The sequence below is a fragment of the Solemya velum gill symbiont genome (assembly GCF_002020255.1).
Lineage (GTDB): Bacteria > Pseudomonadota > Gammaproteobacteria > Chromatiales > Chromatiaceae.
The window spans coordinates 1-56230 of sequence record NZ_MPQG01000005.1 but is presented as its reverse complement, the minus strand read 5'-3'; the positions used below and the strand labels follow the sequence as shown (position 1 = coordinate 56230).

65 protein-coding genes and 2 pseudogenes (1 of these 67 cut by a window edge) are annotated in these 56230 nt (G+C 50.0%); 25 read left to right on the top strand and 42 right to left on the bottom strand.

All coding sequences use genetic code 11. The features are described from left to right. Positions 1–2736, top strand: the 3' portion of a protein-coding gene (locus BOW06_RS05520) for an efflux RND transporter permease subunit (RefSeq protein WP_043115544.1). It extends 354 nt beyond the left edge of the window; 2736 of the gene's 3090 nt are visible here — the last part of the coding sequence; its start codon lies off the left edge, out of view; it ends in the stop codon at positions 2734–2736. Here BOW06_RS05520 and BOW06_RS05515 read toward each other — a convergent pair whose 3' ends face one another. Both BOW06_RS05515 and msrB read right to left on the bottom strand, forming a co-directional pair. Further along, positions 2737–3465, bottom strand: a complete 729-nt coding sequence (locus BOW06_RS05515; RefSeq protein WP_179115412.1) for a DUF1223 domain-containing protein — start codon at positions 3463–3465, stop codon at positions 2737–2739. 2 nt (positions 3466–3467) lie between these two features. Beyond that, on the bottom strand, positions 3468–4061 hold the full coding sequence (gene msrB / locus BOW06_RS05510) for a peptide-methionine (R)-S-oxide reductase MsrB (protein ID WP_143556054.1): 594 nt from the start codon (positions 4059–4061) through the stop codon (positions 3468–3470). A gap of 118 nt (positions 4062–4179) precedes the next feature. Here msrB and msrA point away from each other — a divergent pair, with 118 nt between their 5' ends. Beyond that, positions 4180–4743, top strand: coding sequence for a peptide-methionine (S)-S-oxide reductase MsrA (gene msrA / locus BOW06_RS05505; RefSeq protein WP_230209661.1), 564 nt, complete (start codon positions 4180–4182; stop codon positions 4741–4743). A gap of 54 nt (positions 4744–4797) precedes the next feature. On the opposite strand, the gene BOW06_RS05500 is transcribed toward msrA, so the two are convergent. The 8 genes from BOW06_RS05500 to BOW06_RS05465 all read right to left on the bottom strand — a co-directional run bounded on the left by BOW06_RS05500 (position 4798) and on the right by BOW06_RS05465 (position 11433). Beyond that, on the bottom strand, positions 4798–5220 hold the full coding sequence (locus BOW06_RS05500) for an ABC-type transport auxiliary lipoprotein family protein (protein ID WP_179115164.1): 423 nt from the start codon (positions 5218–5220) through the stop codon (positions 4798–4800). Between the two features lie 238 nt (positions 5221–5458). Further along, positions 5459–6457 (bottom strand): MlaD family protein, encoded by a 999-nt coding sequence (locus BOW06_RS05495; RefSeq protein ID WP_078453240.1) that lies wholly within the window; start codon positions 6455–6457, stop codon positions 5459–5461. 43 nt (positions 6458–6500) lie between these two features. Beyond that, positions 6501–7298, bottom strand: coding sequence for an ABC transporter ATP-binding protein (locus tag BOW06_RS05490; protein WP_078453239.1), 798 nt, complete (start codon positions 7296–7298; stop codon positions 6501–6503). Between the two features lie 5 nt (positions 7299–7303). Next, complete coding sequence (locus BOW06_RS05485; RefSeq protein ID WP_052131964.1) at positions 7304–8092, bottom strand: MlaE family ABC transporter permease; 789 nt, start codon at positions 8090–8092, stop codon at positions 7304–7306. Between the two features lie 10 nt (positions 8093–8102). Then, positions 8103–8429, bottom strand: coding sequence for an STAS domain-containing protein (locus BOW06_RS05480; RefSeq protein ID WP_052131963.1), 327 nt, complete (start codon positions 8427–8429; stop codon positions 8103–8105). Then, positions 8426–10117, bottom strand: a complete 1692-nt coding sequence (locus tag BOW06_RS05475) for an ATP-binding SpoIIE family protein phosphatase (RefSeq protein WP_078454484.1) — start codon at positions 10115–10117, stop codon at positions 8426–8428. Before BOW06_RS05475 ends, BOW06_RS05480 begins: the two co-directional genes overlap by 4 nt. Positions 10118–10130: 13 nt before the next feature. Beyond that, entirely contained in the window at positions 10131–10592 is a 462-nt protein-coding gene (gene sixA, locus BOW06_RS05470; RefSeq protein ID WP_043115535.1) for a phosphohistidine phosphatase SixA, read from the bottom strand. A 130-nt stretch (positions 10593–10722) separates the two neighbouring features. After that, positions 10723–11433 carry a helix-hairpin-helix domain-containing protein gene (locus BOW06_RS05465; RefSeq protein ID WP_306292347.1) on the bottom strand — a complete coding sequence of 237 codons (711 nt, stop codon included), beginning with the start codon at positions 11431–11433 and terminating at the stop codon, positions 10723–10725. Positions 11434–11548: 115 nt separating this feature from the next. Between BOW06_RS05465 and BOW06_RS05460 the strand changes: the two genes are divergently transcribed. Then, positions 11549–11950 (top strand): hypothetical protein, encoded by a 402-nt coding sequence (locus tag BOW06_RS05460; protein WP_078453237.1) that lies wholly within the window; start codon positions 11549–11551, stop codon positions 11948–11950. Positions 11951–11959: 9 nt separating this feature from the next. On the opposite strand, the gene lptG is transcribed toward BOW06_RS05460, so the two are convergent. After that, positions 11960–13027: an LPS export ABC transporter permease LptG gene (gene lptG / locus BOW06_RS05455; protein ID WP_078453236.1), complete on the bottom strand. Its 1068-nt coding sequence runs from the start codon at positions 13025–13027 to the stop codon at positions 11960–11962. Continuing rightward, on the bottom strand, positions 13020–14120 hold the full coding sequence (gene lptF / locus BOW06_RS05450; protein WP_043115528.1) for an LPS export ABC transporter permease LptF: 1101 nt from the start codon (positions 14118–14120) through the stop codon (positions 13020–13022). Before lptF ends, lptG begins: the two co-directional genes overlap by 8 nt. Before the next feature lie 77 nt (positions 14121–14197). Here lptF and BOW06_RS05445 point away from each other — a divergent pair, with 77 nt between their 5' ends. The 3 genes from BOW06_RS05445 to BOW06_RS05435 are packed head-to-tail and all read left to right on the top strand — an operon-like array spanning position 14198 to position 16538. Then, complete coding sequence (locus BOW06_RS05445; protein ID WP_078454483.1) at positions 14198–15679, top strand: leucyl aminopeptidase; 1482 nt, start codon at positions 14198–14200, stop codon at positions 15677–15679. A gap of 5 nt (positions 15680–15684) precedes the next feature. After that, positions 15685–16116 carry a DNA polymerase III subunit chi gene (locus tag BOW06_RS05440; RefSeq protein ID WP_078453235.1) on the top strand — a complete coding sequence of 144 codons (432 nt, stop codon included), beginning with the start codon at positions 15685–15687 and terminating at the stop codon, positions 16114–16116. Continuing rightward, entirely contained in the window at positions 16113–16538 is a 426-nt protein-coding gene (locus tag BOW06_RS05435; RefSeq protein ID WP_043115524.1) for a hypothetical protein, read from the top strand. The genes BOW06_RS05440 and BOW06_RS05435 overlap by 4 nt, the downstream gene beginning before the upstream one ends. Positions 16539–16567: 29 nt before the next feature. On the opposite strand, the gene tsaB is transcribed toward BOW06_RS05435, so the two are convergent. Genes tsaB through BOW06_RS05420 form a run of 3 tightly spaced genes read right to left on the bottom strand, consistent with a single transcriptional unit; the run spans position 16568 to position 19476 of the window. Further along, positions 16568–17245, bottom strand: a complete 678-nt coding sequence (gene tsaB / locus BOW06_RS05430) for a tRNA (adenosine(37)-N6)-threonylcarbamoyltransferase complex dimerization subunit type 1 TsaB (protein WP_043115522.1) — start codon at positions 17243–17245, stop codon at positions 16568–16570. Next, entirely contained in the window at positions 17242–19161 is a 1920-nt protein-coding gene (gene yoaA / locus BOW06_RS05425; RefSeq protein ID WP_078454482.1) for a DNA repair helicase YoaA, read from the bottom strand. The genes tsaB and yoaA overlap by 4 nt, the downstream gene beginning before the upstream one ends. Before the next feature lie 21 nt (positions 19162–19182). Beyond that, the gene (locus BOW06_RS05420) at positions 19183–19476 is read right to left on the bottom strand and encodes a hypothetical protein (protein WP_052131961.1); all 294 of its coding nucleotides are present in this window, start codon (positions 19474–19476) and stop codon (positions 19183–19185) included. Between the two features lie 112 nt (positions 19477–19588). Here BOW06_RS05420 and BOW06_RS05415 point away from each other — a divergent pair, with 112 nt between their 5' ends. Beyond that, on the top strand, positions 19589–20341 hold the full coding sequence (locus tag BOW06_RS05415) for a TSUP family transporter (protein ID WP_043115520.1): 753 nt from the start codon (positions 19589–19591) through the stop codon (positions 20339–20341). Here the strand turns inward: BOW06_RS05415 and BOW06_RS05410 are convergent. From BOW06_RS05410 to BOW06_RS05385, 6 genes are all read right to left on the bottom strand, one after another. Next, a complete protein-coding gene (locus tag BOW06_RS05410; RefSeq protein ID WP_052131960.1) occupies positions 20280–21203 on the bottom strand; it encodes a DMT family transporter in 924 nt (307 codons plus the stop codon). The two genes, BOW06_RS05415 and BOW06_RS05410, sit on opposite strands and share 62 nt — an antisense overlap. Positions 21204–21208: 5 nt before the next feature. Continuing rightward, complete coding sequence (gene arfB / locus BOW06_RS05405; protein ID WP_043115518.1) at positions 21209–21625, bottom strand: alternative ribosome rescue aminoacyl-tRNA hydrolase ArfB; 417 nt, start codon at positions 21623–21625, stop codon at positions 21209–21211. Between the two features lie 10 nt (positions 21626–21635). Then, positions 21636–22763 (bottom strand): NAD(P)/FAD-dependent oxidoreductase, encoded by a 1128-nt coding sequence (locus BOW06_RS05400; RefSeq protein ID WP_043115516.1) that lies wholly within the window; start codon positions 22761–22763, stop codon positions 21636–21638. Positions 22764–22787: 24 nt separating this feature from the next. Continuing rightward, entirely contained in the window at positions 22788–23153 is a 366-nt protein-coding gene (locus tag BOW06_RS05395) for a DNA-binding transcriptional response regulator (RefSeq protein WP_230209662.1), read from the bottom strand. Further along, the gene (locus BOW06_RS05390) at positions 23150–23764 is read right to left on the bottom strand and encodes a 2OG-Fe(II) oxygenase family protein (protein WP_043115513.1); all 615 of its coding nucleotides are present in this window, start codon (positions 23762–23764) and stop codon (positions 23150–23152) included. The genes BOW06_RS05395 and BOW06_RS05390 overlap by 4 nt, the downstream gene beginning before the upstream one ends. Positions 23765–23831: 67 nt before the next feature. Continuing rightward, positions 23832–25394, bottom strand: a complete 1563-nt coding sequence (locus tag BOW06_RS05385; protein ID WP_078454480.1) for a SulP family inorganic anion transporter — start codon at positions 25392–25394, stop codon at positions 23832–23834. Positions 25395–26141: 747 nt separating this feature from the next. Here BOW06_RS05385 and BOW06_RS05380 point away from each other — a divergent pair. After that, complete coding sequence (locus BOW06_RS05380; protein ID WP_078459472.1) at positions 26142–27092, top strand: formate dehydrogenase subunit gamma; 951 nt, start codon at positions 26142–26144, stop codon at positions 27090–27092. Between the two features lie 84 nt (positions 27093–27176). Here BOW06_RS05380 and BOW06_RS05375 read toward each other — a convergent pair whose 3' ends face one another. Continuing rightward, positions 27177–28037, bottom strand: a complete 861-nt coding sequence (locus BOW06_RS05375) for an Sfum_1244 family protein (RefSeq protein WP_078454478.1) — start codon at positions 28035–28037, stop codon at positions 27177–27179. Between the two features lie 102 nt (positions 28038–28139). On the opposite strand from BOW06_RS05375, the gene BOW06_RS05370 reads away from it, so the two are divergent. Continuing rightward, positions 28140–28700 (top strand): hypothetical protein, encoded by a 561-nt coding sequence (locus tag BOW06_RS05370; RefSeq protein ID WP_043115508.1) that lies wholly within the window; start codon positions 28140–28142, stop codon positions 28698–28700. A gap of 89 nt (positions 28701–28789) precedes the next feature. Here the strand turns inward: BOW06_RS05370 and BOW06_RS05365 are convergent, their stop codons facing one another. From BOW06_RS05365 to adk, 9 genes are all read right to left on the bottom strand, one after another. Then, entirely contained in the window at positions 28790–29410 is a 621-nt protein-coding gene (locus BOW06_RS05365) for a NapC/NirT family cytochrome c (RefSeq protein ID WP_078453231.1), read from the bottom strand. A gap of 107 nt (positions 29411–29517) precedes the next feature. After that, positions 29518–29946: a nitrate reductase cytochrome c-type subunit gene (locus tag BOW06_RS05360; protein WP_043115507.1), complete on the bottom strand. Its 429-nt coding sequence runs from the start codon at positions 29944–29946 to the stop codon at positions 29518–29520. A gap of 55 nt (positions 29947–30001) precedes the next feature. Next, positions 30002–30901 (bottom strand): quinol dehydrogenase ferredoxin subunit NapH, encoded by a 900-nt coding sequence (gene napH, locus BOW06_RS05355; RefSeq protein ID WP_043115506.1) that lies wholly within the window; start codon positions 30899–30901, stop codon positions 30002–30004. Positions 30902–30903: 2 nt separating this feature from the next. Next, the gene (gene napG, locus BOW06_RS05350) at positions 30904–31767 is read right to left on the bottom strand and encodes a ferredoxin-type protein NapG (RefSeq protein ID WP_078454477.1); all 864 of its coding nucleotides are present in this window, start codon (positions 31765–31767) and stop codon (positions 30904–30906) included. A 46-nt stretch (positions 31768–31813) separates the two neighbouring features. Continuing rightward, the gene (gene napA / locus BOW06_RS05345; RefSeq protein WP_043115505.1) at positions 31814–34378 is read right to left on the bottom strand and encodes a nitrate reductase catalytic subunit NapA; all 2565 of its coding nucleotides are present in this window, start codon (positions 34376–34378) and stop codon (positions 31814–31816) included. 28 nt (positions 34379–34406) lie between these two features. Further along, complete coding sequence (locus tag BOW06_RS05340; RefSeq protein ID WP_052131956.1) at positions 34407–34643, bottom strand: chaperone NapD; 237 nt, start codon at positions 34641–34643, stop codon at positions 34407–34409. Then, a complete protein-coding gene (gene napF, locus BOW06_RS05335) occupies positions 34640–35161 on the bottom strand; it encodes a ferredoxin-type protein NapF (protein WP_043115503.1) in 522 nt (173 codons plus the stop codon). The genes BOW06_RS05340 and napF overlap by 4 nt, the downstream gene beginning before the upstream one ends. Positions 35162–35380: 219 nt before the next feature. Further along, the gene (gene narL / locus BOW06_RS05330; RefSeq protein ID WP_078454475.1) at positions 35381–36052 is read right to left on the bottom strand and encodes a two-component system response regulator NarL; all 672 of its coding nucleotides are present in this window, start codon (positions 36050–36052) and stop codon (positions 35381–35383) included. Positions 36053–36248: 196 nt separating this feature from the next. Continuing rightward, the gene (adk, locus tag BOW06_RS05325) at positions 36249–36881 is read right to left on the bottom strand and encodes an adenylate kinase (protein ID WP_043115499.1); all 633 of its coding nucleotides are present in this window, start codon (positions 36879–36881) and stop codon (positions 36249–36251) included. Between the two features lie 243 nt (positions 36882–37124). On the opposite strand from adk, the gene BOW06_RS05320 reads away from it, so the two are divergent. From BOW06_RS05320 to BOW06_RS05265, 13 genes and pseudogenes are all read left to right on the top strand, one after another. Further along, positions 37125–37601 carry a Na+/H+ antiporter subunit E gene (locus tag BOW06_RS05320; RefSeq protein WP_043115497.1) on the top strand — a complete coding sequence of 159 codons (477 nt, stop codon included), beginning with the start codon at positions 37125–37127 and terminating at the stop codon, positions 37599–37601. A 2-nt stretch (positions 37602–37603) separates the two neighbouring features. Further along, complete coding sequence (locus BOW06_RS05315; protein WP_043115496.1) at positions 37604–37882, top strand: MrpF/PhaF family protein; 279 nt, start codon at positions 37604–37606, stop codon at positions 37880–37882. Then, positions 37882–38211, top strand: a complete 330-nt coding sequence (gene mnhG, locus BOW06_RS05310; RefSeq protein WP_179115165.1) for a monovalent cation/H(+) antiporter subunit G — start codon at positions 37882–37884, stop codon at positions 38209–38211. The genes BOW06_RS05315 and mnhG overlap by 1 nt, the downstream gene beginning before the upstream one ends. Further along, the gene (locus tag BOW06_RS05305; RefSeq protein ID WP_306292332.1) at positions 38208–38756 is read left to right on the top strand and encodes a DUF4040 domain-containing protein; all 549 of its coding nucleotides are present in this window, start codon (positions 38208–38210) and stop codon (positions 38754–38756) included. Before mnhG ends, BOW06_RS05305 begins: the two co-directional genes overlap by 4 nt. Further along, positions 38753–39178: a Na(+)/H(+) antiporter subunit B gene (locus BOW06_RS05300; RefSeq protein WP_043115492.1), complete on the top strand. Its 426-nt coding sequence runs from the start codon at positions 38753–38755 to the stop codon at positions 39176–39178. The genes BOW06_RS05305 and BOW06_RS05300 overlap by 4 nt, the downstream gene beginning before the upstream one ends. Next, positions 39175–39537, top strand: coding sequence for a cation:proton antiporter subunit C (locus BOW06_RS05295; RefSeq protein ID WP_043115491.1), 363 nt, complete (start codon positions 39175–39177; stop codon positions 39535–39537). Before BOW06_RS05300 ends, BOW06_RS05295 begins: the two co-directional genes overlap by 4 nt. A gap of 2 nt (positions 39538–39539) precedes the next feature. Continuing rightward, positions 39540–41015 carry a monovalent cation/H+ antiporter subunit D family protein gene (locus tag BOW06_RS05290; RefSeq protein ID WP_143555920.1) on the top strand — a complete coding sequence of 492 codons (1476 nt, stop codon included), beginning with the start codon at positions 39540–39542 and terminating at the stop codon, positions 41013–41015. Next, positions 41012–42481, top strand: a complete 1470-nt coding sequence (locus BOW06_RS05285; RefSeq protein WP_043115487.1) for a monovalent cation/H+ antiporter subunit D family protein — start codon at positions 41012–41014, stop codon at positions 42479–42481. Before BOW06_RS05290 ends, BOW06_RS05285 begins: the two co-directional genes overlap by 4 nt. Further along, on the top strand, positions 42478–42738 hold the full coding sequence (locus tag BOW06_RS05280; RefSeq protein WP_078453228.1) for a hypothetical protein: 261 nt from the start codon (positions 42478–42480) through the stop codon (positions 42736–42738). The genes BOW06_RS05285 and BOW06_RS05280 overlap by 4 nt, the downstream gene beginning before the upstream one ends. After that, positions 42731–44416 (top strand): Na(+)/H(+) antiporter subunit D, encoded by a 1686-nt coding sequence (locus tag BOW06_RS05275; protein WP_043115484.1) that lies wholly within the window; start codon positions 42731–42733, stop codon positions 44414–44416. The genes BOW06_RS05280 and BOW06_RS05275 overlap by 8 nt, the downstream gene beginning before the upstream one ends. 133 nt (positions 44417–44549) lie before the next feature. After that, a pseudogene (locus BOW06_RS13215) lies at positions 44550–44654 on the top strand (integrase core domain-containing protein); the annotation flags it as partial. Positions 44655–44762: 108 nt separating this feature from the next. Next, a complete protein-coding gene (locus BOW06_RS05270) occupies positions 44763–45674 on the top strand; it encodes an aldo/keto reductase (protein ID WP_078453227.1) in 912 nt (303 codons plus the stop codon). Beyond that, complete coding sequence (locus tag BOW06_RS05265; protein ID WP_043115482.1) at positions 45674–46270, top strand: DUF6064 family protein; 597 nt, start codon at positions 45674–45676, stop codon at positions 46268–46270. The genes BOW06_RS05270 and BOW06_RS05265 overlap by 1 nt, the downstream gene beginning before the upstream one ends. Before the next feature lie 322 nt (positions 46271–46592). Here BOW06_RS05265 and BOW06_RS13055 read toward each other — a convergent pair whose 3' ends face one another. The 8 genes and pseudogenes from BOW06_RS13055 to BOW06_RS05230 form a co-directional block, all read right to left on the bottom strand. Then, positions 46593–46763, bottom strand: a complete 171-nt coding sequence (locus BOW06_RS13055) for a hypothetical protein (RefSeq protein ID WP_155276124.1) — start codon at positions 46761–46763, stop codon at positions 46593–46595. Positions 46764–46944: 181 nt separating this feature from the next. Further along, positions 46945–47595, bottom strand: coding sequence for a CDP-alcohol phosphatidyltransferase family protein (locus BOW06_RS05260; protein ID WP_078453226.1), 651 nt, complete (start codon positions 47593–47595; stop codon positions 46945–46947). Further along, on the bottom strand, positions 47592–48473 hold the full coding sequence (locus tag BOW06_RS05255; RefSeq protein ID WP_230209610.1) for a phosphocholine cytidylyltransferase family protein: 882 nt from the start codon (positions 48471–48473) through the stop codon (positions 47592–47594). The genes BOW06_RS05260 and BOW06_RS05255 overlap by 4 nt, the downstream gene beginning before the upstream one ends. 566 nt (positions 48474–49039) lie before the next feature. Continuing rightward, a pseudogene (locus tag BOW06_RS05250) lies at positions 49040–49978 on the bottom strand (aminotransferase class I/II-fold pyridoxal phosphate-dependent enzyme); the annotation flags it as partial. Between the two features lie 253 nt (positions 49979–50231). Further along, positions 50232–50513: a DUF1488 family protein gene (locus BOW06_RS13360; protein ID WP_043115478.1), complete on the bottom strand. Its 282-nt coding sequence runs from the start codon at positions 50511–50513 to the stop codon at positions 50232–50234. 185 nt (positions 50514–50698) lie between these two features. Continuing rightward, complete coding sequence (locus BOW06_RS13210; protein ID WP_256858028.1) at positions 50699–50827, bottom strand: hypothetical protein; 129 nt, start codon at positions 50825–50827, stop codon at positions 50699–50701. A 331-nt stretch (positions 50828–51158) separates the two neighbouring features. After that, positions 51159–51368 (bottom strand): cold-shock protein, encoded by a 210-nt coding sequence (locus tag BOW06_RS05235; protein ID WP_043115476.1) that lies wholly within the window; start codon positions 51366–51368, stop codon positions 51159–51161. Between the two features lie 365 nt (positions 51369–51733). After that, positions 51734–52033 carry an Arm DNA-binding domain-containing protein gene (locus tag BOW06_RS05230; RefSeq protein ID WP_043115475.1) on the bottom strand — a complete coding sequence of 100 codons (300 nt, stop codon included), beginning with the start codon at positions 52031–52033 and terminating at the stop codon, positions 51734–51736. Positions 52034–52208: 175 nt separating this feature from the next. Between BOW06_RS05230 and BOW06_RS05225 the strand changes: the two genes are divergently transcribed. After that, positions 52209–52598, top strand: coding sequence for a hypothetical protein (locus BOW06_RS05225; RefSeq protein ID WP_078454471.1), 390 nt, complete (start codon positions 52209–52211; stop codon positions 52596–52598). Between the two features lie 73 nt (positions 52599–52671). On the opposite strand, the gene BOW06_RS13355 is transcribed toward BOW06_RS05225, so the two are convergent. The 3 genes from BOW06_RS13355 to BOW06_RS05210 form a co-directional block, all read right to left on the bottom strand. Beyond that, positions 52672–52890: a Crp/Fnr family transcriptional regulator gene (locus BOW06_RS13355; protein WP_179115779.1), complete on the bottom strand. Its 219-nt coding sequence runs from the start codon at positions 52888–52890 to the stop codon at positions 52672–52674. Between the two features lie 12 nt (positions 52891–52902). Next, positions 52903–53406, bottom strand: a complete 504-nt coding sequence (locus tag BOW06_RS05215) for a Crp/Fnr family transcriptional regulator (protein ID WP_078454469.1) — start codon at positions 53404–53406, stop codon at positions 52903–52905. A gap of 501 nt (positions 53407–53907) precedes the next feature. After that, a complete protein-coding gene (locus BOW06_RS05210; protein WP_078453222.1) occupies positions 53908–54363 on the bottom strand; it encodes a hypothetical protein in 456 nt (151 codons plus the stop codon). Positions 54364–54613: 250 nt separating this feature from the next. Between BOW06_RS05210 and BOW06_RS05205 the strand changes: the two genes are divergently transcribed. Beyond that, entirely contained in the window at positions 54614–55219 is a 606-nt protein-coding gene (locus BOW06_RS05205; RefSeq protein ID WP_078454467.1) for a DUF2238 domain-containing protein, read from the top strand. 460 nt (positions 55220–55679) lie between these two features. Continuing rightward, positions 55680–55994 (top strand): hypothetical protein, encoded by a 315-nt coding sequence (locus tag BOW06_RS05200; RefSeq protein WP_078454466.1) that lies wholly within the window; start codon positions 55680–55682, stop codon positions 55992–55994. The last annotated feature ends 236 nt before the right edge of the window (positions 55995–56230 follow it).

Sequence of the window (56230 nt, the reverse complement as noted above, 5' to 3'; positions counted from 1 at the left end):
GAGAGTGAACTGCCAGACGCAGCAGAAGACCCCCAGATACTGGAAATCACCACTGCTAATGCCTTCCCTTCTGCGACAGTTGCTGTTGTCGGTCAATCTCTTGATGAAGAGCTACGCATCCAGGCACGCAATATCCAGAAAGGGCTTGAGAGGGTCAAGGGAGTTGATCGTGTCGATCCAATTGGACTGCCAGAACCTGAATTACAGGTCAATTTTGATACTGCCTTGCTGGAAGAGTTGAACCTGTCACCCGGACAGGTAGCAGATACTGTCTCCGCATTTTTTCAGGATATCGCAGCCGGCGACACACGTCTTGGGGAACAGAACTGGCTGGTGCGACTGGTCGGTTCAAGTAACGACCCAGGTCAGCTTGCATCACGCACAATCGTCGGAGCACAGGGCGAAGTCACACTCGGCACCGTTGCACGGGTTGAACGTGGCCGTGCTGAGCCCTCCCAATTAACCAGTTTCAATGAACGTCCGGCAGTTCTTCTGGCAGTGATGAAGCAGGCAAATGCCAACACGATAGAGCTTGTCGATCGTATCAAGGCCTATATGCAAGGCAGGAACATCTATTCAGACCAGACCGGTATAGAGCTGATTCTTGTCGATGACCAGACTGTTGTCACCAAGAGTGCTATTTCACTGATGCAGAGAAATGCCCTGATCGGACTTGTTCTCGTTTTGATTGTTGCCTGGTTCTTTCTCGGTTCACGCATTGCACTTCTGACTGCAATCGGCATCCCTTTTATACTTGCAGGTACCTTCTGGATACTGTCGGGGGTTGGTGAAACCCTGAATGTCATGGTTCTGCTTGGCGTTGTCATCGTGCTCGGTATGCTTGTGGATGATGCCGTTGTTGTCGTTGAGGGCATCTATTACCGCGTGAGGCATGGCATGAAACCCATGGAGGCCTCCATGGAAGCACTCAACGAAGTGGCTGCTCCTGTGACAGCTGCCGTGTTCACAACCATAGCTGCATTCGGGCCATTGATTCTGTTACCGGGAATCCTCGGGGACTTTATGAGAGTCGTTCCGATTGTTGTCGTTGTTGCACTCTCCCTTTCATTAATCGAGGCCTTCTGGATGCTGCCAGCCCATGTTACTGCAGCGAAAGTCAGCTTCGAGAAGCCCTCAAGAATCCATAAGTACCGGGTCAAACTGACTCACGCAATTCAAATTAAATATGTACGTCTGCTGGTAAAGTTTCTGCGTCACCGCTGGCTGACATTCTCATTTGTCATACTGCTGTTTGTCAGCGCCTTCGGAGCCATGGCTGCCGGCATGGTGCGTATGGATTTCTTCGCTGCTGACACCATACGCCTCTTCTATGTCAACGTTGAAATGCCACCTGAAACCACCTTGCATTCCACATTGAAGAAAGTAGAAGAGATTGAAAGAAAGGTTCAATCACATTTGCGTGATGGAGAGGCGCGTGCTGTTCTGAGTTATTCGGGGAATATGTTCACAGAAACTGCACCACGGTTGGGAGAGCACGTCGGCCAGATCATGGTCGGTTTGAATCCGAAAACACCGGATCTGAGAACTGTAGAAGCAATGATTGAGGAGATGCGTAGTGACATCATGGCAACACCCGGTCCGGTACAAATCTCTTTTTTGAGGCTGGCTGGCGGCCCGCCGACCGAAAAACCGATCAGCATCAAGGTGCGTGGTGATTCCTACCCCGAGATACGGGAGGCAGCAGATGCATTACGAGACCTGTTGTCCGGCATTGAAGGTGTTAAGGATATCGATGATGATGCAAGTAAAGGCCGCAGCGAACTCATCCTCTCACTCGACGAAGACGCCATTAATCGCACCGGAATTAACCCGCTGGAAGTGACCCGTACAATCCAGTTACTGGTTGATGGATTGGTGGTGACAGATATGCGCGATGCCGGTGAGAAGGTGGACATACGGGTAAAAGGATCCGATCGCAATATTAAGAATATCAATGAATTGCTCCAGTTCCGACTGCCGTTAGCTGATGGTGGCAGTGTACCGCTTATCGAGTTGGTCAAAGAGCAGCGGGAAACCGGACTTGGAAACATACGCCATTACAATTTCAGGCGTGCAATTACAGTGGAAGCAGATCTTGAAGAGACGCTTATCGATACGGTCACTGCCAATCAACTGATCCAGAAAGGCTGGAATGATATACAGAATAACTACCCTGACATAGATCTCGATTTTTCAGGTGAACTCGATGACATCTATGAAGCCATGGATTCGATTCTCATCCTGTTCCTGTTTGGCGTCGGAGTCATGTACGCCATTCTTGGAACCCAGTTCAGAAGTTACTGGCAGCCATTCATGATCCTCTCTACCCTTTTCATGGCTTTCACAGGCGTCACCTTTGGCCTGTTGATTTCAGGCAACCCGATGAGCCTCTACACCCTGTATGGCATAGTCGCACTCGCCGGTATCGCTGTTAATGCAGCGATTGTCCTGATATCTGCGGGCAACATGCGCCTCAAGGCGGGAATGAGTGTGCTTCATGCAACCATCTATGCAGCAAGACGGCGTGTTATTCCGATTCTGATCACATCACTGACCACGGTCGCAGGCCTCTTCTCACTGGCGACCGGGCTGGGTGGTAAATCACTCATCTGGGGGCCGGTAGCAACAGCCATTGTCTGGGGACTGGTTTTTTCAACATCGCTGACCCTGGTGATTGTGCCGCTGCTGTATCGTCAATTCATGACGAAAAGTCATCTGCTGCAACCGCCTGAGTAGTTACTGATTCAACCAGCCTCCGGTAGCCTGGACAGGTGCTTGCCTGTTTTCAGTTGCAACCCAGGCAGCAACGCCTCTCTTTCCCCGGGATGCTGTATTCAACCAGGGAAGCTGTATATCCCAGTTTGAGTCATGCGAAAGTTGGCTGGCTTGATCCAGTACAACAAACTCCTCTTTCAGAGTACGGCCTTCATTTTCTCCATCTGTTACCCGCGAACTCAAATCAAAACCGAGTAACACAACAGTTAAACGATAACGCTCATCACTCTTTTCAACAGGAATAAACTTCGCTTGAAGTCTCTGACCATCAATCTTAACTTCCAGATTGCCCGGACTGTTTTCATCTTGCGGTATCTTGCTGTTACGGCGCCAATCTCGCCACTCTTTACCATTTACAACAAAACCGGGCGTGTATACAACCTTGACTCCTTTCTGCTGCTTGTATCGATATTGTCTATTCGAGTTAGACCTGCTGGCATAGGGATCTTTCCAACCGATGTAGTCCCAGTAGTCCACGTGAAAAGAGACGGGTATAAATTTTCTCCACAGGCCGGGCCTGTCGATTAATTGATTAACCCACTTATCGGCAGGTGGACAGCTACTACAGCCCTGGGAAGTAAAGAGTTCCAGTAGAGCGACCTGTTGTTCACCGCTGGAATATGTTTTCTCTGAAGCTTCTGCTTGTGCAAACAGGAAAAGAGCAATCAGTGAAATCAAGATTCGGGACAACTTCATTTCTCAATCGATTCAAACAGGGAAACAAATTCTGGATAGCCTTCATCGATTAAAGCACTCTTGGGTATAAATCGCAGTGAAGCCGAGTTAATACAGTATCGAAGACCGGTAGGATCCGGGCCGTCATTAAAGACGTGACCCAGATGGGAGTCTCCAAATTTTGAGCGTACCTCGGTTCGCCTCATTCCCCACATCCTGTCCGTTTTTTCCACGACATGATTGTTGACCAGGGGACGTGTAAAACTTGGCCATCCGGTTCCTGACTTGAACTTGTCACTGGAGCTAAATAGCGGTTCACCACTGACGATATCCACGTAGATACCCTCTTCTCTGTTATTCCAGTAGATATTATTGAATGGGCGTTCCGTACCTTCGTGCTGTGTCACCTTGTACTGCAAGGGCGTCAGTCGGCTTTTTAACACTTCGTCGGGGGGCTTACTCCATTTCGAATCAGTACCGGCAAGAGGGTTCTCCAGAGCCTGGTTCGTATTCTGATCTTCGGCTGTTGCTGTGTGGCTGCCGGTGAAATACCAGCCGGAAATAATCACAATCGCCAGGCTGAAGATGAGTAATAGATTTCGATCTCTCATGACGTCCATATAAATCCCTGAAAAATGTCTCATTTAATTTTGAGCTCTTCTGCTACAGTAAGTTCATACGAATAACAGTACGGATAAAGGTCTTATTGTGAAACAGGTAATTCTTTTAGTGGCAGGTTTTCTCTGTTGTACAAATGTAGCTGTTGCCGATAAGGCAACATTTGCGGGCGGTTGTTTCTGGTGCATGGAGTCTGACTTTGAAAAAGTGGAAGGTGTAACCGATGTCATCTCAGGCTTCACCGGGGGCACAGTGGACAATCCAACCTATGAAGGTGATCATACGGGACATTATGAGGCAGTTGAGATCACCTATGATCCGGACAAGGTCAGCTACGAACAGTTATTGGAATACTACTGGGTCAGTATCGACCCCTTCGATGCCAAAGGACAGTTTTGCGACAAGGGACATAGCTACCTGAGTGCAATTTTCGTTGCCAATGAAAACGAACGCGCACTGGCTGAAACATCCAGAAAGAGAGTCGTTTCACAATTTCCAGGTAAAACTGTTGTCACACCCATTCTGGATGCATCTACTTTTTATCCCATCAAGGGAAAAGAGAGTTATCACCAGGACTATTACAAAAACAACCCGATCAGATATAAATTCTATCGTTACAGTTGTGGGCGAGACCAACGCCTGAAAGAGATATGGGGCGACAAGGCCAGGCATTGATCAGGTAAGTTACTGGTCCAATGCTGCCTCTTAAGGTGATTTCAGGGGAGTGTGCTACCTCGCCACTCTTCTGATATCAGCCAGTAGTTGCCCATAGATTGACTCCAACGCCCTTGTCATAGCCTCAACCGCATCGTTGACGGTATCGCCCGCCACCTCGACCTCAACGTCGTAGTCCTTGACCAGCAAGGCTTTTCTGCTGTGATTGTGCATAAGCCGAAATTCCATATCCACTGCAACACGCGAACCACTGCCATCCATGATGCGCTCAAAACGGCGCAGCTTGCCTGACAACAAGTGACTCCAGTCTACCTCGCCCCTGTCGTTCACGACTGTGTTTGCTACAGAAGCCTTGCGCAGGTAGACGGCAAGATGGTCCTGTATCAGGCGTGGTGGAGCGTCGGTCCAGAAGTGATAGTGGTAAACGCTGCAATTTGGCAGGTTCAGTTGACTCGCTGTAGAGAATAGCCCGTTCATTGTAAACACCGGCATTCTCGATCGTACCTATCGCCAGTACCCCGCCAAGAGAGGCCCTCCCCGACGATTTTCCCGCCACCTCGGAAAGACGGTAATAGCGATCTTCCGGTACCGGTGAGAGTGAAGAAACACAGGCCGTCAGAAACGATGCCAGCAGCATATATAACAAGACTCTTTTCATTGGTGGCTCCTGTAATTATCCGAAGCGGTGAGTGTCGGAAATCATGTCCGGTTTACCTTAGCGAGCTGCATCACGCGGTGATGTGCCACGGATCAGGTGTCCAGGATTCTGCCGTATCTGGCGGCTGAACTCCGCCAGGTTGCGACTGGTTATATCGAGGTTGTGGGTGATAGCACCGATCGACTGGCTGATTATCTTGATACTCGCCTGCAAATCCTTGATGGTGCGGTTGACATCACCTTTGTTATTCCCGACCAGGTCGCGTGAATCTTCCAGCAACGCATCCAGTTTGCCGCGACTCCCTTGCAGTTGCATGGAAAGCTCCTCAAAGTTCTGGCCGCCCTTTTCCATCGCTTCCAGAAAAGATGAAATCGATTCACGGTTGGCCGTACCAACCACTTCACGCATATCCTGAATTCCCGCCTTCAATTCGGAAGACATGCTTTTCACGTCAGTGACAATATCCACAATGCCCTTGTCCAGGGAGGTACTACCGCTCTTGACCAGGGCAATAATCGCAGGCGTCTCCTCATCGATAATGCGCGAGGTGTTATCAAGGCGGCTGATAATATTGCGAAAATCATCCTTATAGCTCTCGATTTCATCGCCGATGCTATTCAGTGTCTGCATCAGGTCGCGCTTCCTGGTTCCCTGGATTACCAGTTCTGTATTGGGTTCCAGCGCGGTGTTGGATTCACCCCGTTCGATTTCTACCGTTATGGTGGAAAGCAAACCAGATGAGACCTGTCGGAACTTGCTGTCATCCGGTATAGGCCAACTCACCTCGTTCTGCTTGTCAATTTCCAGGTTGACCTTGTAGGTCGTCGTATTCTTTTCGTCGTGCTCCGGAACAATGCTGGCAACGCGCCCGATCTGAAATCCCTCGAAGGTAACCGGGGCTCCACGGGATAGTCCCGTTACGTTGTCGTAACGAACCGTATAGTAGTCAGCATGCCAGACATAACCGGTAATCATGACCAGCATCGCCATGAGACCGATGAGCATGACCAGTACAAAGGAGCCGACTGTTATATAGGAGACATTTTGGTATTTCATTGTTATCGAGTTTCCGTTCCGGCTATTAAATCATAGTAAAAAATCACTCTTCCCGTCCCACCAGGCGCCTGATGTATTCATCGGCATCCAACTGTTCCTCTTCCGGTACCCTGTTCAACAGGTTCTGGATACGCTTGTTATCCGAATTGCGTACCTCATCAACAGTACCACTCATGAGCAGTTTGCCGCGGTCGAGAAATGTAATTCGGTCAGCGATCTTGAAGGCTGATTCGAGTTCGTGGGTCACCACCACGATGGTCATGCCCATGGCAGTCTTCAGCTTCAGGATCAGGTCATCGAGTTCTGCCGATACCACCGGATCAAGACCAGCCGAAGGCTCGTCAAAAAACAGCAGCTTGGGATCCATGATAATTGCCCTGGCTACTGCCGCTCTCTTGATCATACCGCCCGAAAGCTGAGCAGGCATCAAGTTTTCGAAACCTGCCAGGTTGACCACTTCCAACTTCATGCGTGCCATGATCTGCATGGTCTGCTCATTCAGATCCACGTGTTCGCGTAGCGGCAGCATGACATTTTCACCCACGGTCATAGAGTTGAACAGCGCCCCTCCCTGGAAGGCAACCCCCATCTCCTTGCGCATCTGGTACATCTCTTGGCCCGTAAGGGTGGTGATATCCTTACCCAGCAACTTGATTGAGCCGCCATAGGGTTTTTCCAGCCCCAGCAGCTGGCGCAAAAAGGTCGACTTACCAGAACCCGACCCTCCCATGATCACCATCACCTCACCGCGTTCCACGGTGAGATTGACATCCTGCAGAATATCGACGTCGCCATAGCGTACGTGCAGGTTGGATATTTCTATTGCCGGGTCAGTAGCCATGATGATTATTGATTCATGAAGTAGGTAAACAGCATATCGGTCACAAGGATGGCGGCAATAGACATTACCACGGCCCGGGTGGTTGCTCGTCCAACACCCTCGGCACCCCCGCTGACTGAAAAGCCATTGGCTGCACTAATGAGTGAAATCATCACGGCAAAAAGGACGCTCTTGACCAACCCCTGCATCAGGTCTTCCGGATCAAGCACATCAAGGGTGCGCTCCCAGTAGACATCCAGCCCTATTCCCAACTCAGCGGCGCTGTAGAGCCCGCCACCCAGCAACCCGACGAGATCGGCAAAAAAAGTCACCGTGGGAACCATCACCAGCATCGCGAGCAGTGCCGGGGCGAGCAGGTAACGCACCGGGTTGATGCCCATTACCTTGAGGGCATCCAGTTCCTGAGAGATTTTCATTGTACCGATGCGGGCGGCAAAGGCTGAGCCTGAACGGCCGGCGACAAGGATCGCCACAATCAGGGGTGCAAATTCACGTGTGACGGAAAGCGCTATACCCAGTACGACCTGGTTCTGCGCACCAAATGTCTTGAGAGTATGGATTCCCTGGATGGCCAGCATGATGCCAATACTGAAAGAGAGTACTGTTATGATCGGAAGCGCATTGATGCCCACCGACACCATCTCCTTGACCACATGGTTGTTGCGTACCGGTTGACCTATGCGTTTACCCCAGACCAACCAGTAGATGCTCTCGGCAAACAGGGCCGCATGATAGCCCAACTCTTCAATACCGCGTACAGTGCGTCTGCCCAAGCCTTCCAGAAACGTGAGCATGCTGTGGCCGTTAGCCTTGATCTACGGCGTCTTGAACGCTCGTGTAAATAGAAAAAACCTTGTCCAGACGGGCCAACTGTAGGACCATCAATGCAGCCTCGCTGACGCCAATCAATCCAAAACTACGCCCTTTATCCTTGGCTGACTGGTATCCTTCAACCAGGCTTGCCACACCGGAACTGTCGATATATTCGACATTGGACAGATCGACCAGAACATTGCTCTTGGCGAGACCGCCAAGAATGGCATCACGCGCTTCTGGGGAACTGGCGAGATCCACGTCTCCTCCCAAGGCGACGACCTGAAATCCTTCTTGCTCGCTAATTTCACATTTCACAGCAGTTCTATCCTCTTGCGCATTTCCAGCAGATTTCCACTACCAGCAGGTGGTGGCATGAATTCAACGCTGTCCATCAGTTCCCGTATAAAGTGGGTACCCAGACCTCCGGGGCGGATGTCATCAAGATCACGAGGGGTGACCTCGGCAGGGTCCATCGACGGAGCGTTATCCATCAACCGAAACAGCAGACCGTCCCTTTCTTTACATACCTCAAGGGTAATTCTACCCTCTGCTCCCCCTTCGTCAAAGCCGTGTTGCACCACGTTCATCACAGCCTCTCCAACCGCAAGGACCAGCTTCTCCACCAGGGCCTTGTCGATTTCATTCTCGACCAGCACCTCGCGCAGGCCATCCCGCAGTCCCTTGAGATTAGTTGGCAATGCTGAAACCTCTATCTTGGCCAGCACCTGTATGGGCTGATGTTCAACGACCAGCAGGGTTATGTCATCACGAAGTTGCGTATCTGTATCTGTCAGGGGTTCCACCATCGCCTGGATACGTGCCTGTGGATTCAAATTCTGATGTTGCTCAATAGCTGCCTTCACCCCTGCTACACCCAGTGCTTGGCCTTCACTGTCGAAGCCTTCAGTCATTCCATCGGTGAAAAGATAGAGTGCCCCACCCTCCAGCATGATCTCCACTTCTTCAAAAACCAGGTCAGGAAGGATACCGAGGGGCGGAGCATCTGCTGGATAGGCAACATACTCTCCGTCGATGTTTCGGAACAGCGGGGGCTCATGACCCGCATTGGTCATGCACACCTTGCCGCTAGCCGGATCAAAGGTACCGGCAGCCAGGGTGATGAACATACCACGGCTGGCCGTCTCTCTGATTTCATCATTGAGCCGGGCAAAGAGCTTTCCAGGGCTGTGCTCCAGCTTTGCCAGCGCGCGAATCAGGCTGACGGTCTTGGCCATGAAGAGAGCCGCGTGTATCCCTTTTCCAGAAACATCACCCAGGGCAAAGAAGAGACGCCCGTTCGAAAGAGGGAAAAACAGGTAAAGATCACCAGATACTCCACGTGCAGGGATATTCAGGCCGTGGATCGGTGCATCTTGTGGTGGCATCGGCGGTAACAAGGAGTTCTGAATCTCGCGTGCCATCTCCAGCTCCTTGCGTACCTTCTCCTGTTCAACCAGGTCTGCAGCCATACGAGCATTGAGCATCGCCAGGGCCGCAGATGATGCCAGGGCACTAAGAAAACTGCGATCCCTGTCACTGAACAGACCATCGCTGCCCTGCTTGTTGATCAGTTCCAGTGCACCTAGGCGTTCGCCACGAACCGTCAGGGGAGCGCAAAGAATGGAACGGGTCTGAAAGCCTGTATCCTCATCCACTGCCACGTTAAAGCTCTTGCTTTTGGAGACATCACGAATGATCAGGGTGTCGTTTTCCTGTACTGTCTGCCCCACAATGCCCTGTCCTGCCGGTAATCTCAGCCCGGTGATATCAACCGGTCCTTCCGATGCGCGGCATTCAAGAATCTCATCATTATCAACCAGCAAGAAGACAGAACCTGCCTCTGCATCGAGGTATTGCATGGTTTTTCTGAGGGCGGTACGAAGGGTATCGTCAATGTCGAGAGATTCGGCAAAGCTCTGCGCCATGTCGGCCAGCACTTCGATATGAGCCTGGCCGAGGCCGCCAATTTTGTCAGCGAGAAGTTCTTTTTGTTCTTTTTCCATGATTCCGGGCTAATCAGGCGAGAAGCCCGGGATTCAACATCCAGATTATCTGCCAACTATCATGGCTATACTCAAGACAAACGACGCTGCCCGGGTCGTAATCTGTGATATCTCTCTCCATATCCCCTGTAACAAGGTGAGCAACCAGCTTTTCCATAAAGGGAAGGTGGCCAACAACGAGTATATCCTGTTTCGGACCACCTCTTTCCCAGTGAAAAGATGCCGGATCGTCATTTGGATTGATGAAACCACTGGTCTCAACCGGGACACCTGGCGCAATAGACCGGGCCAGTATGCTGGCGGTCTGCTGTGCACGCAATTTACCACTGTGAATCACACGATCGACGCGTACTCCAGCCTTGGTGAGGAAATCAGCCATTTTACTGACATCTTCCTTCCCTTTTCCTGACAGGGGGCGCTCGGGGTCGATCATTTTCCCCACCGCATCACCATGTTGTGCAAGATAGAGCTTCAATTATTATTCTCCCAAAGAGCGCGGCACTCGATCTCGAGTCCGCGCACGACACGTTGACCAATCATAGCACCGTGCGTCTCTGTGACCACTGTGTGCTGACCCTCTTCCTGGTGATCATTGTAATGATAAATCACCACCCAGTCATGAGTATGCCCAAGTTCATGCGCCCTGGCTGTATTTGAAAACAGAGCGGTAAACGTTCAGTATGCAGAATCGGCAACCAGGCCTCACCGTTTGGATTAAAGCGCCGCGGGGCGATGGTGGGCAGTTCCCCTGCCGATGACTTCTCGCGATATTCACGATCAACATCGAGCAGCATTTCAACTGACGGGCCATTTTCATCCTGGTTGTGACGGCTGCTGCGCACACGATCCAGCATATTCTCTACCGTTGCGCTGATTGAGGTGGCACGTCTCACTCCGACACCCTCCAACTCTTCCAGGCGTCCATCATGTGCTGCGAGCTCCAGACCCTCTAGTGTATCGATATGGAGCTCATCATGTATGCGTTGCGCCAGCTTGGGTCCGATACCCGCAACAGATTGCAATCGCTTCACCGGATCCAGTGAACCGCGCAGCCGTTCCAGCTGTGCCCAACGGCCAGTAGCCAGAATTTCTGCAATCGCCGTGGCAATACCACGACCGATGTTCGGAAGTTCGATCAGGGCATCGATACCACCCTGCTCGAGCAGGTCCGGTAAATCCGCTTCAAGATGAGTAACAGTTTCAGCAGCACGTCGATAAGCGCGAATACGAAACGGGTTTGCGCCCTGCTGTTCGAGAATATCCGCCACTTCCCGTAATTTCGTTGCAACATCGTGATTGATCGAATTATCCAACATTCGTTAATGTCCAAATATTGTCTCTACCTATCATTATCGAACTTCTCAAGCGGAAAAACAGTCTCTCACAACACGCTTAGAACTTATGTAGTACAATTATCATATGTGTGGAGGCGTGACATTCAATCATTCTGGACAGGACTACCGGGTTTTCTTTCCGAACCCGAATGCAGTCCTGCCTGTGCGTATGAAAAACGGCAGTCATCTGTTGCTTCCATGGGGACGCCGCAGGGAACAGTCCGGCAGCTTGCCGGTTGGCGGCTGGGCACGACTCGACTCTGTCTATTCAGGCGTTTGGGACAAGTACTTCCCTACCCCTGTCAAAATCGATGTCAGCAGTTTCATGGAAAAAGATTACGAAGGAAAATCCCGCTGGTTCGACCTGCTACCAGGCAAGTACATCCAGGGTCTCGTGGCTAAAAACAGGAATGAGCAGCGTATCTATGTTGTCACCATGGAGCCCGATTCAACCATGGCCGAGTTCCATGACCGCATGCCTAGGATCATGTTCGGATAGCAACTGATTTCAGCCTGAGATCCGTCGCATGTAGAGCATGATCGCCGCGGCAAGCAAGAGCACGGGCACCCAGGCTACTGCGATTGGCGAAACGGCATAGATAAGTGCTAAAAATGAGGCGCTTTTGTTCACTAGGTAGATCAATACACCGAGTAGCGCACCGGCAACCAGGTTTCGTCCTATATCGACATTGCGCATGTTGTTAATAGTAAAAGGCAGTGCCAGCAGCAACATCAACATGCTCAATGCAGGAATTGCCAGTTTACTCCAGAAAGCAATCTCGTATTCGGGTACGCTCTGTTCATTCTTGTGCAAAAACCTGTTGTATTCGTAAAGATCGATAATCGACAGAATTTGCGGGTCTGTTCCAAGCTTGCTCATCATGTCTGCATCGAGATGCGCTTCCATCTGCGTCTTCATCAAGGTTTGCGAAACAACGCTATCACCCTCAAAGCGCGTCTCCTTGACATTGCGTAAAACCCAGCCGCTCTCATCATCATATTCAGCTCGCAGTGCATTACGCATGGTATTCAATGAACCATCATCATTAAAACGATAAGTCTTGATACTGCGCAGCTCTCCATTCGGCTTGATCCGCTGAATATTCACGAAAGAATCACCATCCCTGACCCAGACACCATATTTGGTCTGCAGAATCGACGGGAATTTGAGCCACTGCGCTCGTAGCTGCTCCGATTCCTGGCGCATGCCCGGGGCAAGCCCCTCACCGATGAGAAGTGCAACCAATGTAATCAGCACACCACTCTTGAGCAAGGCACGAAACAGCCGCCACACCGAGACACCAGCAGCGCGCATCGCTGTAATTTCCTGGTTTCTTGCCATGCCTCCAAGCGCCATAAGACCACCTATCAGCAGCGACATGGGGAACACCTCGTACATGTATCCCGGAGTTCGCAACAGCACAACATAGAGTATTTCTAACGTCTGGTAGTCGCCACGCAGTGAACCCAGCTCTTCGACAAGCACATTGAAACTGCGAAACGAGACCAGCACAAGGAGGGCAATTGCTGTCCAGATTGCGATCTGTTTGGTGATATACCAGTCGAGTCTATACATAGCGCTTCCACCACTTTCTGCTTGCCGGATGGTCTAACGCAAGCAACAGGCCAACGACCAGCATCATCAAGGCCGGTACCCACCATACCCCCATCCATAAGGGCGTCACTCCCTTCTCTACCCATTTCTCTGCTGAATTTGTCAGCATGGTGAACAGCACGTAAACAACAACTGCCAGTAACACACGCAGGTAAGCACTTTGACGCACCCTTGAACGACTCAGGGGAACAGCAAGAAAACCGAACGCAACCACGGAGAGAGGGAAAACCAGCCGCGTCTCGAACTCGATCCTGGCGTCCCTGTCAGGCATTTGCAGCAACTCTGTAGTATCAACTGACCTGAGGCGAATGCGCCGCTCTTTCGGTGGTGGCCTGTTGACCGTAATAATGAATTCATCGAAATCGACCTGGTAGGTTTCTATCGCACCCGGTACTGCCTGGTACTGGTGACCATCTTTCAGAATGACACGGCGCAGCCCGGTTTCTTCATCTACCTGATGAGTTCCCTTTTCCGAGACGGTCACGGTGATCGTGCCATCATCCTTGCGCTGATGCAGAAAGACATTGGCGAGTTCTCCGGTATCGATATCCGAGGTCTCGGCATAAAAAACCAGGCTGCCCTTATTCGACTCGTAAAAGCGCCCGCCCTCCATGGATGACAGCAGCAACTGGTCACGAAATTGCGTTGTAATGTGTTCAGATACACGCCCGGTCGAAGGGTAAATCACCATGACTAGCCAGGCCGTTGCAATCACCATGGGAATCGCAACGATGCCAACGATTTTGAACAGGCGGTAGGGGCTGACTCCACTGGAGAACAGCGCCGTCATCTCCTGCTCCTGGTACATTCGCCCAAGTGCCATGACGGTCGCAAAAAAGAAGGCTACCGGAACAAGACGCCCGGAAAGGCGCAAAAGCTCAAGAGACATCAGGGTGAGTACCGAGTCCGGCGAGATACTTCCAGATGCAGCCGTACGCAGCATCCGGATGAGGCTGCTGCCCACCAGGATTAACGTCAGAATAACGAGAATCGCAGCAAAAATCCTCAGGATTTCATAACCGACATAGCGATCGAGTCGCGACAGTAGCTGCATTGAAAAGGTTTCCACTGGACTTAACTATTACATAACTGGCATCCTAACAGAATTTCCCGTTACTTAGACGACCTGACATGCAAATTACACTATCAAAAATTGACCTCGCCAAGACAAAAACCCGCTGCCTGATACTATTCTCAACAACTCAGCAAGAGATGTGCAAGGAGGCAGAGGCTATAGACAAGGCAAGCAATGGCCTGGTCAAAAGACAACTGGTTAATAGCGGCTTCAACGGCAAGGCCGGCGAAACCGCCCTGCTCTGCGAGACTGGTGACATGCCGTGTGAATGCCTGCTTGTCGTCGGTCTAGGTGATGAGGATGAATTCAATATCAGCCAGTTGCAGAAAGGTGTCTCTGCCGCAATGAAGAACTTGCTGTCGATGAAAGTCGGCGAAGCGATTATCGGCATGCCTGCAAAAAGCTCGCTGACTACAAGCACACTGCTTCGCGAAACAGCACAGGCCCTGGTCAATGCGACCTACAACTTTAGCGAATGCAAGTCAGACGACGACAAGCCACACAAAATTCGTAAGATCCGTCTCTCGGTTTCCAATTCAAAACAACTTGCCGGGGGGCGCAAGTCTGTCCAACAGGGAGAGGCGATCGCGCTGGGCATGGAGATGGCGAAGAATCTTGCCGACCTGCCGGGGAACATCTGCACACCTGCTTACCTGGCACGCAAGGCCGGAAGCCTGGGACGAAAGTACAAATCCATTTCCACAAAGGTCATTAACGAGAAGGAGATGGAAAAGCTCAAGATGGGTGCATTGCTCTCTGTCTCACGTGGCAGCCGCCAACCTGCAAAACTGATCATCATGGAGTACAAGGGTGGCAAGAAAGGAGATAAACCCGTTGTTCTCGTCGGCAAGGGTCTGACTTTTGATGCCGGTGGTATCTCCATCAAGCCATCGGCCCGTATGGACGAGATGAAATATGACATGTGCGGCGGTGCTTCCGTTATAGGTACCATCAAGGCAGTTGCAGAGATGGAACTGCCAATTAACATTGTTGGCGTTGTTCCCTCCTCCGAAAATCTGCCAGACGGTGATGCCAACAAACCGGGCGACATTGTCACATCGATGGCCGGTAAAACGATCGAGATTCTCAATACGGATGCAGAGGGGCGTTTGATTCTGTGTGATGCACTCACCTACAGCAAACGCTTCAAGCCCGACACTGTCATCGACATTGCCACCCTCACAGGTGCCTGCATCGTGGCACTGGGCAACCATGCCTCTGGACTGATGGCAAACAGTGAAGAGGTTGCCAGTGACCTGATTAGCGCAGGCGAATCTTGTAACGACCGTACTTGGCGCCTGCCGCTGTGGGATGAGTACCAGCCGCAGCTGGACAGCAATTTCGCAGATATCGCCAACATTGGCGGCCCTGCGGCCGGCACGATCACAGCCGGCTGTTTCCTGTCGCGCTTCACCGAGGATTTCAACTGGGCGCACCTGGACATCGCAGGTACTGCCTGGAAAAGCGGCGCGGAAAAAGGTGCCACAGGTCGTCCTGTACCCCTGCTGGTTAACTACCTGATCAACAAGGCCGGGTAAGATCGATGACACGCGTGGAGTTCTACATTCTTTCTGCCGACAGCACGCAGGATCGTTTTTTCCTCGGTTGCCGTATTGCAGAGAAGGCGTGGAAATCCGGTCACAGGGTCGTTATCCAGACAGGTTCGCGCGAAGAGGCCCTGCACATGAACCAACTGCTGTGGACATTCCGGGAACAGAGCTTCATTCCCCATGACCTGCTGCCGGATGCCGATCCCGAAAGCAATCCGGTTCTTGTCAACTGGGGTGAAGATGCACGTGGCGAGCACGATGTGCTGATCAACCTGTCCGGGGACATACCGGCATTCTTCAGCAGTTTTGAACGCGTGATAGAACCGGTGGATAATGATGAGAGACAGAAGACGACAAGCCGTGAGCATTATCGATTTTACCGCGATCGCGGCTACCCGCTGACAAACCAGGAGATTAAGGCATGAGCGACGGACAAGAGAAGGAACTGGTGGAACTCTCACTTGAAGATATGTTGATGTGTGATGATGCATCTGACATTGAAGAGAGCGACTTCATCGTCGAGGAGACACCCGCACCTGAATCTGAAGAGGAAACAACGCCAGCGCCCCTGTTTGAAGAAGAGATCACACCACCCGCAGCACCTGATAAAGAAGACACACTCTCGTTTTCAAAGCTTGAGCAATTTAAATCAGTGACCGAGCTGGATGAAACTGACCTGGTTGAACCTGAACAGGAGGCACCTGAACAAGAGGCGCCCGGGGTAGATCTTGCGCAGCAACTGGTCGATGAAGTCAGGCAAGAGCTGCTTAATGCCCTGCCAGGCATCATTGATGAAAAAATCATGCCGCTGATCGAAGAGAAAATCCGGCAGAAAATAGACAGCTAATCACATCGATTTGTGATTCTTTTATCCACTCAGGCTTTGACGTGTGCTACCTGGTTGCGCAGGTAAACAGGCATCGCCTGCTCTGCAGGCACGCCACCATCTTCACGCAAGAGTGTCGCCGCCAGCATCGCGATATCCTTTGCATGACAGTGCGGCTCTTCGTCATACTGTCCCAGCTGCCCGTCACAGGCCTTCTTGAGGTCAGTTGAATAGGCTTCCCAGCCACTACCGCAGGCACTCCAGTCACTCTCATCAAGATTAACTTCTGCAGGCGCACAACAGCGCTCTTCGCCGCTCAGTCGCATGACACCATTGTCATCAGACCGGTAGGCACCCCAGTAGACCTCCTGCATGCGTGCATCCAGGGCAACTGCGACTCGCGCTGATTGCAGACGACGATAGCAACCCTGTGCGAGACCTGCGAGTGTTGATACAGGCACAAGTGGGCAATCGAGTGCGAACCCGAGCCCCTGTGCAACGCCGGTAGCAATTCGTACGCCGGTGAAGGAGCCGGGACCTCGGCTGAATGCAATGGCGTCAAGCTGGCTTTTTACCACCCCGGTATCAGCAAGCACCTCGTCGATCATCGGTAGTAGCAGTTCACTGTGGCGACGCGGCACCAGATCGAATCGCTCACTCACCTCGCCATTCATCCACAGGGCGGCAGAGCAGGCGATTTCGGATGTTTCTATTGCAAGCAGTTTCAAGCAGATTCTCCACTGAAAAATTGTTCAACATCTTGTTGCTGGCGTGTACGTGAAAATGATGGCATGGCATCGATAAAAATCTTGCCATAAGGACGGTTCAGCATACGCATATCTCCCGTCACCAGGACACCCCTGTCTTCAACACCACGTATCAGGCGTCCGGCACCCTGTTTGAGCGAGATGACTGCCTGTGGCAACTGGTACTGCATAAAGGGATTGAGCCCGCGCTTTTTTATTGCATCGAGTCGCGCCTGCATGACCGGATCGCCGGGTGATGCAAACGGAAGCTTGTCGATCACCACCAGTGACAATGCCTCGCCCTGCACATCGACTCCTTCCCAGAAACTGCTGGTAGCAAGCAGAACCGCATTGCCGAGTTCACGAAAACGATCGAGAAGCTCCCCCTTGGGAGCGGAGCCCTGCACCAGCAATGGATAGTCTATCTTTTCCTCGAGCATTTCGCTCGCCCTGTAGAGCGCCCGATAGCTGGTAAAGAGCAAAAAGGCTCTGCCCTTGCTCGCCTCAAGCAGAGGGATCACGGATTCAACCAGCTTCTCGACAAAGCTTTCATGACTTGGTTCAGGCAGTCCCTCGGGTACATACCAGAGTGCCTGTTTGCGATAATCAAACGGGCTGTCCCAGCAAGCAGTCTCGGATTCCTTGATCCCCAGCTGTGAGCAGAAGTGACTGAAATCTCCGCCCACGGCAAGTGTTGCAGAGGTAAAGATCCAGGCATTGGCATGGCTCTGCATCTGCTTTTGAAAAGCCTCTGCAATCTCCAGCGGAGTTTGTGCAAGACGAAAACCGAGACGCGTGGTTTCAAACCAGCGCACGTTTGAATCAGCATCCTCGTCACTGGTAATAAGATCAAGATGCCTGGAGAGTTGACCTGCACGTTCACAACAGGCATCAAGCGACTCGTCCGTACCCTTGAGAGCCTCCAGAACCTCGATAACATCAGCGAGTTTCTCATGCAGCTGTTCAAGTGCTTTCAGGTGATGGCTATCTGCAGCCAGTTCTTCCCAGGCACCACGGCGTTCGTCAAGTCCAAGTAACAGGCGGAAATCACGCACTGACTTGTCGAGTGCATTTGCCACTTCCTGCACTTCAGACTGCTTCATTTTCATCTGGCTGTAGATGGTGAGGATATCGCGACACAACTCCTGTAACTGGCGAGCGCTGACACTGGTGCCGAAGAAGTTGTTCGCTACCGCTGGCAACTGGTGCGCCTCGTCTATGATAAAGGCATCCGCCATTGGCAAGAGCTCACCAAAACCCTCGTCCTTGAGTGAGAAATCAGCGCACAGCAGATGGTGATTGATTATCACCACATCCGCTTCCTGTGCATTGCGGCGAGCCTCGACTAGGAAACATTTTGAGTAATCGGGACACGCCTGCCCGAGGCAGTTGTCGATTGTCGATGTCACCAGCGGCCAGATTGGTGCATTTTCCGGGATCATCGTCAGCTCGGCAATATCCCCGCGCCTGGTTTTACGTCCCCATTCGCGCACTTGCGCCAGGAGCTCCATCGTCTTTGGTGACGCTGCACGTCTGTCGAACTCCGCGCTGTCCATGCGATGCAGACACAGGTAGTTTGCACGCCCTTTAAGAAGCGCTGCCGAAACGCTCTGCCCCAAGCTATCGCGAATACGCGGTAAATCGCGGTTGAACAGTTGGTCCTGCAGGTTTTTTGTCCCGGTCGAGATAATCACCTTGAGTCCGGATAGCAAAGCTGGCACAAGGTATGCGAAGGTCTTGCCCGTACCCGTGCCTGCCTCGCACACAAGGGTGCCTGCGGACTTCAACGCATCATCGACAGCATGAGCCATCTCCAGCTGCTGGCTGCGTACGCGAAATCCGGCAATCCTCTGTTCGAGTTCACCACCTTCACCAAGGATATCGTCGATCGGGGACAAGCGATTCTTTACCGACTGTGATCAATCGGCCTTAGGCGTCCAGATACCAAACGCATTGGCTGCCTGCGTCTGGCGCTGCTGTTGTACCCTGCCATCGGCATCGCGCATAACGTGACGTGCAAAATCTGATAGCTCTTCCATGAATTCCTCCTTGGTTTGGGAAGGCATCTCCTGTTGCGAGCCAAGAATGTAGCCCATCAGAGCTGCCAAGTACTGCATCATGACGCCTGAATCCTGCTGTGCCTCTGGTTCCTGTTCAATGATCGCCTGCTGAATGCGCTGGAAAAGTTCTGGTGAAAGTTGGATGTCGCTCATGTTCTGTTTCCGAAAAAATATTTGTAATTGGATGATTTTATCACTGCATGAGGCAGGACAAGTGCACAAATAACGGTAGAATGTTCAATTCGGACGCCAACAGGCCAAATCCTTGCTCACGGACCCTGCACTCTCATTACCACTGCTGTTCTTTGTCGGAATCGCTGCCGGGTTCGTTGACGCCATAGCTGGCGGTGGCGGGCTCTTGTCGGTACCTGCGCTGATGTGGACAGGTATGACACCGATACAGGCTCTCGCAACCAATAAATTGCAGGCCACTTTTGGCACCTTTACGGCAACCACGAATTACATTCGTAACGGCATAGTGCCACTGAAAGAACTACGTCTTGCTGTCATCCTGACTTTCATCGGTTCTGCCGCCGGTGCTATCATGATCCAGCAACTGCCCAACCAACTGCTTGAGGATTTCATCCCCTTCCTGTTGATCTGCTTCGCTCTCTATTTTCTTTTCGCCCACAAGGTTGGCGAACAGGATCGTCACAAGCGCATTACTCCTGCAGTGTTCGGTCTTCTTTTCGGTACCTCGCTGGGATTCTATGACGGCTTCTTCGGACCAGGCACGGGCTCTTTTTTCATGTTCGCCTTCGTCTCTCTGCTCGGCTATTCACTGCAGAAAGCCGTCGGTGGCACCAAGCTGCTCAACTTCACAAGTAATTTTGCAGCCTTGCTGGTATTCCTGTTCAGCGGCCAGATTCTCTGGCTGATCGGATTCGTAATGGGGGCGGGCCAGGTGATTGGTGGATATCTCGGTTCACACGTCACACTCAGGCATGGGTCACAAATTATTCGTCCGCTGCTTGTGATTGTTTCGGTGAGCATGGCGCTGAAGCTTCTGCTTGGCTGATTTTAGCTCTTTGCGTAATCAATACACCCGTGACAACCAGGACACCACCACTCAAGGTCAACAGCGAGATACGCTCGTCAAGGATGAAGTAACCGAATAACGCAGCCGAGAAAGGAACAAGATTGATGAACTGGGCCGAGAAACCTGCACCGATCTGTCGAATCGCATCGTAATACCAGACAAAGGCCAGTACCGTTGCAATCGCCGAGAGATAAAAAACAGAGAACAGGGAGATGCCACTGACCGGTGGTAAGGATGAACCCGATAGATAGAGATGCAGCAGCAGGATCACTGCACCGATCCACACGGATACACTGATCAGCTGTCCTGGTGAGTAACGCTTCATCATCGCCTTGCCGAAAAGACTGTAGATTGACCAGCTGATGACACATCCAAGAATCAGAATAATGCCAAGCCAGCTGCTGGCTTCACCGCCCTGCGGTACCTGCCTGCCCAGCACTACGACAATCGCCCCCGTAATTGAAATGACAACACCAGCAAACATCTTTGGCGTCAGTCGCTCCTTGAAAAAATAGACAGAGAGCAGCAGTATGACAATCGGGTTGAGAGCTATGATCATGCCGGCAAGACTCGACTTGATCAGCTGAAGACCATGGAAGAAAAAGAGGTTATAGAAATAGATACCGCTCAGGCCAAGTACCAGGAATAGCAACATTTCCCTTGCTGTTGGTTTCGGAAACCTGGTACGAAACAGCAGCGGCGTGAGCAAGAGTGCACTGACGAGGAAACGCCATGAGGCCGCCTCGACCTCACCGATATCAGCACCCGCCATTTTGGCGAATACAAATGCGCCACCCCAGGAGACGACAGCAAACACCAGCTTGAGATAGGTAGTGAACAAGCGCGTTAATCCGAATGGACTTTTTTGCGGTTCTGCTTGATCTTGCCACGCCGTTTTTTATCATCGATTCGTCGTTGCTTGGCTGCCCGTGTCGGCTTGGTCGGCTTACGGCTCTTTTGTACGGTGGCAACACTGCGCACAATAGCTGTGAGCCGCTTGAGCGCATCATCAATGTTCTTTTCCCGTGAACGGTACTTCTGCGCCTTGATGACGATGACGCCATCCTTGTTGATACGCTTATCGCGCAGCTGAAGCAGGCGTTCCTTGTAGAAAGGAGGCAATGAAGAGGCATTGATATCAAAACGCAGATGAATGGCCGTGGAGACCTTGTTGACATTCTGCCCGCCCGCACCCTGCGCACGAATGCCCTCCATCTCGATTTCAGAATCGGGCAGAGTGACATTATTGGAGATACGCAGCATCTGTTATTACTCAGCGATACTGCTTCAGGTACCACCACTCAAAACCACGCTTCATCCAGTGGAACATCCTGCATGCAGGCAGTGTCAGCGCACGTTTCTCATTACGCGAGACCAACATACCCTTGCTGTTTGAATCGACAATACAGACCAGTTCCACCTTGAAAGTTTCAGATGGAGTACTGCCATCAAGCTCGGTGAGCAGGTTCTTTGCTGCCGCAGTAGCCTGCAGATCAGCCATGTGTGCCTGTTTAGGCATCCAGTCAGGCCCCGGAAAACTGCCGGAATCACCGGCAACATAGACATTTTTCATACCCTCGACACGGCACTGGGCATCTGCCTTGATCAGGCCTCCCTCAGAGCGAGGTAGTTCTGAATTGTCAAACCACTTGTTGCCGGTCATACCGGGCATAAAAAGAATCAGGTCAGCAGGAAACTCTCCGCCCTCGGTTGTTACGCCGGTTTCGCTAAAGCCCTTCATCTTGTGACCGAGATGGGTATCGATATTGCGTTTCTTCATCTCCTCCAACAGCCCCTTAACCGCCTTCGGGCCGAGGCGATTTCCCGGTTGAGGCGCAGGGCTGAAGAAAGTCAGCTTGAAGTTGTCGCGTCGCCCTTCCTGGCGAAGTTGTGTATCGAGCCCGAATAGAAACTCGAACATGGGGCCGCCACGCATTGCGCTTGGCTCTTTCGGATTACCGGCAAAACCGATGGCGATATTTCCACCCTGCATCTCTTTGAGGCGATCACGAATCTTCTCGGCAGCGGTAATACCTTCACAAGGTGTGATGGCACGTTCAATTCCAGGCAGCTTCTTGATGAATCGGCCACCGGAACCAATAATCAGGCCATCATTCGTAATTTCGCCATTGTCTGTCTCGACAACGCGGCCACCATCACGCAATCCGGTCACATTCCCCTGGTGAAATTTGACCTTCATACGTGAGAAATAGTTATCCAGTGAAATAACCAGGTCCTCACGTTGACGCCTGCCACTCGGTATCCAGATGATGCCCGGCAGGTAGTGCAGTTCTGCAACTGGCGAGATAAGCGTAATCTCAACAGACTTGTCCAGTTTTCTGAGTTCACGGACCGCGGTCAATCCTGCAAATCCCGCTCCGATAATTGTGATTTTCTTCATTTTCTGCCTTGTTAACAGGGGTAACTATATGCGTTCAAGTGCATCTGTCAGTTTCTCTTCACTGACAGGGAAAGGGATCGCATCATGCAGGGGAAAGCGCTCCTGCAGCAACGCCAGTTTATGTTCAGTCTGTGTGTCATAGAAGGCGATGACCTTGCTGCTTCCATATTTCTCGAGCACTGCCATCAGGGTTTCAAGGTTTGATGTTCGATCGCGAAACTGGCTCTGGAAATTATACTCGGCAACAATGACATCCGGTGTTGTTTTCTTTAGCCAGCTACGTGCCTTACGCACGGAATTCTCGACATGGACTTCAAATCCCAGCGACCGGTAAAGCGGAATGAAATTGGGATAGCCTCCCATCTCAATAATCGCCAACAGCTGTTTCAACGAAACAGAACCCAGGTGGTTGCGATATATTTGGCACCGCTGAGCATTTCGGCTGCACGATGCTCATGCGTCCAGAATGGAGGAAACAGCACCAGCTTGCCCTTCTCGGGACGTACACTGATGTCCTGGAACAGAAACTGGGTTTCACCACCTGCACCCTCGGGCACATCATTCAGATACCAGAGTGCGACCAGCTGGCGATCGGCAAACTGATGACTGCCCCCGTCAATGTGCCAATGATAATAGTCGCCCGGGAGGTAACGCTGAACCTGGTAGCCCAGGTCTTTGAAGTGGCCCTTGAAATAGGGAAAACTTTCACGAAACTCATTCATTGCCGCTGCCATGCCACGGAAGAACATCTGGTCGATATCCTTCCAGTCATCCTTGTCGCTTACGACGAGGTCCATGGTGCTTTTGATGCCGCTATCCTCTTCGCCAAGCTGGCCAATGACGCCCTTGCGCTGATAGGACTCGCTGGCCTCGAAGCGACGCACAACTTCATCGCAGAAATCGGCCGGCAATGCATTTTCGCGGCTGAAGATAAAACTGCCGGGCTTCACCTCGAAAATGGTGCGAAGAGGCGTTACCTGTTTGTCAAAAGCTGTCGTCATGAGCACAAACCAGTTATTGCAATGAGTTGATTATGTGTCGCAATACTTATCCTGGTCAACAACCTGCTCAGGCAAGCTTGTCGTCGGCCACCTTGTAGTTCGGATCCTCTTCGTAGTTGACCTCAACCAGGTCCCCCGCCTTGTTGAGCAGGTTGGTACAGTCAACACTGAGATGACGCAGATGCAGATTCTTGCCGCGTTTTGTATAACGTTCCGCGAGTGAGTCGATCGCCTCAACCGCTGAGTGATCGACAACACGTGAGTTGATGAAATCAACAATTACCTCGTCAGGATCATCATCAGGGGTGAAGAGATCAGAAAACACCTTGGCAGAACCGAAAAAAAGTGGTCCGTTGATTACATAGATTTTGGCACCCTCTTCATTGACAGATATATCTGCCACAACACGAATCGCACTTGTCCAGGAGAAGACCAGTGCGGAGATAATCACGCCGATCCCGACAGCAAGCGCCAGGTTGTCAGTTATAACTGTGATGACAGAAACCACAATCAGAACGAAAGCATCGTGTTTCGGTACTTTTCTGAGAATACGGAAACTCGACCATTCAAAAGTCGCGAGTACCACGATGAACATGACACCAACCAGCGCGGCAACCGGAATCACCTCGATCAGGGAGGAACCAAACAGGATGAAAAGCGCCAGTGAAACTGCTGCCATGATGCCAGAGAGGCGTCCGAAACCGCCCGAGTTAATGTTGATCATGCTCTGTCCGATCATGGCGCAACCACCCATGGTTCCGGCAGAACCAGCGACGATGTTGGCAATACCCTGGCCGACACACTCATTGTTACCGCATCCACGTGTACCTGTCATTTCGTCGATAACACCCAGTGTCAGCAGTGACTCAACCAGGCCAATGGCAGCAAATGCAAAAGAGTATGGAAATATAATCATGAATGTATCAACAATCTGATCCCAGCTGCCCATCGTCTGGCTGAAGTCCGGCAGTGTTGGCAGGCCACCGATAGGCGCGACATCACCAACAGTTTTGATGCCAAAGTCAAAACCGACCTGTGTCGCAAACAGTGTCAGCAGCGTGGTGCTCACAATCGCCACCAGTGCAGCAGGCACTGCCATGGTGAATTTTGGCAGAAAATGGATGATCGCCATCGTCATCAGGACAACACCAAGTGTTGCCATCAATATGGGCGTTTCGAGAAGCGTTTTCTCCCCTGTCACCGGGTCGATATCGAAAAACTGCTGTAGCTGGGCAAGAAAAATCACCACTGCAAGACCGTTAACAAATCCGAGCATCACCGGGTAAGGCACAATGCGCATGTACTTGCCGAGCCTGAGTACCCCCACTGAGATCTGGATCAGTCCCATCAGGATAACTGCGGGAAACAGGTAGTCCACTCCGTGCTGGATCACAAGACCCGCCATGATCACAGCCAGCGCACCGGTTGCACCCGAGATCATTCCGGGACGACCACCGATGGCCGCGGCCAGAAAACCGACGATAACTGCGGCCCACAGGCCAACTTCGGGAGAAACATGGGCGACAAAGGCGAACGCGACAGCCTCGGGCACAAGTGCCAGTGCAACAGTCAGTCCTGACAGCGTATCGTCTTTGATGCTGCCGATCTGGGCAGGTGTAATCGTGAACATGGGAAAATGGCCAATGGCTGAATCAGCAGACTATTTTAGCATATTAGCGATCATTAATGCAGAATAAACACGGACTGCTTCTCTTTATACTCGCCCCAGGCAGATGGTCATCCCGAAAAAAATAAAACCACTAAATGCTTGGTTATTCATGCAAATGCAACAGGCACAATGAGAATCAGTGACGTTGATAAGGTTTTCGATCCACGTCAATATAGTGAGAGTGGATCAATACTATCCCCGGGCATTAAAAGGATCTAACAGAAATATGTCTCTACTTCTCAGAACCGGCCGTCATGACACACACCGCATATTCGCAGGACTTTTGCCTCTCCTGTTCCTGATCATTGTGAGCTCATCCCCGACCTGGGCCCAGAGCGGTTATGAGGACCCGAACGATCCCAAGCTGTTTACACCCTCGCAAAAAACGAACAAAAGCTGGTTGGATATTCTCGGTCCCGGACATGGACCTGTGCGTCAGAACTCAACTCAATCGGACGCACACGAGGATGTAAAATCTTTCTACCACGCACGTTACTGCCTCAGCTGCCACGAGGGTCAACAGAACAATCTGCATTACGCTCGCACTACCCTGGTCTGCCGGGACTGCCATATCTTGAAACCAGTCGCAGGTATACACAACCCCAAGGCGGCGGCTTTTGCCGAGCATCGCCACGAAAAGGTGTGTGCCAAGTGTCACGAAGGAGCTGGCCCCGGAATGGGAAGCTATGTCATTCACGAAAAACGCCCATGGTCACAACAGACCCGGGAAGATTTTCCTGCTCTTTACTGGTCTACTGTTTTTTTCTCGCACTGGCCGGAGGTGTTTTCATCTTCTTTATGCCCTATACGACTGTATGGGCATGGCGCGAGGCGAGACAACACTGGGAAAACAGGCATGAAAAGAGGAAAGAACCTGAAAAGAGAGTTCTGGTAGAGCGTTTTACCCGCAGTGAACGCTGGATGCACACGGTCCTTGTTATCAGTTTCATGGCACTTTCGGTAACAGGTGTGGCCTGGATGTACATTGAAACAGGATTGGGAAAAACCCTCGCATTGCCCTTTGGCGGGGGTGATGGTGCTGTTTGGGTACACCGCATGTTCGGCCTCTTCCTGATGACCATTTTTACCGCCCATGTTGTCTACCTGATCCGTTCAGCGCTTGTCGGTAAGAAAGGCTACCTCAGCGGCCCGGACAGCCTGGTCTGGACCTGGAGTGATTTCAAAGCCGTACACCAGCATATGTCCTGGTTGTTTGGACGCAGGGAGCACCCGGTGTTTGACCGGTGGTCCTGGTGGCAGAAATTCGATTACTGGGCAGTCTGGTGGGGACTGCTTATCGTGGGAACGACCGGCCTGTTGATGTTCGATTCAGTACTGACCACTTCAGTCTTGCCTGGCTGGATGATGAACGTGGCCCGCTGGGTACACAAGATTGAAGCGATATTGGCCATGGCGCATATCTTCGTCGTCCACTTTTTCATCGAAAGCTACCGACCCAGTGCCTTTCCATTAAACGCCCACATATTCCACGGCGCTGCTGAGCTAGAGGCATTGGAAAAAGAACACCCGGCCTGGATTGAGCGTATGCGAGCAGAGGGAAAACTTGAGGAACGCATCGTCACCCAGCCACCCAGGGCAGTACAGATTGCCTTCTTTGGTTTTGGCCTCTCCATGGTCGCCCTGGGCCTGCTGCTGTAACTGGGAATGCTGTTCTTTGCAGTGGATTTGAGTTTTTAGAATTGACGTTGTTGATGCTATAGCCCAATTCCAAAGCAGAGGAAATCAGGCCTTCATAATCGCATTGTTGACAGCTTCCTCAACCTGGTGACGCAAATGGGGGTCGCCCTCGTCAAATACGAGCAGTGATTCGGCAAGCTGCTGCCAGTGATCCTGACCGCGCTTCGACAACTCGAGCAAACCACGCCTGTCACCTGATTCGCGCCACTTCTCATACTCCACCCTGAGAGACGGAAACAGCTGTGCCCGCATTCCGGAGAGATTACCAAGCAGAAAATGGATGGATGACTCCCTGCCATCTTCCACCAGGTACGGGATGGTTGCCAGACAGTCAGCCAGATGATCACGCAAGCCACGCATCATCAGCTCTGCTGGTGTTCCCGATACTGCCATCAAGAGATGATTCCACTTATCGCCCAGCATCTGTCCTGCTAGATATTCACCGATTTCGTGCTGGCGCACACTCTCCAGTTCGTGATCAGCGATCAGGCTCAGCGCCTCCTCGATATCTGTCTCGAGGTCATAACACGCGAAAGCGCGGCCCATGGGATTATCGAGGCTGTTCCAGCGCCAGGTCTCAAGACCGGCACTGTAAACGAGGCCATGGGGGTTGAGCCAGCTGTTGATCAGCTCTGCATCGAATGGGTCTGCCTGGCGGCCATCAACCTCGATAGAGGAAAAATCAGCCTCTTCCAATTCATTGAAGCGACCCTCTCGCGACTCGAGCCAATCACCAAGTTCATCTGCGGGTATTCGGTCGCTAAATCCATAACCACCAACCCAGCGAAAATACTCGCGCATCTTCATCAAATAGGTGCACATGGTGTAATCACCGCCATGCTGTGCATCGGCAATATCACAGTTATGCTGTACAGTCTCGATCAGCTTTTCGATACCCACACTCATTTCAGGCTCGTTTCAGATTCCATCTCAACGTAAAATACGCCCATATCAGTTTTGAAACAACGAAAAGCAGGATAGATTAACCCTGCAACATCAGGAGTATTCATGGCCCTTCGAATCAAGGCGCACTGGCACGATGAGGACGCAGAACGTTCAATCGACGAAATAGGCAGCGCAATTGCTTTTAATGCCTGGCGCATTGCCAAGGAGAAAGCAATCAACCTGCACGGCGAGGATTTCATCTACGAAGATGATCATCAGCGCTTTGCCGTGATGATCGAATACCTCATTTTTCAGCTTGCGCTTGTCGACCGTATTGTCACCGAGCGTCTTGAAATTGAGGGCGACCACCGCCGTGATCTGATCATGAAAAGTGCCAAGCACATGTCAAAGCATGTACAAGACAACATGGCGGACATCTTTGGCGCTGGCGACTATATCCAGCCCTTTATCGCCAAGCTCAATCAACGCGGCGCCGAATATTCCGATTTCAACTTTACAGATGAAGGCCCTACCTACCCCTTTATGCGCCATCTCGGCTATGAGATTCAGCAGGTCATGGGAGCCGGACAGGAAAACCGCTGGGTCATCGATCAGGTGATGGATAAAGATGGAATCGATATCTACAACCAGATCTCGTGTGTCGTGATGGGGATGTTTGAATAGCTGATGTCATGCCGGCCCTGGGCCGGCAACTACTGCGCATCAGGGCACGGAGTCAAACCAGATGACCCCGGCCCCTTTACTACCCAAACTTACTCTTTTTCAACTTCTTGGAGTGCTTCCAGTCCAGCTGAAAGCAGAGGATCATTATCAACAGCCTCTTCCCAGCCTTCCGGCAAAGAGTGCGCAATACCTTTATGACAGTCAATACAGGTCAATGAAGGCTCTATACCATCCTCGACTTCCCAGACATGAGGATCATGGCGTTCAGCACTACGCTCATCCTGCTTGTCCAGGTCCATTGAAGCAAAGTCATGGCAGTTGCGACATTCACGCGAGTTTGTCGACTTCATGCGTTTCCACTCATTCATGGCCATGGTCAGCCTGTAGTCCTCAAATTTCTCAGGCGTGTCGATTGTGCCCAGGAACTTGTGGTAGAGCTCGTTAGAGGCCCGAATTTTACGGTAGACCTTGTGGGTCCACTCTTTAGGTACATGACAGTCAGGACAGGTTGCGCGAACACCCGTACGATTTGACCAATGAATGGTCTCCTGCAACTCCTGGTAAACAGTCGACTCCATTTCATGGCATGAAATACAGAACTCTTCTGTATTCGTCAGTTCCAGAGACCAGTTAAAACCGCCCCAGAGCAGAACACCTACACCGATGCCAACAAATACCATTGAAGAGCACCATTTTTTTAATTTACCCATCGTTACATTTCCCAAATTTAGTATTTAACCATGCACTAAAGTGCATAGGTCCAAAAAAGGGAGGCGAGAGTTCGCCTCCCCTGTTGTTACAGGCAGAAGCGCTTAAATCATTTAGCCCCAACAAAGTCATTTTCAACCAGTTGGTCTGCATCGACCTGTGTCGCATGGCACTGGGTGCAAAAGTAGCGGCGAGAAGAGAGATCACTCAACTTGTTGCCGTCACGATCGATGTAATGGCTATCACCAATTCTTGGCGCTTTCTCTTTCTCGTGATTCTTTTCGCTGTGGCATTTCATGCAACTATTGTTTTTCAGGCTGATTCTGTCCTTTTCCGTTGTGTGTGGAATCATTGGCGGCTGAATCTTGTAGCTGCGTTCAAAGCCGTCTTTCTGCTTAATCTGCTTGCGCTTGTCTAAAGTTTCAGACGGTTTGTCGAGTGCGTGTGCACCACGTAAAGACTGGATTTCAGCCATGGTAGACATAGATGCCGTGACCAGAGCCAGACCGGTGATAAATGTCATAATAATTTTCTTCATGTTATACCCCACTATCTGATGGATCAGTAGTAAATCATTAATAAATGCACAGGCATTAAACCTTCTGTGCAGAACCTATTTCACTTCCGAGTTTTTCATATTTGTTAAAGCGTGTTCCGAAGCTGAAAACATCTTCTGAACATACATCGATACAACGACCACAGTTTGTGCATTCACTGGCCAGGATTACCGGGCTTAAACCTTTCTTTGCACCCTTCAGTGCAGGCTTGATGACCTGCGGTTCAGGACAGACAATGAAGCAATCCATGCAGTCATTGCATGCTTCGCGCTTGTCTGCAGCAATTTTCAACAGGCTATAGCGGCCAATCACACTGTACAAACCGCCCATAGGGCAAAGGTGAGTACACCAGCCACGTTTAGCTACCAGAAAATCAAACAGGAAAATCGCAATCACGACTGACCAGGCCAGGCCAACACCGAAAATAATTCCTCGATGAAGAATCGATACCGGGTTGAACATTTCGTATGCCATGGTTCCTGTGACAGCACTGAGCAGCAGTACCATCCCCAGCATCCAGTAACGCAGGTTTCTGCTGAAACGCGCGCCTCCACGGATACCAAGGCGTTCCCTTAACCAGTGCGCAGCATCAGTGATCATGTTCACGGGACAAACCCATGAGCAGAACACCCGGCCACCAACCAGAAAATAGAAACCTGCAACAATGGCAACACCAATAATGGCATCGGTAGCAGGAACCAGTCCTGTAGCCAGCATCTGTAAAAAGACGACCGGCTCTGTCATTGGCACTGTGTCAAACAACAGGCTTGATGACAGGTTGCCCTTGATTATCCAGATACCAGCCAACGGCCCGAGCAGGAACAAGGCTAGTACGCCTAGCTGGCTAACTCTTCTCAAAATCAGCCATTTATGCGCAGCAAGCCAGCCCTTGGATTGAATTGCATCGTTTCCGATTTCGCTGAAAGGTTTAGCCATCATTAATCTCCAAAACCACGATTGAGAATATTGATTGCATCACTCTTTGATGCATCGGCATCATCCATGATCAACCCCTCGCCAGCATGTTCGTAACGCATGCCTTCCGGCAGGTTATAGCGGTGTTCAGTGTCCGGTGTGACCAGTGCCTCTCCGGCCTTGGCTTTTTCCTCCCACCCTTTGCGGTAATGGGCTTGTAACTTGCCCTGCACCAGGTGGTTAGGTAAAACGCGAATCGCTGCTTCGTCCAGAATGCAGGCTTCTTCGCACTTGCCGCAGCCAGTACAGGCTTCGGAATGGACAGTCGGAATAAACAGGCTATGTTTGCCGGTGCGCTCGTTATGCTTTTTATCCAGCGTAATCGCTTCGCCCCGGATAGGACAGATGTTGAAACAGACCTCGCAACGAAGACCCAGGAAGGCGATACAGGTTTCCTCGTCGGAAACCACCGCCAGGCCCATGCGGGAATCATTGATGTTAGTCAGGTCGTGATCCAGCGCACCGGTTGGACAAACAGGTACACAAGGAATGTCTTCACACATTTCACAACCCGCCTCCCGGGCAAAAAAGTAAGGTGTACCCAAAGGCACATCATCACCCATCTTGCCGAGATGCAGCATGTCGTAAGGACAATCACGAACACACAAGCCACAACGCGTACAGGCCACAAGGAAATCCTCTTCCGGCTTGGCGCCGGGCGGTCTTAACGCGTTTGCAGGCAGGGCACCGGCGCGATCTGAATAGACGCCGATACCCAGGCCAAGCAAGCCAACGCCACAGGCCGTTCTGGCAGTGTCTGCCAGAAACTGTCTGCGCGACATCGTCCTGGCGGCATTTGTTGGCTTGTTTTCCGTTGCTTCACTCATGACTGCATCATTTGCCGATAGTCTGTTTCTTCACTCTGAACCGTCTTTACGCCTTAACGACCTTGACCGCGCACTTCTTGTAATCCGTCTCTTTCGAAAGCGGATCGGTCTGGTCAAGCGTGACCTTGTTGATCAAGCGGCTTGCATCGAACCAGGGCACGTATACCAGCCCTTGTGGCGGCTTGTTACGGCCACGGGTGTCAACACGCGTCTCGATCTCGCCACGGCGTGAAACAACTTTCACCTTGGCACCGTCACGCAGTCTCAGCTTCTTGGCATCTTTCGGATGCATGTAGCACAAGGCGTCAGGGACAGCCCTGCGAAGCTCAGGTACGCGCATGGTCATGGAACCTGAGTGCCAGTGTTCCAGAACACGACCGGTACAGAGCCACAGTGGGTACTCATCATCCGGTGGCTCAGCTGCTGGTTCATAAGGAGCGGTAATGATGTTGGCTTTGCCATCCGGCTTGCCATAGAACTTAACGCCCTCACCCTTGGCGACATGTGGATCGTAACCTTCACGGAAACGCCACAGAGTCTCTTTTCCATCTACAACTGGCCAGCGAATACCGCGGGCTTTGTGGTAGGCGCCGAATTCAGCCATCTCATGACCTTTCTTGGGAATACCCTCTGCCGAGTTAAACAGGCGGTACTCTTCAAACAGGCCTTTCTGTGCATAGAAGCCAAAGTGAGAAGACTCGTGGTTGTCATACTTGTTGCCACGATCATCAGTCACCTGCTCAGCAGGGAACTTGTCAACCTGTCCGTTGGCATAAAGTACTTCATACAGGGTCTTTCCCTTGAAGTCAGGGTTGGCATCCAGCAGTGCGGCGTCCCATACATCGTCAGTTTTGACGTACTTGGAAAACTCCATCACTTGCCAAAGATCAGACTTCGCATCTCCAGGAGCGGCAACCTGCTCACGCCAGAACTGGGTACGACGCTCTGCGTTACCGTAGGCTCCCTCTTTTTCAATCCACATCGCAGTAGGCAGTACCAGGTCGGCACCCATGGCTGAAACCGTTGGGTACGGGTCACTGACTGTGATGAAGTTGTCAGGATTGCGCCAGCCGGGATAGGACTCATCATTAAAGTTGGCTGCAGCCTGCAGGTTGTTGTTACACATTACCCAGAAGGTATTCATCTTGCCGTCATTCAATGCACGATGCATGGCAACAGCATGAATCAGGGTTTTACCCATTGGCTTACCGCTGATGTCGGTCTGATCCTTATCATCGGTTTTACCGTTAGCACGCGGGATAGTACCGGCAGGAATCTTCCATGTTTTTTCAGCAAATTTACAGTGAGCGTCTTTCTTGACCACCAGATCTGCTGGCAGTCGGTGGGTAAAAGTACCCACTTCACGAGCAGTACCACAAGCCGAAGGCTGGCCAGTCAGAGAGAACGGGCTGTTGCCAGGCTCTGAGATCTTGCCCATCAACAGGTGAATGTTGTAAACCAGGCCGTTAACCCATACGCCACGTGTATGCTGGTTCATTCCCATGGTCCAGTAAGAAGATACCTTCTTGTTTGGATCCGCATAGACTTTAGCCAGGCGTTCCAGGTTTTTCGCAGGTACCTTGGAGAGCTTGGCCGTATATTCCAGCGTGTATGGCTCTACTGACTTGGCATACTCTTCAAAACTGATTTTACTCAGCTTGCCCTTACCGGCGTTCTTCGCAGCTTTCTCGCGAGGATCAGTCGGACGCAGGCCATAACCGATATCAGTCGGTGTCTTGGTGAAGTTAACATTCTTATCCAGGAAGTCCTGATTGTAGGCCTTGTTCTGAATAATGTAGTTGGCAATGTAGTTGGCAATCGCCAGGTCTGTCTGCGGCTCAAAAATAATGTCATTGTCAGACAGTTCAAAACTGCGATGCGTGTAAGTCGACATGACATGAACTTCGCAGCCTTTCTTGGTCAGACGGGTATCAGTCAGACGAGACCACAGAATCGGGTGCATTTCTGCCATATTCGCACCCCAGAGTACGAAAGCGTCAGCATGTTCCAGGTCGTCATAGCAGCCCATGGGTTCGTCGATACCAAAACCGCGCATGAAAGCGCCTACCGCTGAAGCCATACAGTGACGGGCATTCGGCTCAAGACTATTTGAGCGGAAACCGGCCTTGAGCAGCTTCTGGGCGGCATAACCTTCCCATACAGTCCACTGGCCGGAACCGAACATACCGATACCCTTGGGACCTTTTTTACGCGCTTCAATCCATTTTTCCGCCATGGTCTTGAAGGCTTCATCCCAGGAAACAGCCTCAAACTGGCCATTCTTGTCGTATTTGCCATTGGTCTTACGCAGCAATGGCTGGGTCAGACGATCCTTTCCGTATAGAATCTTCGGCAGGAAGTAACCCTTGATACAGTTCAATCCACGGTTAACCGGTGCATCCGGATCGCCCTGTGAGGCAACCACTTTACCGTCTTTAACACCCATCAATACGCTACAACCGGTTCCACAGTAACGACAAGCTGCCTTGTCCCAGCGGATGCCGTCATCACCTTCAGCGGCAATGGTGACACCCGGTATCGTGATACCGGCAGCCGCTGCTGTCGCAGCGATTGCGTTGTTCTTGATAAACTCTCGCCTTGTTTGTTTCATCGTCTCTTTCTCCTAAGAAGATAGCTTCTTATACTTCGTCTTCGTTATGGTGATAAATCATTGATGCAGAAATAACGCCTTCAAGTGTCTGTACCTTGTGCAATGCATCAGACATTGCATCTTCATCATCCTCTTCAAGGGTGATGACAACACGGCCTTCATCACTCATGCCATGGATTTCAATACCATCCACTGACAGCAGGCGTTCTCTGACCGCATCAAAGCTCGTCGGTTTTGCGTGAACCAATATTCCGCAAATATTCATGCACATACCTCTAATAGTGATTCCTGTTCCGATAACCAACTTTCAGAAACAGGGATTAATTTGACTGCTTGCACTGGACACGGGGCAATGCAGGCGCCGCACCCGGTACACATTTCATAATCCAGTTGTAACTTCTGTTTTCCACCAATTTGTGGTCGAAACCGAATTGCTCGTTCAGCACAACGGTCACCACAACTGCGGCAGACAACGCCTGTAAAGTTCAGACATTTATCCGAGACCTGCACTTTGAGCATCCAGGGTGCCGCATCGGCTTCGTATCTGCTTTTCTGCAAGGCACCGGTTTGACATTGTTCAACACAGTCGCCACAGAACAGACATTCGCCCTGTTGGAAATTGATTTGCGGGAAGCCGCCACGGCCTTTTTCAATGATGTTTTCTTTACAGGCAGAGAAGCAGTCTGAGCAACGGTTACAAAGCTCGGTAAACCGATCTTCGTCAATAGCCCATGGCGGACGATATTCTGTCTTGTTGCCACGAAGGAACTGCTTCCTGTTCATCGTAAAAAAATCAGACCTCTTGATTGGTCAAAAATACCTAACTCCAGGCATTTCATTAGCCGGCGACAGGCTATTAATAGCGCATAGCAAAAGAAAAGGCGTTACCAAATAGGGAGTAAGAAAGGCGTACCACAAAGGTGGTAGTAGGGAGTGTATCTTATTGTTTTTATTGTTCTTTAATGAGTTATTGTTTTCTAATATAGCTACTACCCTGCCAGATTAATTAACATTTAATTGATCTGGATCAGCTAAGTTGAGCAGCCAGACTGCGGCCTCGACCCGCGAGCGTAAATTCAGCTTCTTCAAGATGTGTTTGACGTGGACTTTTACTGTCGCTGCAGATATATCCAGATTGTCTGCTATGACCTTGTTGCTCTCACCCTTTGCGATATGTTTCAGAATCTCAAGTTCACGGTTGGTCAGGCCTGCCGAGGCGAGATCGTCAATGGAGTCATCGTCAGAACGAAGTGCATATGCCAGCATCTGCGTCAGCTGCTTACTGATGGCTATTTTCCCGTCTATCGCTTCATGAATTGCTGCCAGCATATCTTCAGGCTCCATATCTTTAAGAAGATATCCGTCTGCACCACTGCGCAACGCAGCGACAATATCATCTTCATTGTCGGATACGGTCAGCATCAGGACGAGTGTTTCAACATTGGAGGATTTGATCGCTTTCAGAGTCTCGATACCATTGGTACCTTTCATATCGATATCCAGCAAGACAATATCCGGATCTGTTTCCAACACCAGTTCCAGCACCTGCATGCCGTCAGCTGCCTCGCCAATCATTTGCAGGTTCTCATCCATATCAAGCAGATCGGCTATTCCTTTACGGTACAAAGGGTGGTCATCAATGCTGACAACTAAATATGTTTCGTCCTGTTTCACTCTATCAGCCCTAGTTTGAATGGAATAAGTATCTGCCGGAGCTGTTCATTCTAGCAAATAGAAGTGCCAGGCACATATCAAAGGAATTTCCGGAGAGTGCCCGGATCAAGCCCGGTGGCGAAACAAACAAAAAAGCCGGCTGAATAGCCGGCTTTTCTGATTCGGCACTAATGTGCCGGAGACTCAAGTATCGTGATTAACCGAGACCGTTGAAGATCTGGTCACGAATATCGTCAACACCGCCAACACCGTTGACCTTGACGTAGTTGAGGTCTTCCTTCGTATAGAAAGCAATCAGGGGCTCTGTCTGGTCATGATAGATCTTCAGACGCTCCTTGACCGTTGCTTCCGAATCATCGTCACGCTGGATCAGGTCTTCACCAGTCTCGTCATCCTTGCCTTCAACCTTAGGTGGGTTGTAGATGACGTGATAAGTACGACCAGAAGCCAGATGCACGCGGCGGCCTGACATACGCTTGACGATTTCTGCATCAGGCACGTCGATCTCGACAACTGCATCAACACTGACGCCAGCTGCTTTCAGCGCTTCAGCCTGTGGAATGGTACGTGGGAAACCGTCAAACAGGTAACCATTTGCACAATCGTCTTCAGTGATGCGCTCTTTGACCATACCCATGATGATATCGTCAGAAACCAGGCCGCCTTCATCCATGATCTTCTTTGCAGCTGCACCCAGCTCGGTGCCTGCCTTGACGTGTGCACGCAGCATATCGCCAGTTGAAATTTGAGGAATGTTGTATTTTTCCTTGATGTAATTGGCCTGTGTGCCCTTACCGGCACCTGGGCCGCCTAAAAGTATGACTCTCATTGATGACTCCTTAAGTCGATTTAACCTGACAAGTGTGCCACAGTTTTCTGATTTCTCCCCATTGACACCCCGAATCGGGGAATTTATCCAACTTATTGGGCGCTGCAACATTATTAGTGCAGAATATTGCCTTTCAGTGAAAAGCATTTCAACATAAGGGGCAGGCGAAATTGACAAAAATACGTGTAAAATGATGGCTGGCCAGGTCATAAATAACGAGGCACCAAACAGGCAGCGAAACCAATGAAAGGAATTATCAGCCTGTTCATCACCCTCAGTGTCATCTGGCTATTGCTGTCTGGTCACACGAACCCGCTACTGCTGTCGCTGGGTCTTGCATCTGTGATTCTCACCGTTATCATCGATCACCGCATGGATGTTGTTGACCAGGAAGGCAATCGAATCAGCTACCCTCCGCGTCTCATCACCTACATCCCCTGGCTGGCATGGGAAACGATCAAGTCGAACATTACAGTCGCAAAATTGATCCTCGACCCGAAAATGCCGATCCGTCCGAACATCTTTACTGTCAAGGCAAGCCAGCCCGGTGAACTCGGGAAAACCATCTACGCCAACTCGATTACATTGACACCGGGTACAGTCTCAATGAGTGTTGACGGAGACGAAATACTAGTCCACGCGATCGACCAGGGTACTGCCGATGATCTCTTGACAGGTGAAATGGATCGTCGTGTCACCCGTATCTCGGGAGAGCACTGACAATGTTTACCGCTGCGCTCTTTGCTGTCGCCGTTGCCATGATCCTTTGTCTTTTACGCATGTTGCTTGGGCCAACTGTCTACGACCGTATCCTCGCACTCAACAGCTTCGGTACCAAAACAGTACTGACAATTGCGATTGCCGGATTTCTGATGGGACGTCCCGATTTTCTTGATATCGCTCTCGTTTACGCACTGATCAACTTCATTGGCACCATCGCAATTTTGAAATTTTTTGAATACGGCACCCTCGGCGATGAAAGCCTGGAGGAGTCGGAATAATGCATTTGCTTACCGACACTCTCAGCTGGTTTTTTCTTCTCAGCGGCGGCCTTGCAGTCATGATCGGCAGTCTCGGCTTACTACGTTTTCCCGATTTCTATACACGTTTGCATGCAGCCGGCATTACTGACAGCTTTGGAACTGCCGCAATACTGGTCGGGCTTGCTTTCCAGGCCGGCCTGACACTGGTGACCGTCAAACTGTTACTGATCACCGTGTTTATCCTGCTGACCAGCCCGACCTCAACACATGCCCTGGCGAAGTCTGCCCTCCATGGCCAACTGAAGCCCCTACTGAAAGAGGATGGAGGTGCGTCATCGAACACGTGATCACCTACATGCTGTTGGCCTTCCTGGTGGTGATTGCATTTGCGGTTATCCATCTGAGGGATTTGGTTGCGATAATCATGCTGGCCGGCCTGTACAGTCTCGTCACGGCAATCATATTCGTTGTCATGGATGCGGTCGACGTCGCCTTTACCGAGGCAGCAGTCGGTGCTGGAATCTCAACTGTGCTGATGCTGGCGACACTGAGTCTGACAGGCAGACTGCGGCGTGAGCCGAGGCGACCGCGTGCATTGATACCGATCATCGTGGTCATCCTGACAGGCGTGACACTCATCTATGGCACATTCGACATGCCGCATTACGGTGACCCGGATGCGCCCGTACAACAGCACGTGGCTCCCAGGTACATCAATGACTCACCAAACGAAGTCGGTGTACCCAACATGGTCACCTCGGTGCTTGCAAGCTATCGTGGCTTTGACACCCTGGGTGAAGTCGCGGTCATTTTTACGGCCGGAATCGCTGTCATGGTTCTGCTGATGAACCGCAGGCGTCGAAGTCCGGACGAGGATAAAGAACAGTCATGAGATATCACCTTGTTCTACGTACTGTCGCCAAGATCCTGATCCCCCTGATCATGCTGTTTGCCTTCTATGTTCAGTTCCACGGCGATTACGGACCCGGCGGAGGCTTTCAGGCCGGTGTGATCTTTTCTGCCTCCCTGATTCTATACGGTCTGATCTTCGGTCTGGCAGCACTCAAGCAGGTTATCCGGCCATGGGTGGTACGTGTCATGCTGGCTTCCGGTGTATTGATCTACGGTGGCGTAGGCGTCGCCAGCCTGTTGCTCGGAGGCAACTTCCTCGACTACGGTGTACTTGCGCATGATCCTGTACATGGTCAGCATCTGGGTATATTGCTAATTGAACTGGGTGTCGGCATCACGGTAGCGGCTGCAATGATTACCATCTACTTCTTCTTTGCCGGACGGAAAACAACAAAACAATGAACGATCTCCTTGGACTCTACAGCTACTGGATTGTTATCGTTCTGATGATGGCGGGATTCTACGTGGTTATCTCATCCAGTAACCTGATCAAGAAAATTGCCGGCCTGAATATTTTTCAGACTTCCGTATTTATTCTCTATATCAGCATGGGCAAGGTTGATGGTGGTACAGCACCGATTGTCGTCGAGGGAAGCAGCAATGCTATCTATTCCAATCCACTGCCACACGTTTTGATACTGACCGCGATTGTTGTTGGTGTTGCCACCACAGCGCTGGCTCTCGCCCTGGTGGTACGGATAAAAGAGGCCTATGGCACAGTTGATGAGGAAGCGATCAGCGAGTCGGATAACGAACTATGACACTGGCCACCCATTACCCGATTCTGCAGGTCGTTATTCCGCTGCTGGCGGCACCAGCCTGTGTGCTGCTGAAAAATCCAAGGGCATGCTGGCTGCTCACAATGCTGGTCATGCTGGTCTCGCTTGGCATAGCCGGTCAACTTGTATGGCAAACCAGCGAAAGTGGCGTCATCAGTTATGCAATCGGTGGCTGGGCAGCTCCCTGGGGTATCGAGTACCGGGTTGATGCGCTAAGCAGCTACGTCTTGCTCATCATTACAACCATTGGTGCCCTTGTACTGCCTTTCGCTGCGCGCAGTGTAGCTGACGAAATTAACATCAAGATGCAGTATCTTTTCTATGCTGCTTTCCTGCTCTGTTATACCGGCATGCTCGGCATCACCATCACCGGTGACGCCTTCAACCTGTTTGTATTCCTCGAAATCTCTTCACTATCCAGTTATGCACTAGTGAGCCTGGGCAAGGATCGTCGTGCGCTGTCTGCCGCTTTCCAGTACCTCATCATGGGCACCCTCGGTGCAACCTTCTACCTGATCGGTATCGGCCTGCTCTACATGATGACCGGCACACTCAACATGGCCGATCTTGCCGAACGTCTGCCGGCCGTCAATGAATCACGTACCGTGCTCACCGCACTTGCATTCCTGACAGTCGGCATCAGCCTCAAGCTGGCACTCTTTCCACTGCACAGCTGGCTGCCAAACGCCTACACCTACGCACCATCAGCTGTCTCTGCATTGCTGGCAGGAACCGCAACCAAGGTCGCAGCCTACGTTCTGCTGCGCGTGCTGTTTACCATTTTCGGTGTCGATTTCGTGCTTGGCACCATGCCGGTCGCGGAGATTCTGATCATCCTGGGGATGGCCGCCATACTCATCGGCTCGATGGTGGCTATCTTCCAGGAGAATCTCAAACGCCTGTTGGCCTACTCTAGTATTGCGCAGATCGGTTATATCGTCGTTGGCATCAGCCTTGGAACGGTCACCGGCCTGACCGCCGGCCTGGTTCACCTGTTCAACCATGCGATCATCAAGTCCGCCCTGTTCATGGCTATAGGCTGCATTATCTATCGCCTCAACTCTGTCCTCATCGGAGACATTGCAGGCCTGGGCAAGCGTATGCCATGGACAATGGCTGCATTTGTTGCCGGGGGTGTCAGCCTGATAGGCGTTCCACTGACCGCTGGTTTCATCAGTAAGTGGTACCTGGTGCTTGCAGCACTTGATAAGGGATACTGGCCCATCGTCGTTGTCGTACTCGCAGGCTCGCTGATGGCCGTTGTCTATATCTGGCGTATTGTCGAAACAGCCTATTTCAAGCCCTACAATGGACCCGCTTCAATCAGCGAGGCTCCGCTGACCATGCTGATACCGACCTGGTTACTGATCATGGTCAACTTCTATGTCGGTATCGACAGTAGCCTGACAGCAGGTATTGCATCCAAAGCAGCTGCTCAGCTTCTGGGAGTCTCACCATGATGCTGTCACCTGAAACGGCTATTCTTGCATCGCTGTTCCTGCCATTAGCTGGTGGTGTAGGCGTCCTCTTGACCAGTAACAGACCCAATCTGCGTGAAGCAGTGACCATCGTTACATCACTGTTGTTGCTGATCAGCGTTTTCTCCCTGCTGCCGACAATTCTGGATGGAGGACGTCCTGCAGTCACCCTGGTCGAGATGCTGCCTGGACTCTCCATCGCATTCAAGGTCGAGCCGCTGGGCATGCTATTCGCAGGCATTGCTTCACTGCTATGGCCAATCAACTCGCTCTACTCAATTGGCTACATGCGCGCCAATAACGAGAAGCACCAGACGCGTTTCTACATCTGCTTCACGATTGCATTGAGTGCGGCTGTCGGCATTGCGTTTTCGGCAAACCTGCTGACCCTGTTTATCTTTTATGAAATGCTGACCCTGTCGACTTACCCGCTGGTTACTCACAAGGGTACAGACGATGCCATGACTGCAGGACGCACCTACCTGGGCATTCTGATCGGTACCTCTATCGGCCTGCTGATGCCGGCAATCATCTGGACCTGGTCTGTTGCCGGTACCACCGACTTTACTGCCGGCGGTATTCTCGACGGTAAACTGCAAGATGCCCTACTCGGCCTGATGCTGTTGCTCTACATGTTCGGTATCGGCAAGGCGGCATTGATGCCGTTTCACCGCTGGCTTCCGGCTGCCATGGTCGCACCCACACCTGTCAGTGCATTGCTGCACGCGGTTGCCGTGGTCAAGGCAGGTGTGTTCAGCGTGGTTAAAATTGCCGTCTACATTTTCGGTATCGACCTGTTGCAGGCGCAGCCATGGACCCACTGGCTGCTCTACGCGGCCGGTTTTACCATAATCACGGCCTCGCTGATCGCACTCAGGCAGGACAATCTCAAACGCCGTCTCGCCTACTCGACTATCAGTCAGCTCTCCTACGTAATTCTTGGCGTTGCGATACTGGCGCCCATCTCTGCAATGGGTGCGGCTCTGCATATTGCTGCCCATGCGTTCGGCAAAATCACACTCTTCTTTGCTGCCGGTTCAATCTATACGGCTGCACACAAAACAGAGATAAGCCAGCTCGATGGCATTGGCAAGCGTATGCCATGGACCATGGGTGCTTTTGCCATTGGCGCTCTCTCAATGATTGGTGTGCCTCCTGCTGCCGGCTTTATCTCCAAGTGGTACATGCTGATGGGAGCCTTCGAGGCGGATCAAATTGTTGCCATTGGCGTTATCATCCTCTCTACCCTGTTGAATGCGGCCTATTTCATTCCTATTATCTATGCCGCCTTTTTCAAGCAGGAGTCGACAGAGAGCGCCCAACATCCGCATGGTGAAGCACCGCTGCCTATTGTCCTGGCACTGTCAGCAACAGCCGCTCTTACCCTGCTGTTATTCCTTTTCCCACAAGTGCCACTGGAACTGGCACGTGAGGTAGTACAGCCATGAGTGAAAAGAAACACTGGCTCTATCGTGAAGAGAACCGCATCAAGCTGTGGCTCATCCAGCTGCTGATCCTGGCTCTCGCCCTGCTCCCCGAGTTCTTTATGCATCATCATCCCCATTTTGAAGACCAGGGAATGTCGATTGATGCGAGCTGGGGATTCTTTGCCTGGTACGGCTTTCTGACATGTGCAGCGATGGTTGCCGCTGCAAAGATTCTCGGTATCTTCCTCAAGCGAAAGGATACTTACTACGATGAGTGAGTTTGCCTTTCCACCAGGATTGATCATGATCCTCGGCGCTTTCCTGATTCCTTTCGTCAGCGATGCAAGGAGATCACTGCTGGTAATGTCACTTCCAATCCTGACACTGGCATTGGTATGGCTGCTGCCGGATGGAAGTAACCTGCAAATCGGCTTTCTCGATTACAGTCTTGATCCTGTTCGCTCAAGTACCGAAGGACGCCTGTTTGCCACCATCTTCAGCATCATGGCTTTTGCTGGTGGGCTATATGCACTCAAGCAGGCACGAACAATTGAACTGACGGCTGCATTTGTCTATGCAGGCGCTGCGGTTGGCGTTACTTTTGCTGGCGACCTGATCACACTCTTCATCTTCTGGGAGATCATGGCTCTCGGCTCTACCCTTGTTATCTGGGCTGCGGGCACGCATAGCGCCTACAGGGCGAGCATGCGCTACCTGTTGGTACACCTGCTTGGCGGCGTCATCCTGATGTCAGGTATTGTTGCCTACGTGATCGAAACCGGCTCAACACAATTCGTCGCCATGACGGCTGATTCAACTGCGACCTGGCTGATTCTTGCAGGCTTCCTGGTCAATGCCGGTGCCCCGCCACTGTCGGCGTGGATTGCAGATGCCTATCCTGAAGCGAGCCCCAGTGGTACCGTATTTCTCTCTGCCTTCACCACCAAAACCGCTGTCTTCGCCCTGCTGGTCGGCTTTCCCGGAACTGAAATCCTGATCTGGATTGGTCTCTACATGGTGTTCTACGGCATCATCTACGCCCTGCTTGAAAATGACATGCGACGCATTCTTGCCTACAGCATTGTTAACCAGGTTGGTTTCATGGTGACAGCAATCGGTATCGGTACCGAGATGGCTCTCAATGGCGCAGCCGCCCATGCCTTTGCACACATTATCTACAAAGCGCTGCTGCTCATGTCGGCCGGCAGCGTATTGATGATGACAGGCAAACGCAAATGCACCGATCTCGGTGGACTGTTCCAGAGTATGCCGCTGACAGCATTCCACGGCATCGTCGGTGCATTGGCGATCTCTGCATTTCCATTTACATCGGGTTTTGTTACCAAGTCACTGGAGACCTCGGCTGCTGCACATGAAGGCCTCGCACTGGTGTGGATGCTGCTGCTCGCAGCATCGGCAGGCGTCTTCCTGCACGCAGGAATCAAGTTCCCCTGGTTTGTCTTTTTTCAGAAAGATTCGGGATTGAGACCACCGGAGCCTCCGGTCAACCTGCGTATGGCAATGTGGATTTTCTCTTTCTTGTGTATCGCCATAGGCATCTATCCGGATCCGCTGTATGCCATCTTACCCTACGCGGTTGACTATCAACCCTACACAATCGACCACCTGGTGACACAACTGCAACTCCTGTTGTTTGCCGGTTTCGCTTTCTTCGTGATGCTCAAGATGATGAAACGCACCTTAACCATCAGCCTCGATTTCGACTGGTTCTATCGCAAGTTCTTCAAGGAACTGACAGAGGAATTCAGTATTCATGCCTCGGTCGCCCAGAAGAGCATGGAGCGACGCATGAAAAACAGGGTCGAGAGCATCATATCCAATCTCTACCGGCATCATGGTCCGACTGGCATATTGTCACGTGTTCTCTCGACCGGCAGCATGGTGATGTGGGTTGCAATCCTGCTGTGCCTCTACCTGCTCTCCTACTATTTCTAGTCTTTGGTCGAAAACGGACATTCGTCAATGTAGAAATTGAGTGGCCTGATTCCCTATGAAGATGGGCGACTCATCGTTATGCAATTGTTCTACTAATATAATTCTGGATGCGTTCTCTAAACCAGAGATGTGATGGAGAAGGCATTACAACACCAAACGACCACATAGCTCGCTGGATCATCAACCTCCAGCACAGGAATCCATCGTTCCATTGGAGATAAAACCGGCGATGAACTAACATTCAAGCTGGACAACTCGTTTTGGGCAGCTCAAATGGTGTCTGGTAGTTGGCTCATGAATAGGATTATGAGCTATGTTTACGATGTATATATGGCACGGGAAAAGAATGAATAGACGGCATTTCCTCCAGGCAATAGCTGCGTGTCTCGGCTTGGCACAGCTTGACCGACTCGCTGCAAGTGTTCATGCAGACCCACTGCTCAAGGTCATTCCTTCGAGCGGTGAAAAGCTGCCTGCAATTGGTATGGGCAGCTTTGTCTCTTTCAATGTCGGTCATGACGTCGAAGTGTTACAACAACGCACCGAGTTACTACGGATTTTTTTCCAACTCGGTGGCGGTATTATCGATTCTTCCCCGATGTATGGTTCTTCTGAAAGAAACCTGGGTTACTGTCTGGAAAATCTCAAATACGTAGATGGATTGTTTTCTGCGACAAAAGTCTGGACCACTTCGGTTGAGGATGGGGCAGCTGAAATCCAAGCGTCGAGAAACCTCTGGAAAGTCGATCAGTTCGATCTATTACAGGTGCACAACCTGCTGTCATGGCAAGGGCACCTGGAAACCCTGTTTGAAATGAAACAGCTGGGTCGATTGCGTTATGTCGGTGTAACGACATCGCATGGGCGACGACATGCAGAGTTGGAAAAAATCATGCTTACCCAGCCGATCGATTTTGTCCAGGCGACATACAATGCGATTGACCGTGAAGTGGAACAGCGCATTCTTCCGATCGCCAGGGAGCGTGGTATAGCCTTTATCGCCAACCGTCCTTTCCAGCGTGGAAGCCTGGTCGATTGGGCCAAGAAACATCCCCTGCCTGGTTTTGCACGAGAGTTCGAGTGTGATAACTGGGCCTCGTTGCTGCTAAAGTTTATTGTTTCACATCCTGCGGTCACTTGTGCTATTCCGGCAACAACGCGTTTAGATCACCTGTTTGAAAATATGAGCGCAATGAGGGGGATTGTTCCTGAACAGAAGATGCGCGAGACGCTCGTCAAATATATTGCCGCCTTGTGATGGATCACTGGCTTTCGTATTCACTCAATGATTTCCTGATTTTTTCTCCCGAGACCTATTTCAGGCTGTTCGAGCAGTCAAACTCTGCGCTGTGGCCATACCAGGCCCCGCTGCTCCTGTCTGCCATGGTTGCCATTTGGCTGATTCGCTCACGACATCAAGTGGCTCAAAAGGCAGTCCTCTTGTGGCTGGCCCTGATCTGGGTGTTTGTCGGTTTATGGATGTTGAGGGGCTTTTATGCGCAAATAAACCCGCTGGTGGAGGCGTTGGCTTACCTCTTTTATGGGGAATCTCTCCTGTTGGTTATTTCAGCCGCGATGACAGAAAATACCCCGAACAGGGCGCATGGCTCTACTGCAAGGGCAATTAGCGGATGGCTGATTATCATCTATGCATACATGATTCACCCGGTCGTACTGCTGCTTGCTGGAAGAAGCTTTAGAGGAATCGAACTCGTCACCATCGCACCGGATCCGACAGCAATAGCGACAATTGGGATATTGCTACTATTGAGAAACCGGGGTTACCTGCTACTAATGATCATTCCTTGTGCCTGGATTATCTTCACCATTCTCACCTACATGGCTTTACGATAAGTACGGCCGCTAGAAGAGCGGTTTCGGAGCTGTTGAAGAAAAGTGGTGAAGTGCTTGAGAAATTGTAGTCGTGGAATGACTGCTTTCGGCCAGAAGTGGACATTCAATGTTTCGGATGTAATGGACTGTTGAGTACGGCGACCAAACGGCACAGCAAGGCTAAGACACTGTGGGCGAGAATCTTCAGACTTTTGGCACCATCATTATATTCAACGGCATGGTGAGACCGACCTTTCCCTCTGAAGGATTGCACGGCGTGCAGACCTTCAGGTACTGCGTAGCTGATGTCTGAGGGAATTTAGGCTAAATACAAGCCCAATTGTCAGGCTGGCTTGGTAGGATCGGCATCCTCTTTAGCCCGTTTTATATCAATCTTGGCATAATTGATCGCATCTGTAAGCCTTTCGTACTTGTGGTCCTTATAAAAATACACTGCCTTAGATGAGCTTGAAATACCATATTTGTCCATCGTAATTTTGTCTTGTTCAGTCATTTAAATATCCTCATTTCATTGGAATTCGGATAGCCCGATATCATTTGGGCTCATTCCCTCTAGACTCTTAATGTTGGACGATAACTTCATTGTTTAGAGCCCTCACACAATGATCCGTAAACCCGCTGATTTAATGCTAACTACTGCCCAAAACGGACAGAAGTTCTACTGCACTTTTATATTACTTTAGTAACTGCCAGCTATAAAAAATAGTCAAAATGAGAGTGTAAGTAACAATGCCGTAATACCATGCTCCACTACTCAATTTTGGAGTTTTAACCGGTGACACGTTTAAAGCTGCCAATGTCAGTATTAAAATGTATAGCACTGCGGTAAACACAGACGAACTGATGAGGCCATGAAATACAAAAAGCAGTGCCAGAAGAATCCCGTTATTATCAATAGCCAAACCCTGATAGCTGGTTTTGCTAACCAGGCCATAGACATTGAAATAACTTAATCTAAGAACACCTGCCGCAACAATAATAAAAGCGCCTGGTAAGAACCAGGGATTAAAGTCACCGTAACTTAATAAAACCACAGCAGGACAAACACCAAAACTGACAATATCAATCAGTGAGTCAAGTTGCCCACCAAACATTCTCTGATTATCAGTTCTGTTCTTCATGCGCCGTGCGATATTGCCATCGCTCCAGTCAAAGAATACGGCCCAAACCAACCCAATCATTGCGGCAGGAAAATTGTTCGTGATGGCGAAATAGATTGCCAGAACTGCAGAAAAAAGCCCCGCCAGAGAACAGAGGTTGGCCAGGTCTTTTGCAAATGACAGTATTGTTGGCGGCGCCACTGATGACTCTTGTACAGCCGTCATGGTTTTTCTCCAGGTGCCAGCTTGCCGATATGAACAATTTTATCTGAACGCAATCGTTTGTTTTCTAGTTTAGGAATATTGGTGCTTTTTGCCGGGCTAAGGCAGGATGTATGTCCCAAGTGAGCAGTCTCTGAAATTGTATCCAAAGGTACGCGAGGAAACATCAGCTCTGCTTCATGCAAATCTTTCACGCAATCAATCTCATACCATTTATTCTTATCAAAGAATACCGCATCAAACTCAAGCGACCCATCTCTTACCATATCTGCGAATACTGTCTCATAATATTCATTCACTTGATTATCAGCCACATACTGGTCTAATCGTTTTGTTATTCTCTGCCAACTCTGTGAGGACAAGCTGTAAATATTAACGGTTTTATAACGTTTCGCATCATTAACGTCATGACTAACATGAAATGCTGCAACACTATTATTTGAGTTGAGCTCAACAACGGTACCATTCATCCATGGCAAAATTTTCGAAATCGCAATTTTGTCAGGCACAAGCATGCGCTCCAGCATTGATTCCTCAAAAACAAGATCGCTCTCTATCAACACAAAGGATTCTTCAATGGCTTTGCGTGCTAGCCAGAGAGAATAGATGTTGTTGGTTGTTCTGTAGACTGGATTGAATATGTAGTCGACCTGTAGATCAGGCGCATTTTTTCCGAGAAATTCACGGATACACTCATCAAGGTAGCCAGTGACAACCACCAGGCGTTTAATGCCTTGCAAGCGTAAATTATCAATCAACCGACCCAGAATCGGTTCACCGCTCACTTCCGTAAGACATTTTGGCGCATCAAGGGTTAATGGGCGCAGGCGAGATCCAGTGCCTGCAGCTAGAAGCAGTGCAGTTCTTATGTGTTTAGACATAGTCATTTCTCCTAAGAATATTATTGTCGAGTATTGATGCTGCTCATCTGGATAAGTCAGGCAGACAAGCTGTCAGCACGAATAACTGACTTGCCATGGAGAAGAGTCCGATAGAATAGAAAATCTATTGCTATACCTGATATTGATATCAGCTAATCGCTTGTATCCATGGGTCGTTTTGCATCACGAACACAAAGTGGGGACAACGACATTCAGAATGCAGTTATTCGCATACAGAGTATTCGAAATAATCGTATCTGCTGAGTTCCGAATACTCAGCTGACTCACAAATGGCGAGCCATTGTTCTAAGACGGCTTAATCGATTTCTTGAAAGGTATAGATCATCTGAAAAACCAGACAAGAGCTTAAGGTTTGCTAAAGGAAAGCTAAAGATGGGCCCAGTAACGGCCAAAGGAGAGCTAAAGGAAAGCATGTTCATCATACAGTAAACGGGGCATGGATGTCGGTGAGTTCAAAAATTGGCATAAAAGTGCATAACAGCACTGGTATGCAGTAGCATTTGTGTGTCTGACAGAACTCGCCCTGAGTTCCCGGGCAACCTCTGTTAACCTGAACCCAACGCCTTCAAACCATTACCCAGTGCATTGAGGCCGTTTCTTAACACATCTTCTGAGCAGGCATAGCCAAGCCTGATATGGCCATCCATATTAAAATATTCTCCGGGATTTACCATAACGCCGTGATCATCAAGCAACATATTGCAAAGTTCTATTGAAGACATATTGACTCTGTATTTCGGGAAGCACATTATCCCGCCGTGAGGCCGCACCCATTCCACGATATCCTGATTGGCCTCCATCCATTCATCAAGCACCAGGAGGTTGGAAGTTGAAAGCTTATGAAATCTTTGCACAAGAAGTTTTCTGGCTTTGCGCAGAGCGTGGGCATTCATCAATTCCCCGACATAGGAAGAAGAACCATTGGTATGAGCTTTGGCATGCTGACACTTGGCAGCAATTATTTTTAGTGCGATTATCCAGCCCGTCCTCTGGCCTCCCAGACCGTAAACCTTGGTCATACTGCTGGTAATGATGACGTTAGGCAGTCCATAGGCAGATACCTGTTGTTTGTCCGCACCATCGAGGAAAATCTCATCGATCAGAACATAAGTGCCTTTAGCCTTTGCGATCTCGGCGATCTTTCTGATTTCAGATTCCCTGTCTGCCACCACCCCGGTTGGATTATTCGGATTGGTCAGCACGATGAGCTTCGTCCTGTCGGTGATCAGTTCTTCCAGCGCGTCAATATCCAGACGAAATCCATCTTCAAATCGCCTGGGCCACAGAATTTTTCGAGCACCCATCATCTTTGGTGTTAGCCACATCGGTTGGTAACCGGGCTGCTCTACGATGAATTCATCTTTTTTTTTCAGTGTCGACAGAAATACGAGAAAATTGGCCTGGGTGCCACCTGAGGCAGAAACGATGTTCTCCATCCCGCAATCATAAATCTCCATCAGAATTTGTTTGAATTCGTTAGCGCCACGGGGTCGCCCCGTCCAAGATCAAGTTCTGGTTCAAGATTGTATTGCACCAGTTCGTCATATTCTTGTTTGGATAGGCCTTTCATTTTGCTTGAGGCCAGAACGTACTGAGCGCGTTCGTGATTATTTTGGAGCCATTCAAAGAGCTCAATGCGTGGGATTATCATGAGATGAGACGATTTGAACTATCGGATCCGGTGTCGTGTACCCGGTATTTGGCGGAGGGAGCAGGTCAATCTTATCGGCAACTTGTCTATGTCTGGCCCGGCTTTGAATCTGTGAAGTCGCAAGCGCGAATTAGAACAGAGCCATCCTTTTCAAAGACACTGTTCTCTATAAGCTTTCTTGCAGCGTCTTGTATTTCCGTTCGATGCTGTACAACGAATTGCATGGGCTTCTTCTCTGAGGCACCGAATTGATCTCTCAATATCTTCAGCGAGATCCGGCAAAGCACACGATTTTTGTCTACATCGGCCGCAACGGTCGCCACGTTGGTAGTGGGATTCCAACACTCAAGCCTGGGGAATGAAATCATTATATCTCCTGGAAGGTATGTTCAAAGTCGGCGTGGCTGCATGCCGAGTCCTGCTCATTGGTGCAACGCAACTCACTTGAGATTAGAGCAGCCATGTAAAACAGGCTCTATTCAAGTCGTGCGGAATCGATATTGATGCAATAACCAGAGCAGACGAGAATAAATCCTGTCTGCCTGGAAAAGGCTTACCGCGCCCGGTCATTCTTAAATAAATTTGAGGATTCCTTCTTTGACTTCTTCGCTGCGCGTTTCTCTTGCAGCGTCATGGCCGGTTTCTTCTTGGCCTCTTTATTTCCTTTTTGTTCTCTACCCATGATCTTGCTCCCTAAATTAATGAGAAAAAATCGTCGCGCCATTCACTACAGCCCGGTCCAGCCAGGCATGCCTGATAACGCGTTACAACGGAATGATCAACAAGGGGCAAACAGTTCCTCCTACGAACCATTTGAAATCCTGCTGCCTGGCAAGGAAGTTGCCAGAGATGGTATGTGTACAGTACACAGTAACATCAATTGGATGGCCGGGTATTAATCAATTTGAGTAACTTAACTTTTTCCTGGGGGAATAAAAAAAGAGCAAGCCGTTTCGGGCGTACTCTTTTTTTGTTGTATAGCATCTATAGAGATACTGATACGTCGCAGCGGTTTACACGGCGATGATATTCTCGGCCTGAGGTCCTTTTGGACCTTGAGTTACCGTGAACTCAACTTTCTGGCCTTCTACCAGAGTTTTGAAGCCTGAACTGGCAATTGCACTAAAGTGAGCGAAAACATCCGGACCAGATTGCTGCTCAATAAATCCGAAGCCTTTTGCTTCATTGAACCATTTAACAGTTCCATTAACTGTATTTGACATAATAATTTCCTGAAATTTAAGAATAAGTACCTCTTCAAGAGGCTTGAATAGCGGGAAGATAGGCTGGAACTTAAGAAACTACAGGACGAGGAATTACGAATAAGACTGCGAAATGGAGAATGTAAACAAAAGACTAACTTTCTAGCTAAACTCTAAGGTATGGGCTTGGGCCTATGAAGTCAAGGGTATTCGCAAGTATATTTTCAGAACATATAACTCTATGGCCACTCCATTGAGCCTCACTCGGGACTGACTCCACTGATGTGCGTGTTTGGCATTTGACCATTCAGCTTTTCTAGAGTCTATGTACTCAAGAGCGCAAATTTTGAAAGTCTTGATCTGTGCTTTATCAAGTTGCTCCTTGGCTATCTTTTTTCTTCCAGTTGCTTTGCGTAATCGATAGGGTCAAGCCCTTGCTGTCTCAACAGGCGACATTCATGCGCGGCAGTACGTGCTTTTTCAAGGGTGATTGTTGGGTAGGCACCCAATCCCTTTTTACGTCCTTTCCCGCCAACTTCATAGCGGTAAAACCAAGACTTGGCCCCAGTCTTAGTAATTTGAAGATAGAGTCCTTCGCCATCAGGGTATGAGCCTATAATTACTGGTATTTGTAGATTCCTGTGAATTTTACTGGACTTTAGTATGGGGGACTCTCTCTCCTCCATAAACCAAACCAGCCTCCCACCCCAAAAAACAGACTACATTGCCTTTTTTCAATGTCATCCACAGAGAACTCTCTAAAATACGCATTATAGAAAATATGCAGCCCCTGTTGAGACCACCCGACTACAGACCATCACTTTCTCTAAACCACGTCATGAGATATCGAGGTATCAATCCATGACCATTCAGCTGAGCTTAAGGCAGATACTTCTTACAGCGGCATTTGTCGTCGTAACGGCTGTCATTTCTGCCAACTGGTGGATCGGGCTTCACTATCCGGCCAAGCCACTCTATGTCGTAATTTTAAATATGACTGAGCACATCTTACCTTCAGTAACCATTGAACACGGAAACATGGATTTGCAGGAAAAAATCATGGCCGTTCAAATCAAGCCGGGTGAAAGAAGAGTGATTACCCTGAACCACGAGCCTGCACAGGGTTTCAATATCGACGTGAACTTTCAGGATGGTGAAAAAACGAGTGCATGCATCGGTAAGTTTTCACAGAAATGGCACTTGAGAGTCTCTGTACTCCCCGGAAGCATCGAGGTTGCTGAAGTGCGTTGATTGCCACTCGGACCTTCAAGAGTGATTAAGTATATACAGTGCTCTCGCCAAGGAAATAAACAGTGTTTCTCAATCAAAGATGCAACGGCGATAATGCATTATCAATATTGATGATTTCAATATTCTTGGATTTTTTCTGGATAACTCCCTGCCGCTGCATCTTTTTTAATGCACGACAGACAGACTCATGGCGCACTCCCAAGTAGCTGGCGATATCATATTGAGACATTGGCAGAGAGAACCTGCGATCTTCAGAGAAAGACTCACAGCATCGCTTGGTCAGGTCATGCAAAAATATCAACAACTACTTCTCAACATCGAGATACCTGTCAATCAATCGCTTCTCAATCAGACGCAATTCACTGCTGATTAACTGACTAATCATCTTTTGTACTTGTGGATTTGTTGCACTGAGCAACTCAAATTGGCTACGTTCGATCGCACAAATCTGCGTATCATCAAGTGCGGTTGCATCATTACAATAGCTTTGATGACAAAATGATTCGATGCCGAATACATCCCCACTATGATAAAAGCCATGCACATAGTGACGACCGTCACCCAGAATTCTCTCCACTTTCACGGTGCCAGACTGGACAACGTAAAATGACTGCGATGGATTTCCTCTCCTGTATATTTTTCGGCCCGCAGAAAAGACCTTCCTTTTCATGATCCGTTCCATAGCATCGACCGCATTCTTATCAAGCCACGAATTCATGCAAAATTTTATCGTTTTGCATGATTCACAACCTTTATTCTTGGCCCGGCCTGGATTGGGGTTCATCCTGTCATCGATCGACTGATTCATATTCTCTACATCCCTATACCAGACTGGCGTAAGTGTGAGCTATTATCCTGTAAGGCTATTTCAACCGAAATCAAGAAAAATTGACTTGACCAATGTCAAGAGGGGCTCTCTGGATTCTGATTTCTATATGAAGAAACAGACAATGTATCTATAGGGACCTGCTTTTGATTGTGGCTTAACCGGTCGATGTTAACCATGAAACAACGACCAGAGCAGAACAACTTGGCCTGTTAAGAAGAAGAGGCACTTTCACCAACATCTGGCAAATAAGCCTCCAGGGTTTCTGATAACTTGTTGAGATCTACAGGTTTTGAGATGTAAGAATCCATGCCCAGTGAAAGACAGCGCTCTTCCTCATCCTGAAGTACATTGGTGGTCAGTGCCGCGATAGGAATACGAAACTAAATACGATTGAATTAACAACATTACTTGTAAACACGAAAGAATTGCGACGACAATTCCTGAAATGGAAGAAATACATGAACCGTGTAGTGCTTATTATTAGCGCATCTTCTGTAGCTGTTGTGCAGGCGATTTTGGAAGCGGGATTTTTATAACAGTCACGCACCCCTTATCACAGGTACTTGTACAGCCTAGCTTCCCTCCAGAGCTACTCAGAGTACAGGCGCCTTGTCCTGCACAAGGGTCACAACTCACCGTACCAGTTACGCTTCCATCTCTTTTCATTACCTGGACATTGACACCAGAAATTCGCTTGATGCTGTAGCCCTTATGAATCTGGAGCTTATTTCCCACGATATTGGTACCTTCGGGAGCGCCTTGTGGAGCTTTAACTCTGTCCATAGACTGTATTTCAATCCATTTATCGTGAGCATCGTCAGTTGATTCTCCATCGATACCCAGGTTCAGACGATTACCTGCGGCCTGGACACCAACCGCCATGCTAAAAAGAAATAGACCAATGATGATACCGAGGAGTGATGATCTTGATTTCATAGCATTCACCATTAATGGCTGCAATCAGGTCTTTCATGGCCTTACGGGCATTATCAACAATAAATATGTCATGCCCTAATAACAGAATAGATCCGGTATCTATGTTGTGCAATCTTTGTTGAGTGAAAAAGCCTGCTATTGGTCTAGTAGAAATATCAAATATTCAATCAATATAACTATTTGCACTAAATTCTTATTCTCTGCATGATTAGCGATACTGTTCATTTCATCATGAAACGCAAAACGCCATATGTTCAAGAAAAGCCTGGTAGTGATCTTTTTTCTATTCTGGATTGTTCTCGCAATCAATCCTGTAGATCCTGCTACGTGGGCACTGGAAAATATCCTCGTCGCTGCTGTGTTTCCCGTGGTGCTCTGGCTGGACAGGCGCTACAGCTTCAATAACCTGACGTTTCTCAGTCTTACGGTATTTGTCATATTGCATCTGTTTGGAGCACATATGACCTATAATGAAATGAGTTACTTCGCCGAGGTTTCAGAGTGGTTCGGCTGGGAAAGAAACCAGTACGATCATTTAATCCATTTTCTTTTTGGGCTGATGGTGTTTGTGCCATTTTTCGAGGTTTTTTACCACCAGGGCATGTCCAGAAAAGTAAGCTATTTACTAGCCTTTTTGTTCATTACCGGAATTGGTGCCTGGTATGAAATCCTCGAATGGATCACGATAATTGTGTTTTGCAAACAGCCACAAGAGGTCTGTTTTGATGCCATAACCCAGGGTGACATCTGGGATGCACAAAAAGATATGGCGTATGCTGTCATCGCTTCAGTTCTGGCCTTACTACTGCATCTTTTATGGGGAAGCAGATCCCCCAACAAGGTTGGCGAGAAGTAACTATTTGCTTTCTTCAGCCTGAAACTGAAGGATCTACCCGATTGTTACGATGAGATAAGCCGTCCCAATGTAAGAGAGGACGAACACAAACATGGTAACGTTACGGAAAATCTGAAGTACACAATTTTTTCCGCACCAGTCAGCCGACATCAAAAGAGCACAAACAAGCAGAAACGCTAACAGGAAATTGATGAACATGATGTAACTCTAAGTACCCAGGCTTAATTAGCCTCACATGAACTTATTACACGTTTTGCAGTGTTTCATATCGATAAAAAGTACGCATTGCGAATGCGCAATTTCTCACGAAAGATTCAATATATATCAGGCCTTTCTATATACTTCATTTCAAGCACATCACTTGTGAATAATTCAGCGCACTTTAAGAATATTGACACCTTGATGGAGAGGGCCGATATTAATAGTTGCACAGTCATAATGAAAAGAGAGGTATATAACAATGAATCATTCCCGTTCGTTGAAACTCATTATGAGCACGTTACTCATTGCCGGCATGTTAGCTTTGGGCCTGACAGGAATTGCGTTTTCCCAGGAAGAAGAGGATGACCCGCCTGTTCAAGCCCGTCCGGTAGATAACCAGTTCAAAATGCATACAGGCAAGATGAATCCCGCAGTACAGATGCCGTCTGCCAATGTTGGCAATACCAATCCGACAATGGCAGTTCCGCAGGGCGGTGTTTCAGCAACGCCGGTTCCAATTCCTGGTGGTACGAACATGCCAGCTCCTCGCCCAATGCCTCAACCTGGTCAATAGAGGTTTCCGAGGCTCAACTGATTAAAAAAAGGCGCACCTGTGTGCGCCTTTCTCTACAGCCCAGTGGTAATGCATCAAAGCCCCACTCCTGACCTGCAGGTTTTTGTTCTAAATCAGGAAAATGGAGCTGCAACAAACCGTGAATTCAATTTCCAAGTGCAACTCAACAGAGTTGGTTAGAGGGCAAGCTGCGGTAGCATAGGTAGCTTCTCTCACCGACCAAAGTTAGAGGAGCA

Coding starts and splice junctions, on each gene's coding strand:
- msrB (WP_143556054.1), bottom strand. CDS start 4,061: ATGAGAGATCGAAATCTATTACTCATCTTCAGCCTGGCGATTGTGATT.
- BOW06_RS05500 (WP_179115164.1), bottom strand. CDS start 5,220: ATGAACGGGCTATTCTCTACAGCGAGTCAACTGAACCTGCCAAATTGC.
- BOW06_RS05495 (WP_078453240.1), bottom strand. CDS start 6,457: ATGAAATACCAAAATGTCTCCTATATAACAGTCGGCTCCTTTGTACTG.
- BOW06_RS05490 (WP_078453239.1), bottom strand. CDS start 7,298: ATGGCTACTGACCCGGCAATAGAAATATCCAACCTGCACGTACGCTAT.
- BOW06_RS05485 (WP_052131964.1), bottom strand. CDS start 8,092: ATGCTCACGTTTCTGGAAGGCTTGGGCAGACGCACTGTACGCGGTATT.
- BOW06_RS05475 (WP_078454484.1), bottom strand. CDS start 10,117: ATGGAAAAAGAACAAAAAGAACTTCTCGCTGACAAAATTGGCGGCCTC.
- BOW06_RS05465 (WP_306292347.1), bottom strand. CDS start 11,433: ATGTTGGATAATTCGATCAATCACGATGTTGCAACGAAATTACGGGAA.
- lptG (WP_078453236.1), bottom strand. CDS start 13,027: ATGTATAGACTCGACTGGTATATCACCAAACAGATCGCAATCTGGACA.
- lptF (WP_043115528.1), bottom strand. CDS start 14,120: ATGCAGCTACTGTCGCGACTCGATCGCTATGTCGGTTATGAAATCCTG.
- BOW06_RS05445 (WP_078454483.1), top strand. CDS start 14,198: ATGCAAATTACACTATCAAAAATTGACCTCGCCAAGACAAAAACCCGC.
- BOW06_RS05440 (WP_078453235.1), top strand. CDS start 15,685: ATGACACGCGTGGAGTTCTACATTCTTTCTGCCGACAGCACGCAGGAT.
- BOW06_RS05435 (WP_043115524.1), top strand. CDS start 16,113: ATGAGCGACGGACAAGAGAAGGAACTGGTGGAACTCTCACTTGAAGAT.
- BOW06_RS05420 (WP_052131961.1), bottom strand. CDS start 19,476: ATGAGCGACATCCAACTTTCACCAGAACTTTTCCAGCGCATTCAGCAG.
- arfB (WP_043115518.1), bottom strand. CDS start 21,625: ATGCTGCGTATCTCCAATAATGTCACTCTGCCCGATTCTGAAATCGAG.
- BOW06_RS05400 (WP_043115516.1), bottom strand. CDS start 22,763: ATGAAGAAAATCACAATTATCGGAGCGGGATTTGCAGGATTGACCGCG.
- BOW06_RS05390 (WP_043115513.1), bottom strand. CDS start 23,764: ATGACGACAGCTTTTGACAAACAGGTAACGCCTCTTCGCACCATTTTC.
- BOW06_RS05385 (WP_078454480.1), bottom strand. CDS start 25,394: ATGTTCACGATTACACCTGCCCAGATCGGCAGCATCAAAGACGATACG.
- BOW06_RS05380 (WP_078459472.1), top strand. CDS start 26,142: ATGGTCACAACAGACCCGGGAAGATTTTCCTGCTCTTTACTGGTCTAC.
- BOW06_RS05375 (WP_078454478.1), bottom strand. CDS start 28,037: ATGAGTGTGGGTATCGAAAAGCTGATCGAGACTGTACAGCATAACTGT.
- BOW06_RS05370 (WP_043115508.1), top strand. CDS start 28,140: ATGGCCCTTCGAATCAAGGCGCACTGGCACGATGAGGACGCAGAACGT.
- BOW06_RS05365 (WP_078453231.1), bottom strand. CDS start 29,410: ATGGGTAAATTAAAAAAATGGTGCTCTTCAATGGTATTTGTTGGCATC.
- BOW06_RS05360 (WP_043115507.1), bottom strand. CDS start 29,946: ATGAAGAAAATTATTATGACATTTATCACCGGTCTGGCTCTGGTCACG.
- napH (WP_043115506.1), bottom strand. CDS start 30,901: ATGGCTAAACCTTTCAGCGAAATCGGAAACGATGCAATTCAATCCAAG.
- napG (WP_078454477.1), bottom strand. CDS start 31,767: ATGAGTGAAGCAACGGAAAACAAGCCAACAAATGCCGCCAGGACGATG.
- napA (WP_043115505.1), bottom strand. CDS start 34,378: ATGAAACAAACAAGGCGAGAGTTTATCAAGAACAACGCAATCGCTGCG.
- BOW06_RS05340 (WP_052131956.1), bottom strand. CDS start 34,643: ATGAATATTTGCGGAATATTGGTTCACGCAAAACCGACGAGCTTTGAT.
- napF (WP_043115503.1), bottom strand. CDS start 35,161: ATGAACAGGAAGCAGTTCCTTCGTGGCAACAAGACAGAATATCGTCCG.
- adk (WP_043115499.1), bottom strand. CDS start 36,881: ATGAGAGTCATACTTTTAGGCGGCCCAGGTGCCGGTAAGGGCACACAG.
- BOW06_RS05320 (WP_043115497.1), top strand. CDS start 37,125: ATGAAAGGAATTATCAGCCTGTTCATCACCCTCAGTGTCATCTGGCTA.
- BOW06_RS05315 (WP_043115496.1), top strand. CDS start 37,604: ATGTTTACCGCTGCGCTCTTTGCTGTCGCCGTTGCCATGATCCTTTGT.
- mnhG (WP_179115165.1), top strand. CDS start 37,882: ATGCATTTGCTTACCGACACTCTCAGCTGGTTTTTTCTTCTCAGCGGC.
- BOW06_RS05300 (WP_043115492.1), top strand. CDS start 38,753: ATGAGATATCACCTTGTTCTACGTACTGTCGCCAAGATCCTGATCCCC.
- BOW06_RS05295 (WP_043115491.1), top strand. CDS start 39,175: ATGAACGATCTCCTTGGACTCTACAGCTACTGGATTGTTATCGTTCTG.
- BOW06_RS05285 (WP_043115487.1), top strand. CDS start 41,012: ATGATGCTGTCACCTGAAACGGCTATTCTTGCATCGCTGTTCCTGCCA.
- BOW06_RS05280 (WP_078453228.1), top strand. CDS start 42,478: ATGAGTGAAAAGAAACACTGGCTCTATCGTGAAGAGAACCGCATCAAG.
- BOW06_RS05275 (WP_043115484.1), top strand. CDS start 42,731: ATGAGTGAGTTTGCCTTTCCACCAGGATTGATCATGATCCTCGGCGCT.
- BOW06_RS05270 (WP_078453227.1), top strand. CDS start 44,763: ATGAATAGACGGCATTTCCTCCAGGCAATAGCTGCGTGTCTCGGCTTG.
- BOW06_RS05265 (WP_043115482.1), top strand. CDS start 45,674: ATGGATCACTGGCTTTCGTATTCACTCAATGATTTCCTGATTTTTTCT.
- BOW06_RS13055 (WP_155276124.1), bottom strand. CDS start 46,763: ATGACTGAACAAGACAAAATTACGATGGACAAATATGGTATTTCAAGC.
- BOW06_RS05260 (WP_078453226.1), bottom strand. CDS start 47,595: ATGACGGCTGTACAAGAGTCATCAGTGGCGCCGCCAACAATACTGTCA.
- BOW06_RS05255 (WP_230209610.1), bottom strand. CDS start 48,473: ATGTCTAAACACATAAGAACTGCACTGCTTCTAGCTGCAGGCACTGGA.
- BOW06_RS13360 (WP_043115478.1), bottom strand. CDS start 50,513: ATGATTTCATTCCCCAGGCTTGAGTGTTGGAATCCCACTACCAACGTG.
- BOW06_RS13210 (WP_256858028.1), bottom strand. CDS start 50,827: ATGGGTAGAGAACAAAAAGGAAATAAAGAGGCCAAGAAGAAACCGGCC.
- BOW06_RS05235 (WP_043115476.1), bottom strand. CDS start 51,368: ATGTCAAATACAGTTAATGGAACTGTTAAATGGTTCAATGAAGCAAAA.
- BOW06_RS05230 (WP_043115475.1), bottom strand. CDS start 52,033: ATGGAGGAGAGAGAGTCCCCCATACTAAAGTCCAGTAAAATTCACAGG.
- BOW06_RS05225 (WP_078454471.1), top strand. CDS start 52,209: ATGACCATTCAGCTGAGCTTAAGGCAGATACTTCTTACAGCGGCATTT.
- BOW06_RS05215 (WP_078454469.1), bottom strand. CDS start 53,406: ATGAATCAGTCGATCGATGACAGGATGAACCCCAATCCAGGCCGGGCC.
- BOW06_RS05210 (WP_078453222.1), bottom strand. CDS start 54,363: ATGAAATCAAGATCATCACTCCTCGGTATCATCATTGGTCTATTTCTT.
- BOW06_RS05205 (WP_078454467.1), top strand. CDS start 54,614: ATGTTCAAGAAAAGCCTGGTAGTGATCTTTTTTCTATTCTGGATTGTT.
- BOW06_RS05200 (WP_078454466.1), top strand. CDS start 55,680: ATGAATCATTCCCGTTCGTTGAAACTCATTATGAGCACGTTACTCATT.